This is a genomic window from Paraburkholderia sp. WS6 (genome assembly GCF_030464835.1).
GTDB lineage: Bacteria > Pseudomonadota > Gammaproteobacteria > Burkholderiales > Burkholderiaceae > Paraburkholderia > Paraburkholderia madseniana.
The window spans coordinates 1-57671 of the sequence record NZ_JALQCK010000022.1; the positions used below are offsets into that span (position 1 = coordinate 1).

Annotated in this window: 51 protein-coding genes, 1 tRNA gene, 1 pseudogene and 1 riboswitch (1 of these 54 running past the window's edge); of the genes and pseudogenes, 25 read left to right on the top strand and 28 right to left on the bottom strand. The window is 61.6% G+C overall.

The features are described 5' to 3' along the window. Positions 1-580: 580 nt before the first annotated feature. From M0D64_RS24540 to M0D64_RS24550, 3 genes are all read right to left on the bottom strand, one after another. On the bottom strand, positions 581-2092 hold the full coding sequence (locus M0D64_RS24540) for an aldehyde dehydrogenase (RefSeq protein ID WP_154567360.1): 1512 nt from the start codon (positions 2090-2092) through the stop codon (positions 581-583). Positions 2093-2112: 20 nt separating this feature from the next. Next, a complete protein-coding gene (locus M0D64_RS24545) occupies positions 2113-3513 on the bottom strand; it encodes an MFS transporter (RefSeq protein ID WP_266259581.1) in 1401 nt (466 codons plus the stop codon). 147 nt (positions 3514-3660) lie between these two features. Then, positions 3661-4392 carry an enoyl-CoA hydratase/isomerase family protein gene (locus M0D64_RS24550; RefSeq protein ID WP_266259582.1) on the bottom strand — a complete coding sequence of 244 codons (732 nt, stop codon included), beginning with the start codon at positions 4390-4392 and terminating at the stop codon, positions 3661-3663. A gap of 133 nt (positions 4393-4525) precedes the next feature. On the opposite strand from M0D64_RS24550, the gene M0D64_RS24555 reads away from it, so the two are divergent. Together M0D64_RS24555 and M0D64_RS24560 are read left to right on the top strand one after the other, a co-directional pair. Next, on the top strand, positions 4526-5287 hold the full coding sequence (locus M0D64_RS24555; RefSeq protein ID WP_266259583.1) for a GntR family transcriptional regulator: 762 nt from the start codon (positions 4526-4528) through the stop codon (positions 5285-5287). 15 nt (positions 5288-5302) lie between these two features. Next, a complete protein-coding gene (locus M0D64_RS24560; RefSeq protein WP_266259584.1) occupies positions 5303-5854 on the top strand; it encodes a DinB family protein in 552 nt (183 codons plus the stop codon). Positions 5855-5942: 88 nt separating this feature from the next. Here M0D64_RS24560 and M0D64_RS24565 read toward each other — a convergent pair whose 3' ends face one another. Next, complete coding sequence (locus M0D64_RS24565; protein ID WP_171927822.1) at positions 5943-7109, bottom strand: porin; 1167 nt, start codon at positions 7107-7109, stop codon at positions 5943-5945. A gap of 439 nt (positions 7110-7548) precedes the next feature. Here M0D64_RS24565 and M0D64_RS24570 point away from each other — a divergent pair, with 439 nt between their 5' ends. Then, on the top strand, positions 7549-8331 hold the full coding sequence (locus M0D64_RS24570) for an alpha/beta hydrolase (RefSeq protein WP_266259586.1): 783 nt from the start codon (positions 7549-7551) through the stop codon (positions 8329-8331). 17 nt (positions 8332-8348) lie between these two features. Here M0D64_RS24570 and M0D64_RS24575 read toward each other — a convergent pair whose 3' ends face one another. From M0D64_RS24575 to M0D64_RS24590, 4 genes are all read right to left on the bottom strand, one after another. Further along, the gene (locus M0D64_RS24575; protein WP_266259587.1) at positions 8349-9287 is read right to left on the bottom strand and encodes a LysR family transcriptional regulator; all 939 of its coding nucleotides are present in this window, start codon (positions 9285-9287) and stop codon (positions 8349-8351) included. A 36-nt stretch (positions 9288-9323) separates the two neighbouring features. Continuing rightward, entirely contained in the window at positions 9324-10511 is a 1188-nt protein-coding gene (locus tag M0D64_RS24580) for an acetyl-CoA C-acyltransferase (RefSeq protein WP_266259588.1), read from the bottom strand. Between the two features lie 29 nt (positions 10512-10540). Continuing rightward, positions 10541-11305: an SDR family NAD(P)-dependent oxidoreductase gene (locus M0D64_RS24585; protein ID WP_266259589.1), complete on the bottom strand. Its 765-nt coding sequence runs from the start codon at positions 11303-11305 to the stop codon at positions 10541-10543. Positions 11306-11393: 88 nt separating this feature from the next. Continuing rightward, positions 11394-12119 (bottom strand): nitroreductase, encoded by a 726-nt coding sequence (locus M0D64_RS24590; RefSeq protein WP_154567369.1) that lies wholly within the window; start codon positions 12117-12119, stop codon positions 11394-11396. A 300-nt stretch (positions 12120-12419) separates the two neighbouring features. Here M0D64_RS24590 and M0D64_RS24595 point away from each other — a divergent pair, with 300 nt between their 5' ends. After that, a complete protein-coding gene (locus tag M0D64_RS24595; protein ID WP_266259590.1) occupies positions 12420-14075 on the top strand; it encodes an AMP-binding protein in 1656 nt (551 codons plus the stop codon). Between the two features lie 17 nt (positions 14076-14092). Here the strand turns inward: M0D64_RS24595 and M0D64_RS24600 are convergent, their stop codons facing one another. From M0D64_RS24600 to M0D64_RS24615, 4 genes and pseudogenes are all read right to left on the bottom strand, one after another. Continuing rightward, the gene (locus M0D64_RS24600) at positions 14093-14785 is read right to left on the bottom strand and encodes a Crp/Fnr family transcriptional regulator (protein WP_266259591.1); all 693 of its coding nucleotides are present in this window, start codon (positions 14783-14785) and stop codon (positions 14093-14095) included. A gap of 351 nt (positions 14786-15136) precedes the next feature. After that, positions 15137-15574, bottom strand: a complete 438-nt coding sequence (locus M0D64_RS24605) for a YciI family protein (RefSeq protein ID WP_266259592.1) — start codon at positions 15572-15574, stop codon at positions 15137-15139. Between the two features lie 452 nt (positions 15575-16026). Beyond that, positions 16027-17245, bottom strand: a pseudogene (locus tag M0D64_RS24610) (tyrosine-type recombinase/integrase). A 173-nt stretch (positions 17246-17418) separates the two neighbouring features. Then, positions 17419-17503: transfer RNA gene (locus M0D64_RS24615), tRNA-Leu, on the bottom strand. Positions 17504-17686: 183 nt separating this feature from the next. Here M0D64_RS24615 and M0D64_RS24620 point away from each other — a divergent pair. The 6 genes from M0D64_RS24620 (at position 17687) to M0D64_RS24645 (ending at position 23573) form a co-directional block, all read left to right on the top strand. Further along, the gene (locus tag M0D64_RS24620) at positions 17687-18727 is read left to right on the top strand and encodes a LacI family DNA-binding transcriptional regulator (RefSeq protein WP_266259593.1); all 1041 of its coding nucleotides are present in this window, start codon (positions 17687-17689) and stop codon (positions 18725-18727) included. Between the two features lie 81 nt (positions 18728-18808). Beyond that, complete coding sequence (locus M0D64_RS24625; protein ID WP_266259595.1) at positions 18809-19888, top strand: ABC transporter substrate-binding protein; 1080 nt, start codon at positions 18809-18811, stop codon at positions 19886-19888. Then, positions 19885-20709 carry an ABC transporter permease gene (locus tag M0D64_RS24630; RefSeq protein WP_093647257.1) on the top strand — a complete coding sequence of 275 codons (825 nt, stop codon included), beginning with the start codon at positions 19885-19887 and terminating at the stop codon, positions 20707-20709. Before M0D64_RS24625 ends, M0D64_RS24630 begins: the two co-directional genes overlap by 4 nt. Before the next feature lie 32 nt (positions 20710-20741). Then, positions 20742-21656: an ABC transporter permease gene (locus M0D64_RS24635; protein WP_266259596.1), complete on the top strand. Its 915-nt coding sequence runs from the start codon at positions 20742-20744 to the stop codon at positions 21654-21656. Beyond that, positions 21653-22699, top strand: a complete 1047-nt coding sequence (locus M0D64_RS24640; RefSeq protein ID WP_171927833.1) for an ABC transporter ATP-binding protein — start codon at positions 21653-21655, stop codon at positions 22697-22699. The genes M0D64_RS24635 and M0D64_RS24640 overlap by 4 nt, the downstream gene beginning before the upstream one ends. A gap of 46 nt (positions 22700-22745) precedes the next feature. Then, entirely contained in the window at positions 22746-23573 is an 828-nt protein-coding gene (locus tag M0D64_RS24645; RefSeq protein ID WP_266259597.1) for a phosphodiesterase, read from the top strand. Between the two features lie 18 nt (positions 23574-23591). Here M0D64_RS24645 and M0D64_RS24650 read toward each other — a convergent pair whose 3' ends face one another. Next, complete coding sequence (locus tag M0D64_RS24650; protein WP_266259598.1) at positions 23592-24077, bottom strand: DUF2569 domain-containing protein; 486 nt, start codon at positions 24075-24077, stop codon at positions 23592-23594. A gap of 175 nt (positions 24078-24252) precedes the next feature. Between M0D64_RS24650 and M0D64_RS24655 the strand changes: the two genes are divergently transcribed. The 3 genes from M0D64_RS24655 to M0D64_RS24665 all read left to right on the top strand — a co-directional run bounded on the left by M0D64_RS24655 (position 24253) and on the right by M0D64_RS24665 (position 28148). After that, on the top strand, positions 24253-25452 hold the full coding sequence (locus M0D64_RS24655; RefSeq protein ID WP_266259599.1) for an MFS transporter: 1200 nt from the start codon (positions 24253-24255) through the stop codon (positions 25450-25452). A gap of 235 nt (positions 25453-25687) precedes the next feature. After that, a complete protein-coding gene (locus M0D64_RS24660) occupies positions 25688-25822 on the top strand; it encodes an entericidin A/B family lipoprotein (RefSeq protein WP_154559099.1) in 135 nt (44 codons plus the stop codon). Between the two features lie 253 nt (positions 25823-26075). Next, complete coding sequence (locus M0D64_RS24665; protein WP_266259601.1) at positions 26076-28148, top strand: NADPH-dependent 2,4-dienoyl-CoA reductase; 2073 nt, start codon at positions 26076-26078, stop codon at positions 28146-28148. A gap of 139 nt (positions 28149-28287) precedes the next feature. Here the strand turns inward: M0D64_RS24665 and M0D64_RS24670 are convergent, their stop codons facing one another. From M0D64_RS24670 to M0D64_RS24695, 6 genes are all read right to left on the bottom strand, one after another. Beyond that, positions 28288-29217 carry an EamA family transporter gene (locus M0D64_RS24670; protein WP_154559097.1) on the bottom strand — a complete coding sequence of 310 codons (930 nt, stop codon included), beginning with the start codon at positions 29215-29217 and terminating at the stop codon, positions 28288-28290. Between the two features lie 366 nt (positions 29218-29583). Continuing rightward, positions 29584-29832: a pentapeptide MXKDX repeat protein gene (locus tag M0D64_RS24675; protein ID WP_266259604.1), complete on the bottom strand. Its 249-nt coding sequence runs from the start codon at positions 29830-29832 to the stop codon at positions 29584-29586. Between the two features lie 128 nt (positions 29833-29960). Continuing rightward, positions 29961-30764 carry a molybdopterin-dependent oxidoreductase gene (locus tag M0D64_RS24680; protein WP_266259606.1) on the bottom strand — a complete coding sequence of 268 codons (804 nt, stop codon included), beginning with the start codon at positions 30762-30764 and terminating at the stop codon, positions 29961-29963. Positions 30765-30806: 42 nt separating this feature from the next. Further along, positions 30807-31445 carry a cytochrome b/b6 domain-containing protein gene (locus M0D64_RS24685; protein WP_266259608.1) on the bottom strand — a complete coding sequence of 213 codons (639 nt, stop codon included), beginning with the start codon at positions 31443-31445 and terminating at the stop codon, positions 30807-30809. A 45-nt stretch (positions 31446-31490) separates the two neighbouring features. Then, positions 31491-32321 (bottom strand): DUF1223 domain-containing protein, encoded by an 831-nt coding sequence (locus M0D64_RS24690; RefSeq protein ID WP_266259610.1) that lies wholly within the window; start codon positions 32319-32321, stop codon positions 31491-31493. Positions 32322-32512: 191 nt separating this feature from the next. Next, positions 32513-32992: a hypothetical protein gene (locus M0D64_RS24695; protein WP_233464768.1), complete on the bottom strand. Its 480-nt coding sequence runs from the start codon at positions 32990-32992 to the stop codon at positions 32513-32515. Positions 32993-33520: 528 nt separating this feature from the next. Between M0D64_RS24695 and M0D64_RS24700 the strand changes: the two genes are divergently transcribed. The 6 genes from M0D64_RS24700 (at position 33521) to M0D64_RS24725 (ending at position 40794) form a co-directional block, all read left to right on the top strand. Next, a complete protein-coding gene (locus tag M0D64_RS24700) occupies positions 33521-33931 on the top strand; it encodes a GreA/GreB family elongation factor (RefSeq protein ID WP_266259612.1) in 411 nt (136 codons plus the stop codon). Positions 33932-34084: 153 nt separating this feature from the next. Continuing rightward, positions 34085-34203, top strand: a riboswitch (TPP riboswitch). A 91-nt stretch (positions 34204-34294) separates the two neighbouring features. After that, positions 34295-36226, top strand: a complete 1932-nt coding sequence (gene thiC, locus M0D64_RS24705) for a phosphomethylpyrimidine synthase ThiC (protein WP_266259614.1) — start codon at positions 34295-34297, stop codon at positions 36224-36226. Positions 36227-36507: 281 nt separating this feature from the next. Next, on the top strand, positions 36508-36720 hold the full coding sequence (locus M0D64_RS24710) for a glycine zipper 2TM domain-containing protein (protein ID WP_097389842.1): 213 nt from the start codon (positions 36508-36510) through the stop codon (positions 36718-36720). 264 nt (positions 36721-36984) lie between these two features. Further along, a complete protein-coding gene (locus tag M0D64_RS24715) occupies positions 36985-37515 on the top strand; it encodes a hypothetical protein (RefSeq protein ID WP_154559091.1) in 531 nt (176 codons plus the stop codon). 400 nt (positions 37516-37915) lie between these two features. After that, positions 37916-39514, top strand: coding sequence for an L-lactate permease (locus tag M0D64_RS24720; protein ID WP_266259616.1), 1599 nt, complete (start codon positions 37916-37918; stop codon positions 39512-39514). A 353-nt stretch (positions 39515-39867) separates the two neighbouring features. Then, complete coding sequence (locus M0D64_RS24725) at positions 39868-40794, top strand: DMT family transporter (protein ID WP_171927840.1); 927 nt, start codon at positions 39868-39870, stop codon at positions 40792-40794. A gap of 581 nt (positions 40795-41375) precedes the next feature. Here M0D64_RS24725 and M0D64_RS24730 read toward each other — a convergent pair. After that, on the bottom strand, positions 41376-41531 hold the full coding sequence (locus M0D64_RS24730; RefSeq protein WP_166618156.1) for a hypothetical protein: 156 nt from the start codon (positions 41529-41531) through the stop codon (positions 41376-41378). Between the two features lie 187 nt (positions 41532-41718). After that, positions 41719-42939: an outer membrane protein assembly factor BamC gene (gene bamC, locus M0D64_RS24735; protein WP_266259617.1), complete on the bottom strand. Its 1221-nt coding sequence runs from the start codon at positions 42937-42939 to the stop codon at positions 41719-41721. A 458-nt stretch (positions 42940-43397) separates the two neighbouring features. Between bamC and M0D64_RS24740 the strand changes: the two genes are divergently transcribed. From M0D64_RS24740 to M0D64_RS24750, 3 genes are all read left to right on the top strand, one after another. After that, positions 43398-43862, top strand: a complete 465-nt coding sequence (locus M0D64_RS24740; RefSeq protein WP_154559087.1) for a DUF2844 domain-containing protein — start codon at positions 43398-43400, stop codon at positions 43860-43862. A gap of 60 nt (positions 43863-43922) precedes the next feature. Continuing rightward, positions 43923-45194, top strand: coding sequence for a DUF3443 domain-containing protein (locus tag M0D64_RS24745; RefSeq protein WP_266259618.1), 1272 nt, complete (start codon positions 43923-43925; stop codon positions 45192-45194). Between the two features lie 261 nt (positions 45195-45455). Beyond that, positions 45456-47327, top strand: coding sequence for a glycosyl transferase family 1 (locus M0D64_RS24750; protein ID WP_266259619.1), 1872 nt, complete (start codon positions 45456-45458; stop codon positions 47325-47327). Positions 47328-47412: 85 nt separating this feature from the next. Here the strand turns inward: M0D64_RS24750 and M0D64_RS24755 are convergent, their stop codons facing one another. Beyond that, a complete protein-coding gene (locus M0D64_RS24755) occupies positions 47413-48006 on the bottom strand; it encodes a hypothetical protein (RefSeq protein ID WP_266259620.1) in 594 nt (197 codons plus the stop codon). A gap of 161 nt (positions 48007-48167) precedes the next feature. On the opposite strand from M0D64_RS24755, the gene M0D64_RS24760 reads away from it, so the two are divergent. After that, on the top strand, positions 48168-48935 hold the full coding sequence (locus M0D64_RS24760) for a cadmium resistance transporter (protein ID WP_266259621.1): 768 nt from the start codon (positions 48168-48170) through the stop codon (positions 48933-48935). Positions 48936-49147: 212 nt separating this feature from the next. On the opposite strand, the gene M0D64_RS24765 is transcribed toward M0D64_RS24760, so the two are convergent. After that, positions 49148-49477 carry a hypothetical protein gene (locus tag M0D64_RS24765; RefSeq protein WP_154559083.1) on the bottom strand — a complete coding sequence of 110 codons (330 nt, stop codon included), beginning with the start codon at positions 49475-49477 and terminating at the stop codon, positions 49148-49150. Positions 49478-49742: 265 nt separating this feature from the next. Between M0D64_RS24765 and M0D64_RS24770 the strand changes: the two genes are divergently transcribed. Both M0D64_RS24770 and leuA read left to right on the top strand, forming a co-directional pair. After that, on the top strand, positions 49743-50621 hold the full coding sequence (locus tag M0D64_RS24770) for a class I SAM-dependent methyltransferase (RefSeq protein WP_266259622.1): 879 nt from the start codon (positions 49743-49745) through the stop codon (positions 50619-50621). Positions 50622-50945: 324 nt separating this feature from the next. Next, on the top strand, positions 50946-52664 hold the full coding sequence (leuA, locus tag M0D64_RS24775) for a 2-isopropylmalate synthase (RefSeq protein ID WP_266259624.1): 1719 nt from the start codon (positions 50946-50948) through the stop codon (positions 52662-52664). 384 nt (positions 52665-53048) lie between these two features. Here leuA and M0D64_RS24780 read toward each other — a convergent pair whose 3' ends face one another. The 5 genes from M0D64_RS24780 to M0D64_RS24800 form a co-directional block, all read right to left on the bottom strand. Beyond that, positions 53049-53822: an amino acid ABC transporter ATP-binding protein gene (locus M0D64_RS24780; RefSeq protein ID WP_266259625.1), complete on the bottom strand. Its 774-nt coding sequence runs from the start codon at positions 53820-53822 to the stop codon at positions 53049-53051. Next, a complete protein-coding gene (locus M0D64_RS24785; protein ID WP_154559079.1) occupies positions 53822-54499 on the bottom strand; it encodes an amino acid ABC transporter permease in 678 nt (225 codons plus the stop codon). Before M0D64_RS24785 ends, M0D64_RS24780 begins: the two co-directional genes overlap by 1 nt. Before the next feature lie 22 nt (positions 54500-54521). Then, positions 54522-55304 (bottom strand): amino acid ABC transporter substrate-binding protein, encoded by a 783-nt coding sequence (locus tag M0D64_RS24790; RefSeq protein WP_054040529.1) that lies wholly within the window; start codon positions 55302-55304, stop codon positions 54522-54524. A 354-nt stretch (positions 55305-55658) separates the two neighbouring features. Beyond that, positions 55659-57110 (bottom strand): dihydropyrimidinase, encoded by a 1452-nt coding sequence (hydA, locus tag M0D64_RS24795; protein ID WP_266259626.1) that lies wholly within the window; start codon positions 57108-57110, stop codon positions 55659-55661. Positions 57111-57183: 73 nt separating this feature from the next. Beyond that, positions 57184-57671: the final stretch of an NCS1 family nucleobase:cation symporter-1 gene (locus M0D64_RS24800; RefSeq protein ID WP_154559077.1), read on the bottom strand. 1024 nt of this gene lie beyond the right edge of the window; only the last 488 of its 1512 coding nucleotides appear in the window; its start codon lies off the right edge, out of view — the gene reads right to left on this strand; its stop codon occupies positions 57184-57186.

Genomic DNA, 57671 nt, shown 5'->3' on the forward strand with positions numbered 1-57671 from the left:
GAGCGCGCGTTGCCGCCGGCCCGCGCACGCCTCGGCGAGGCCAAGCTGTCGATACGCGGCAACCTGTCATTCGCACGATCATGCCTTGACGTTGCTACGCTCAGAGAACGGCCGCTTACGAGAAAAGCGTGAGGCGGGACCCGACCCGGAGCGGTCTCCCGACTGGCTAGATAGCGGTCGTTCGACGGGCATGTTGGAAGCGATAGTAATACCCATGGACAGTCTGATCAGAGCCGTACTTCGAAGCAGCGTACGGCGCCAGCAATGCTGGCCTCCAGATGTTGACACGGTCAAAATGCCTTTTTGCCGGTGCAACGCCTCAGGCCCCGATGGCGTCTCTCACCGAGATTGTTCCGTTCTGCACCGCTTTGACTTCTTCGGGTCCAAGGCGGACCATTCCGCACTGGCCACGCAATTGCATCTTGCGGAAGCCCCCGCGTGCAATCTTCTGGCAGCGTGCCTTCGCGGACATCACGTACCCTTAACCCTTAGCATTGGACTGCTCTCAAAGCGACGTTGCAGTCGATTTTACACACGTCTATGGAACCGTTTGAAGGGCTGCAACGTCGCTTCAGAAGAATCAATTAAGACGTTTCAGTTCACCATCGTCCGCATACCAGTCGATGGTTTTGCCGCTTATATTGATCGTTACCGCACGCGGTTCGCTGAACTGATCGAACGATTCGACGCCCGTCTCGCGCCCCACGCCGCTGTTCTTGAAACCGCCCCACGGCGACGCCGGGTCGAGCCGGTGGTGATCGTTGACCCAGACCATGCCGAATTCGAGTTTGCTTGCGACGCGATGCGCGCGCGCGACGTCCTGCGTCCACACGGAAGCGGCGAGGCCGAACTGCGTGTCGTTGGCGATACGGATCGCGTCCGCCTCGTCGTCGAAGGGCATCACGACGGTGATTGGCCCGAACACTTCATCCTGACCGATTTCCGAACGCGGATCGACGTCATACAGCACGGTCGGCTCGATGAAAAAGCCCTGCTTCAGGTTGGACGGCACGCCGCCGCCCGTCAGCACCTTTGCACCCGCCGCCTTCGCGCGCTCCAGCATCGCGAGAACGCGCTGGCGCGAGCGGTCCGAAATCACCGGGCCGAGTTGGGTCTTCACATCGGCAGGATCGCCTACGCGAATACCCATCGTCTTCGCGCGGAAACGTTCGAGAAACGCCACATAGATCGACTTCTGCACCAGAATCCGCGCGCCGCACACGCAGGTCTGCCCCGCGCCAATGAAGGCCGCGAACGCCGCGCCGTTGACCGCGCGCTCCATGTCGAAATCGTCGAATAGCATCACCGCGCCCTTGCCGCCGAGTTCGAGCGTCGTCAACGCGAAGGTGCGTGCCGCCGCTTCGCCAATCGAGCGGCCGACTTCCGTGCCGCCCGTGAATACGACCTTGCGGATCAGCGGATGCTGCGCGAGCGCCGCGCCTGCCTCGCGTCCTTCGCCGTTCACGACGTTCACGACACCCTTCGGTACGCCTGCTTCATCCAGCAGACGCACGAGGCGCACAGTGGTCAGCGGCGTCTGCTCGGACGCCTTGATGACGACGCTATTGCCCGTGGCGAGCGCGGGCGCAAGACTCTTCGACAGAATCATCAGCGGATGATTGAACGACGTCATCAACGCGACGACGCCGAGCGGCACGCGCTGCGTGTAGCAGAGGTACGGCCCTTCGATCGGAATCACGTCGCTGCGGCGCGTCAGCGCAAGCGCCGCGAAATAGCGGTAGAACTGCGGCAGACGCGAAATCTGCGCGCGCGTCTCCGAGATCGGCCGGCCGTTGTTCAGCGTTTCGAGTTTGTAAAACTGTTCTAGATCCGCTTCGAACAGATCGGCGAAACGGTTTAGCACGCGCGCGCGTTGCTGGATCGGCATGTCGCGCCACGCGCCGCTTTCGAACGCGCGATGGCCCGCGCGCACCGCGCGGTCCACATCCTGTTGAGACGCGGCCGCGAGCGCGCCGATTACTTCACCCGTCGCCGGGTTGACGATGTCGAGCCTACGGCCGGTGTCGGCGTCTGTCCATGCGCCGTCGATGAAAAGCTGTGCATCGAGATGTGTCTGGTTCACTGTGTCCATAGAGATCAATTCCAGGTGGTTCACTTGAGAGGCGATGCATGCGCGTCAGTGCGCATCGCATCGCTTGCCTGTAGGTCGGCGGGCTGCAGGTCTTCGAGGCGCTGGCCGGTCGGCTCGACGCCGAGCCACGCAACCACGACGATCTGAATGACGAGCAGGCCGATCATTAGCGTCAGCACACCGACGATGCCGTGCTGCGCATACAGCGCGACGACGATAAACGGCGTGACGATTGTCGCGCCGCGACCCAGCGTGTTGCAGATGCCCGAGGCGCGCAGCCGGACTTCGGTCGGGAAGAGTTCGGGTACGTAAATCGCGAACAGCAGCGCGACAAGCACGTAGATCGGAATAGTCAGCAACAGGCCGACAAGGGGCAGCAGCAGCGGATCCGAGACGAACGGATAGATCGCGCCGAACGCGATTGCCGCGAGCGACGCACCGATGATGGTCGGCTTGCGGCCCCACGAGTCCGCCGTCAATGCGCCGATTGCTGAGCCGATTGGCGCGCCGAGCGACATGACGAGCGCGAAGCCGAACGACCTCGCGATGCTGAAGCCCTGATGCACGAAAAAGGTCGGCAGCCAGGTGACGAAGCCGTACAGCAACGTATTGATCACAACGAGCGTCACGCAGCCCACGATCATCCGTTGCAGCATCGTGCCGCTGAAAAGCGATCCGAACGACAGCAACGTTGCCGCTTGCCCCGACGTCTTCGCGACAAAAGGCGGCGGCAGCGGCTCGCCGCCGCGCGCTTCGGTGACTTCGCTTTCGATGCGATTCAGGATCGCGCCGGCTTCCTCATGGCGACCAACCGAGTCGAGCCAACGCGGCGACTCGGGCAGCGACTTGCGCGCATACCAGACACCCAGCGCGCCGAAGCCGCCCAGCACAAACATTGCGCGCCAGCCGAATGCTGGAATCAGCAGCAATCCGATCAGCCCGGCGACCGGCAACCCGGACACGACGAACACGGCCATCAATCCTTGCAGCTTACCGCGCTTTTGCGGCGGCACGAATTCGGTCAGTGTCGAATAGCCGACGACATTTTCCGCACCGAGTCCGAGGCCCATCACGAAGCGGCACGCGATCAGCACGCTCATGTTCGGCGCGAGCGCCGCACCGAGCGACGCGAGTCCGAACACCGCAAGATTTGCCTGATACGTGAAACGGCGGCCGAAACGGTCGCCGAGAAAACCGGTGCCAAGCGAACCGAGCATCATGCCTAGAAACGTTAGCGACACGAATAGCGCATTCTGGCCGAGTGTCGAGAAGCCGGTTTTGAGCGTTGCACCGAGCACGGTCGACGCGACATAGATGTCGAAGCCGTCGAAGAACATGCCGATGCCAATCAACCACATGATGCGCCGATGAAATCCCGACATCGGCAAACGGTCGAGCCGTGGCCCTGCGTTGACGTTCATGTCTGTCTCCTGTTGACCAGAGTTGGCGCTTTGGCACTGACTCCGGTCCCATGCAAGATGCTTGCTGCCGGCGTGCTGAAGAAACGCGAGCCTTCCCAGGATAAGTTCGCGCGCGCCATGTGCGGACTTCGATGGGTGAGCTTGCGCTCAGCGGCCCTGCATCAGTCGCAGGCTCGTGACGGTCAGCATGTCGGTCGCGCTGCGGAAGTTCTGTTCGATCGGGCTTTCCTCCGCCGACTGAAAGAACGCCTTGCACTGGCGCACGCCTGCATCGTCGAGCGCGAGGATGCGATCGGTGAGGGCGTCGGCGTCGCCGCGCAGCGCAGCAGCCTCGCAGACCTGCGTGATCAGCCCCGCCTGCAGCGCGGCGGCGGGCGTCAACGTGTCGCCGAACAGCACCATTGGAAACAGCGTCTTCGGCAAAGCGTAGCGGCCCAGATAGGCCATGATCGCGGCGGGCGGCAAGCCTTTGCGCATCTCGGGAAACGCGAGCGTCGCGCGTGACGACACTAGCGTGAAGTCACACAGAATCGCGAGTCCGAAGCCGAAGCCATGCGCATCGCCATGCACTTCCGCTATCGAAATCATCGACGTACCGCGCACGAGGCGCTTCAGTTCGATCAGCCGCGCGACTTCCGAACGGATCGCCACTGCGTCGCGGCCGGCGCGCTCGCGTCCGGTACAAAACATGTTGCCGCTCCCGCGGATGCGCAGCACACGCGCGCTCGGCTCTGCGGCCTCGCTGCGTAACGCCGCCGTCATTGCCTCGAACATCAGGCTGGAAACCTCGTTGCCCGCGTCCGGGCGATTCAGCGTAAAACTCAGCACGTTGCCCGTTCGCTCGATCAAAACCGGCTGCGGGAATGGACTGCGATCCATAACTTCTCCTGTGTCGACCGGCGTTGACGCTTCAGCGCTTACTCCAGTGCCGTGCAAGTAATTGCGGGTGTATAATCTGTATACAGCGTATTCACAGAACCATGAGGTGTCAATGCCTTCCAGTAAAACTGCAATGAAAACTGCCGAAGCCGCCGCACCGAAGGACGCGAAAGGTGCGCATGCAGGCACACATTCGCTTGACAAGATCGCGAGCAAATATCACTCGCGCATGCGCACGGTCGATGCATCTAGCGACTCATTGAGCGAAGGCGTGGTGGTACCCGCGTTGCGCGAGGCGATCGTCGAGGGCGTGCTTGCGCCGGGCAGCCGCCTTTCAGAAGTTCAGGTCGCGAAGCAGTTGAATGTAAGCCGCACGCCGATGCGCGAGGCGTTCGCGCAACTCGAACGCGAGGGACTGGTGACGGTGCTGCCGCGTGTCGGCGCGTACGTGCGCGCCGTGACGCTGCGCGATGTCGAGGAGATTTACACGGTCCGCGCCGCGCTTGAATGTCTTGCCGTACAGCTTGCGTTGGAGCGCATCACGACACTCGGCATCGCGCAACTTGACGACGTGATCGAGGCGATGCAGGTGAGCGTCGATGCTGGCGATCCGGTGGGTTACGTAGAAGCGCTAGACCGCTTCTACACAATCGTGATGACGATCGCCGACAACCGCACGCTGCAGGACAGTCACGCTGGATTGATCGGACCTGTGCGCCGCCTGCGGCGCATAGCGATGGCGCGCGGCGGCCGTATGCAGGCGTCGTTCAGTCAAGCGGTCAAAATTCGCGATGCCATTGTGAACCGCTCGTCGAACGTGCAGGATTTGATGCGTGAACAACTGGCCGGCGCGTGTCGTGCTGCGCTGGACGTGCTGAACGACGCGAGCGAATAGTCAAGGAAACGAGTCATGCTCAATACGCAAACCACCCGCATTCTTTCCCGCTATAAAACCTGGGCGGACAACGTGCTGTTCGATTGCATCGAAGCATTGCCGCCCGGTGAAGCCGTCAAAACGCGGCAGACCTTGTTCAAGTCGATGATCGGCACGCTGAATCACATTTACGTGGTCGATCTGATCTGGAAGGCGCACCTCGAACGCAAGGAGCACGGCTTCACGACACGCAACGTGGTCGTGCATGCCGATCTACACGACCTGCGTGGCGCGCAACAGGACATGAACACGTGGTTCGAACGCTGGGCGGATGAACAGACTGACGCGTCGCTGGCTGAGACGTTGTCGTTCGCGTTCATATCCGGCGAGCGTTCGGCTATGTCGCGCGGCGCGATGTTCATGCATCTCGTGAACCACGCTTCGTATCATCGCGGCTGGGTTTGCGAAATGTTCTTCGACGTTCCCGCCAGGCCGCCCGCTACCGACCTGCCTGTTTTTCTTACACCCCACCCGGAGGCCAGTTTTCCGCCCCCTTCGCACGCGTCGCACGATCAGGTGAACGCATAGCACGAGGTGGGATGGGAAATCGACCGGATGCACGCTTGTAAAAGCGAGCGTGCGCAGGAGAGGGTGTGCTTGGGTTGACAGAGCGCGACTAGAACTGATGCCGGATTCCGATACGAGCGACCGCTTGATGACGATTCGAAGAAGGCGACAAATCGGCAATGTTCGCGACCGCCGCGTGGCCGGTCGAGTCGTCTCCGCTCGCCGTCTGCCATGCACCTGAAATATAGACATCGGTGCGCTTGGACAGCTTGTGATTCACACCGGCGGAGAGCTGATTGTATTTGGCGCCCCCAATGGTTTGAGTCACAGCGTTCCCTTTCAGGAAGTTGTAGGCCGCTCCAACCGACCAATCCGGGGCAATCAGGTACTGCAGGCTGACTTCCGCGTCGTTGAAATCCGCACTGCTTTCACTAAGCGTGGCAATGTTCGAGTAGCGAATGTTCGAATAGGTCGCGCCCACGACCACGTGTCCGAACGCATATGAACCGCCGGCCGCTACGACCTGGTACGTTCTTGCCGACGCATAGCCGCTGTAGATCGGGCTCGCGGTCAGCCCGTTCGACGTCGCGGTATCGGTTGGGTTGCTCCCTAACAAGGACGCCGCCGGATTGTTGACGTGTGAATATGCCACGGACATACCAAGCGGGCCTCTCGCAAAATGGGCTCCGAAAGAGTAGGCCTGATTGGTTGCAAGCGAGCCTGGCACACCGCCGAAGCTATAGAGACTTTCGAATCTCAAACCGCCGTAGTCGGGGCTCTGGTACTTGACTGAATTGTTCTGGCGACGTGTGAAGTTGAAATTGTCGAGGTCGCCGGGATGTGCCGCGTGATCCGAGCCAAGATTTGAATCACCGAACTCGTATATTCCGACGTAGTCGATGATGGGATCGTATTGCCGCCCGAGCGTCACAGTGCCATACCGGTCGCTCGACAAACCGACAAAGGCCTGTCGGCCAAATTCATCACCTCCTTGCGCGAGATTTCCGGTGTTGAGTTCGAAGCCGTTCTCGAGCGTGAAGACCGCCTTGAGGCCGCCGCCGAGATCTTCGGATCCTTTGAGTCCCCAACGGGACCCATTCAGACCATTGTTGGCATCGAGTCGAAACAGTCTGCCGCCGCTTTTGCTGCCGGCAACAGGCACATTGCTGATTGCTTCGAAGCCCTCATCAATGATGCCGTACAACGTAATGCTGCTTTGCGCATGCGCGGCAGGGACAGACACAACAAGAGCACATGTCACCAGGATTTTTTTCATTGGCAAACTCGCAGGATGCCGGCGTCGCCCGCAGCGCGTGGAGAGCGCAAGCAGGTCCGACATTGCCGAAGCGGAAGAAAGAAAAATCAAAGGCAATGGACGAAACGAGCGCCGGCTCAATTTATTCCGCAGATTCTTCAGAAAGCGAGTCCGTGACGGTTCAATCAGGACGTCAGCTTCCCGGCTCGACCCGCATCAGCCGTTCGTGCTTGTCCAGATGCAATGGCTGCTTGCAGACGTTGACTCAAAAAAAACTTTGCAGTGAACGGAATGTTTGCACCGGGACTGTGTTTGCACCTTCGTACACCAGAATCCAGCGCCCGCTTGCAGTCGCAAGCATCGACCGGATGATTGGCTGGGTATGGTTCGTCTTTCGACTCGTCATTGCGGCTGAGCGAAATTCGCGAATCTCATCCTTCACATATCTCGGAGAAGTCTCATGAAGTTGAATTCGTTTGTCCTCGCCGGTTTCGCCTGCGCCACGCTGCTGAGCGCAACGACGTCATTCGCACAGGACAGCACCGCCGCTCCGTCCGCACCGATCAAGAACGTCGTGCTGGTTCACGGGTTGTTTGCAGATGGTTCGAGCTGGGGGAAAGTGATTCCGCTACTGCAGGCAAAGGGCCTGCACGTGACGGCGGTGCAGAATCCGACGACCTCGCTCGACGCGGACGTGGACGCGGTCAAGCGCGCACTTGCGCAACAGGATGGCCCGACGCTGCTAGTCGCGCACTCGTACGGCGGGATGGTGATCAGCCAGGCTGGCGATGATCCGAAAGTGGCCGGCCTCGTGTACATTGCCGCGCGTGCGCCGGATGCCGGCGAGGACTATCCGGCACTGACGAAGAAATTTCCAGCCGCGCCCGCATCGGCGGGGCTTCAGTGGTCGGCCGACGGCTACGGCCAGCTATCCGAGCAGGCATTTTTGAAAGACTTTGCCGGCGATCTGCCGAGGGCTGAAGCAGATAAGTATTATGCGGTTCAGCAGCCCATTGGCAAGGCGATCACGATGGCGAAGACGACCGTCGCCGCGTGGCACGACAAGCCGACCTGGTATGCGGTGTCGACTGAAGATCGGACCATCAACACCGATCTGGAGCGCTTCATGGCGAACCGGATGCACGCGCATACGATCGAGCTTAAGTCGAGCCACGTGTCGCTGCTGTCGCATCCGACTGAAGTGGCAAATCTGATCCTCGAAGCGACCGGAGAGCAGAAGTAGAGTGGCGCTTGCATCAATCAACGGTGAATGAATCTGCTAGCGGCTTCCTGATCAGCCGCCAGCTTCGCCGGCATGGTATCCCTCAGATAGTCCACCCAGCTGCGAATCTTTGCGTCCACGTATTGTCGCGATAGATACATCGCGTAAAGTCCCATCTCCTGCGAACTGTATTCGGGTAGAACCCACGCAAGTTCGCCGTTGCGCAATCCGCTGATCGCCGAATAAATCGGAATCAGGCCGATTCCTAGTCCTTCCCGTACTCCAGTGACAAGAGCCTCTGGTGTATTGACTTCCAGCAAGGCTGGCCGGAGTCGAATGGACTCCTCTCCGTTTGGCCCCTCGAAGGACCACACGTTCATTGGAGATTCGGGTGTGTTCAGGTGGATGTACGAATGCGCTTCGAGATCGTCCGGCTTGTGCGGGACACCATGGCTCTCGATGTAAGTACGTGATGCGCAAACAATGCTGAATGCACTACCGATTTTCTGTGAAATGAGCTCTGAATCCGATAATGCCAGTGCCCCGACAATTGCAACGTCGCAGCCATCTTCGATGAAATCCGGCGTACCATTGGCGAGCGTCAGCCGGACTTTCACTTCAGGATATAGCTGTTGATATGCACCGATCGCCTTGATGAGGTAGTGCTGTCCAAACCCGACCGGAGTGCGAACCCTCAGTTTCCCACACGGACGCGCATGTGCGTCACCAGCCTCCGCCTCAGCCTGTTCGATCAGTGCCAGAATCTGCATGCAATGATCGTAATATCGCTCACCAGCTTCAGTCATCGCGATGCGTCGTGTGGTCCTGTTGAGCAGTCGGGTTCGAAGGTGTGCTTCCAGATCCGAAACGGCGCGTGAGGTCTGGCCAGGAGTGGCGTCCATGCTGTTCGCCGCCGCGGTGATGCTCCCGGCTTCGACGACGCGCACAAAGACGCGCATGTCTTGAAGTATGTCCATGCAGAGCTCCCGATACGAGTCCAACCGGCGCTTACGTTAAATTATCTCGATGGCCATGGCGGTGGCTTCGCCACCGCCGATGCAGAGGCTTGCAATTCCGCGCTTTCCGCCCGTCGATCTGAGGGCCGCAAGCAAGGTGACCAGAATGCGTGCTCCGGACGCGCCGATAGGGTGACCGATGGCACAGGCGCCGCCGTGTATGTTGACCTTGTCGTGATCGAGCGTCATGTCCTGCATGGCAGCCATCACGGCGACCGCGAATGCCTCGTTGATTTCCCACAAATCTACGCTGGACGTCCCCCATCCAATCCTGGACAGTAGTTTCTTAATCGCGCCCGCGGGAGCGGTGGTAAACAGTCTCGGCTCCTGAGCGTGGGTGGCGTGCCCGGCGATAGCGGCCAGAGGCTTGATCCCAAGTCTCTCGGCACTTGAGAGGCGCATCAGCACCAGCGCAGCGGCACCATCGGAAATCGAACTGGAGTTAGCCGCAGTTACTGTGCCATCGGTCTTGAAAGCGGGTTTCAGGCTGGTGATCCTGTCCAGTTTGGTTTTGCCCGGCTGCTCATCGTGCTGTACCAGAACTTCACCTTTTTTGCTGGAGGTCATCACTGGGATGACCTCCCACGCGAACGCACCGGACCGAATAGCGGCTTGGGCTCGTGTGGTTGACTTTATTGCGTAGGCATCCTGATCCTCCCGGGAGAATCCGTAAGACTCGGCGCACTCTTCAGCGAAGGTGCCCATTTGACGGCCACGGTCGAAATAAGCATCTTCCAGACCGTCGAAGGACATATGGTCGAGAATCTGTCCGTGACCAAGGCGGAAGCCCCCTCGTGCCTTCGGGATGAAGTAAGGAGCGTTTGTCATGGACTCCATGCCTCCCGCAACAATGACCTCGTTGCTGCTCGCCATCAGGAGATCATGGGCTAGCATGGCGGCTTTCATGCCGGAACCGCACACTTTGTTAACAGTGGAGCAGACCACCGAGAGGGGTAGCCCGGCGCCGATGGCCGCCTGGCGCGCAGGGGCCTGGCCGAGTCCCGCAGGCAGCACACAACCCAGGATGAGTTCCTGCACCTGCTCGGCGCTAATGCCGGCTCGCTGGATAGCGGCCTGTACGGCAACGGCACCGAGCTGCGGCGCCGTGCGATCGGAGAGACTCCCCTGGAAGCTGCCAATAGGGGTGCGGGCGGCTGAGACGATAACGACGGGATCTTTGGACATGATTCGTTCACTGAAAAGATGGATGCGGTTTATTTGGCGGCCATACGAATGGCGCCGTCGAGGCGGACGACCTCGCCGTTCAGGTATTCATTCAAGAGGATGTGCTCCACCAGAGCGGCGTATTCGGCTGGCTTACCCATCCGGGCTGGGAACGGCACCGTTTTGCCCAGCGCCTCCTGTACTTCAGCGGGCATGCCAAGCAGCATCGGCGTTTCCATGATGCCTGGAGCCACTGTCATAACCCGGATGCCGCAGCGCGAGAGTTCCCGCGCGAGTGGCAAGGTCATCGCCACAACGCCGCCTTTGGAAGCGGCGTAGGCTGCCTGCCCCACCTGTCCTTCAAACGCGGCCACGGAGGCTGTGCAGATGATGACGCCACGTTCGCCGGAGGGCACTGGCGGACAGGCGCTCATCATCTCCGCCGCATTGCGGGTCATGTTGAAAGTACCAACCAGGTTGATATTGATCGTCCGGGCGAACGCTTCCAGCTTGTGGGTTCCTTCACGGCCGATGACCTTTTCGGCGGGAGCAACGCCTGCGCAATTGATGAGTCCCCTGAGGTGTCCCATTTCCATGGCCGCCGCAAAAGCTGCCCGGGCGCTGTGTTCGCTGGCGACGTCGGTGGCAACGAATCGGGCATTCGGCCCTAGCTGTGCGGCGATGGCCTCACCAGATTCGGGGTTAAGGTCCGCCAGGACCACCTTGCCGCCCCGCTCGACGATCATCTTCGCCGTGGCCGCCCCCAACCCGGAACCGGCACCGGTCACTACAAATACGTTGTCTCTTATCTGCATGTCTGTTTTCCTTTCATGTGACGCTGCGCTGATGCATTCGTTACGTGGGTCGCTGACTGGTGTCTGGATTCGCTCCCGATGCACGCTGCTAATCCGAATAAAACGTTGTAAACGAGCCGACCTCCGCTCTTTCCGTGACGAGGGTGTTCTCGATGCGCGAGGCATCCGCAAATCCGAGACTCATGCCGACAACAAACCTCTCACCTGTCTCCAATCGAAGTTGATCGGCAATGACCTTGTGGTACTTCATAAATGCTGCTTGAGGGCATGTGCTCAAGCCATGAGCACGGGCAGCGATCATGATGTTCTGCAGGAACATGCCGTAGTCGAGCAGGCTACCCTGCTGCATGACGCGGTCGATTGTGAAAAACAGGCCGACGGGCGCGTCAAAGAATTGATAGTTGCGGCTGTGCTGGGCCAGCATCCGTTCCTTGTCGCCCTTTTCGATTCCAAGCAACCCATATAGCTTCCAACCCACAGTCCGTTTTCTTTCAAGGTATGGAGATATCCACTCGCGCGGGTAATAGTCCCACTCGTCCGTGCATGTCTCGTCTAGTGCCGAGTCGTCATTAACCCGTTGGATCGCGGCACAGATACGGTCTTTGGCGTGCCCCGTGACGACGTGTACGCGCCAGGGCTGAATGTTGACTCCCGTGGCAGCGAAGCGCGCTACGTCCAATATCGATTCCACCGTCTCCCGAGGAACCGACGTGGGCAGAAACGCCCTGACGCTGCGACGCGACAGGATCGCCCATTCGATGGCCTTGCGCAGCGCATCGGCGTCCATCGCCGGTGGTGTCTCACTTCTCTTCATCTGTCACTCCATCTGTCTTCAACGTCAGCAAACTCAAGCAACTTCCCTTCACGGCAGCATTGCCTTGCGAGCAAGATTAGCCAGGGGGAACAGGGCGTGTTGTCTCGAACATGACAATTGGCATCCAGCAACCCGTCGTCCCCTACGAACCCAAGGAGTGTCCTGTTCGAGACAGTTCCATTCCGGCGCAACGGTTAGATTTGATGCGACATCGCAAGGTTTGAGCGATCCGATTCAGAGGTTGCACCTACGCACCACCAATGCCCGGAACACTTTCACATTCATGTGAGGAGACACGACATGGCCACTAAAATCTACGAGCGCGGCCTCGATCGAAACGAAGCCAACTACGTGCCGCTGACACCGCTGCATTCATTGGATCGATGCGCCGATCTGTTTCCGGAGCGTATCGCCATCGTGCATGGCGAGATGCGTCAGACCTGGGCGGCGACGCGCAGCCGCTGCCGCCGGCTCGCCAGTGCGCTCGTCCGGCGAGGTGTCGAGCGCGGCGACACCGTATCGATCATTGCGCCTAATACGCCCGCGTTGGTGGAGGCGCATTTCGGGGTGCCGCTCAGCGGAGCTGTTCTCAACACGATCAACTGCAGGCTGGATGCCGACGGCATTCGGTTCATCCTGCTTCACGGGGAATGCAAGGTCCTTTTTGTGGATCGCGAGTTTGCCGCCCTTGCTGCGAACGCACTCGAGCATGTTCCAGACAGGCCACTCGTGATTGACATTGCGGATCTCGAAGCGCCGCCGGGGGCATCGATAGGTGAGCTCGACTATGAGCAGTTGCTCGGAGAGGGAAATCCGGACTTCGAAGGCGTATGGCCCGCGGATGAAAGGGACGCTATCGCATTGAACTATACGTCTGGCACGACCTCCGACCCGAAAGGGGTCGTGGTCAGTCACCGTGGGGTTCACCTGATGAGCATGCTCCAGTTGATTGACTGGGGCATGCCGCGCGGGCCGGTGTATCTCTGGACCCTCCCAATGTTCCACGCCAACGGATGGTGCTTCGCCTGGGCAGTCACAGCAGCGGGTGGCACCCATGTCTGTCTGCGCAAAGTCAATGCCGCAGGAATATTTCGAGCCATCCGCGAGTACGGCGTCGATCATTTTTGTGCAGCGCCAATCGTCCTGGCCGCACTGGCAGACGCGCCCGCCAGCGAGCGTAGCCCGTTACCTCGCGTCGTTCGCGTCCGCACGGCGGGGTCGCCACCTCCGGCAACCGTATTGAAATCGGTAAGCGAGTTGGGATTCGAGGTTGAGCACGTATACGGCATCACCGAATCCTCCGGCACACCGGTCAGTTGCTTCATCCAGGCAGACTGGCACGCATCGACAAACGAGGAGCAGGCGCGCCTGAAGGCGCGGCAAGGTCAGCGGGCCGCCGGACTCGAAGCCATGCAAGTCGCAAATCCCGCCACGCTTGAGCCCGTTCCCGCGGACGGGAAGAGCGAGGGAGAGATATTGCTGCGCGGCAATGTCATGATGAAGGGCTATCTGAAGAACGAGGAAGCGACCCGAAGCGCCTTCGAGGGTGGCTGGTTCCACACCGGAGATATTGCCGTGGTGCACCCGGACGGATACATTCAGATCACGGATCGATCCAAAGACGTCATCATTTCGGGTGGCGAAAATATTTCATCGATCGAGGTCGAGGATGTATTGCACCAACACCCAGCAGTACTCATCGCGGCGGTAGTCGCGCAGCCCGATGTCAGGTGGGGGGAAGTGCCTTGCGCATTTGTCGAGTTGAGACAGGGTGTCAATTCACCTTCTGAACGAGAGCTGATTACGTTCTGTCGGGAACGGCTCGCACACTACAAGTGTCCTGTGAGGATCGTATACGGCGCGTTGCCAAAGACAGGCACAGGAAAAATTCAGAAATTTCGGCTTCGCGCGCAGGCTGGCAGCCGGGAAGCCATTACGAAGCTGTCTGACGCGTAGTCACGAATGCGGCCCAATCAATCTTCGGAATGCGCAAAATCTCGAAGCCCTGTTAGGTCAAGAATTCGGACTGACCCATATTCGATCGTTAAAAGCCTCGCATCAGCGAGCTCGTGAAGCGCCCGGTTGGTGTTCTGCCTGGAAAGGCCGGACAAACGTCCAATTTCTTCTTGCGAAAGACCCAGCATCAGATCAGCGACGCCAAAGAGTTGCGGATTGAACATTTCAGCGAGACAGAAAGCGACTCTTGCAGACGCTTTCTGCAAACGGAGGTTTGCAACCAGACCGACGTAGTAGCCGCACCGGGCGTTGAGTTGATTGATGACAAATCGACTGAACGAGTGGCTATTGTCAAGCAGCCACTCAAATGTGCTGCACGGTATAAACCCGACTTCGCTGTCACGCAGCGCTACCACCGAGTATGGGCGAGGCTCATCCTTTAGTAGGGCTCCCTCCCCGAACCAGGAACCCGCCGGCACGCCGGCGAAGGTTGTAGCCCGCCCACCTTTAGAGACCGTATCGACTTTGACTAACCCTTCGATCACGCCGATCCAATGATCCGCAGGGGCTCCGCGATGACAGACCAGGGCGCCGGCAGAAAACGATCGTTGAAAAGCATCTTTTTGGACGCGAGCGAGCTGTTCCTGTGTCAACCTGGCCGACCAGGCGGAACGCGATATGAAGTACTGCAACTCAACTGACAGGGGCATAGCCAGGTTAGGTTCGAAGGGTCCAGAGGCATTAGTTTAACCATTTGCCGGCCGACGTTGCCAATGACCCGATCGGCCGAAATCTGCTCGATGGTCCGGTCCGGAGCAGTAGCCAACGTTCGACCGAGCACTCGATGGCGTGGGCCAACGTCCGTAGTTGTCCGAGTCCAGCCTGAATCGGCTAGGCCGAACGTAACGCCGCCGACCTGAAGCCGACGGTCGTTCGCCGCGGGTATGGCCGCCGAAAAGCGGTCGCTCTACGCTGACGCTGAGCCGCAGACGGAGGTTCGCCTGCGGACGTCGGCTCGAGCGCCCGGCTGGATGGCAACTCGGCGGTTCCGTATGTGGCCTTCACTTCTTCGCCTGCCAAACCGACTCGCTCCAGGTCGGTGCCGCTGCCCGGATGATGTCGAGGACATTTGGCGGGACGTCGCCCGCTCCGGTGAGTTGGCGCACCTCCAGTACATCGTCCGCGCCGAGACCGGATGGCGCACGCAATGCCCAGGAAGTCGCCTCCTCAAGAGATCCAACTTCGATGATGTAAAAGCCACCGACCAGTTCCTTGGACTCTGCAAACGGGCCATCGACGATATAGCGTTTCCCCTTGCTAACCGCAATTCGCGCTCCGGGCGCTGCTGGGTTCAAGCCTTCGGAAGCCACCAGGACACCGGCCTTGTGCATCTCTTCGTTGAACCTCATGTACGCCGTGAGAAGGGCCTCGTCCAAACCGCCGCCGGCATCCGGCTCCTCATTGTCTGCGCTCGCTTGGGCTGTGATGATGAATCGCATCGTCGTTCTCCTGAGTTGAATGGTGCTTCAGGACCACGACGAACGAAGGGCTGTCGAATCGACACGTTGCGGCCAATTTCGATGATACATATCGCAGCCCACCAGGCCGATGCCGAGCGCCTCTGTGAGACTTGAAATCACAGGGATTCCAGCGTACCCGAAAGAAGACGTTCACGAAGGGCAGCCAACGGCCAAACGCGGGCGAATGCCAAACTGGCGTTGCGGCCTGCCTGTCATCGATCTGCATCCGGCGCCGGTCGACCCTGAGGCGCCCTTCGGGCACGCACAAGGTCGGCGGCAGCTTCCTGTGCGAAGCGGCCGCCTGAACGTCCAGGTTACAGCTCGTACGAATGACGCGTAATGGCCGCACAGAGCCGAATGACAACCTGCTCAGCTCGACCCTTTATAGCAGCCGGTCGAAGTATCTCCCCAGCGGACGCTCAGATTCCGACTCAGCCTGCCACGCCACAAATCCGAATGATCCGTGCGCCCGCATTCAGCTTGTCTAGATAGTCTGCCCACAACTGCATCATCACCCGGCGCTCCCTGATGAACTTGGTCCAGTTATACGCCGAGCCACGATTATCCGGTACTGCATGTGCGAGTTGATGCTCGATTACCTCTGGTTTCTGCTCCAGTTCCTCGTGCAGGAGGATACGGGCCATCGCGCGAAAACCGTGGCCGGTAATTTCCGTTCGGGTGTCATAACCGAGTCGTCTGAGTGCAGCATTGATCGCCGCTTCGCTCATTGGATGCAACGTCGAACGAGCGCCGGGAAAGACAAAACGCCCCTTGCCTGTCAGTGCTTGCAACTCCCGCAAGAGAGCCACTGTCTGGGTTGCAAGCGGCACCAGATTCTGAGTCCGTGTCTTTGTCACCAGATAGCGCCACTCCCCCTTATCCAGGTCGAATTGCGCCCACTCGGCCCAACGAAGCTCGCTTGGCCGCACGAACAGCATCGGCGCAAGCTTGAGCGCGCAGAGGACGGGAAACGTCCCCGAGAAACCGTCGAAGGCCCTGAGCATTTCCGCCACCTTGGCGGGTTCGGTGAGCGCAGCAAAGTGCTTTTCTATTGGAGACGGAATCGCTCCGATCAGGTCTTTTGCTGGATCGCTCTTTGCCTTGCCTTCCTTGATCGGATATCGGAAAACGCGGCTGATTTCACTGCGCACCCGGTGCGCTGAATATCGCGCCCCCCTCCCTATCGATCCGCTTGAGCACCACCAGAATCTCGGGCGCATCGATCTCGGTGATAGGACGCTTGCCCAGCCAGGGGAATACGTCGTTTTGCAGACGGGCGAGTGTCTTTTCGTGCTGACCAATCTGCACGACCGATTTGCGCTCCTCCAGCCAGTCGCGGGCTACGGCCTCGAATGAATTGTTGGCGTTGAGTCTTGCGGCTCGCTTATCAGCCTTTTTGACGTCGCCTGGGTCTATCCCCGCCGCCAGTTGTTCACGCGCCGCACTTCGCTTCCTGCGCGCTGCTGCGAGCGATACGTCAGAGTAGATGCCCAGCGCCAAGCGTCTTTCTCTACCACCGAATCAGTATTTCGGGCGCCAGTATTTCCCTCCCGACGGCGCAATCTCCAGATACATCCCGCCACCGTCGGTCAGACGATAGACCCTCTCACGAGGGGCTGCGCTACGCACAGCAATGTCAGTCAGGGGCATGAAGACCTCCTGGGGGCTTTTTTTCAAGGACGTCGTTTTTTACACCAACATGCCCCCTAAGATGCCCCCAGAGGTCAACGGAACTCCGCGGTTTCTCCAAGAAACAAAAAACCCTCGAAGCATTGCTGCATCGAGGGTCCAAGGAATTTTCTGGAATCTGGTGGAATGCTTCCTGGTACCGGGGACCGGACTTGAACCGGCAAGCCGTTAGGCGGCGGATTTTAAGTCCGCTATGTTTACCAATTTCATCACCCCGGCAGGGGTCAGAACCACGCGTGGACGCGAATTCTACCATTGCCTGGCTGGCGCACCAAACCGCCGCAATCCAGCCGCGACCGATCCTCACCCTCTCCCGCCAGGCATAAAAATTGGAGTCATCCGCAAGTCACAAACGTTCCTGATAATCCGCTGACGAAAACGTTTACATAACGCGCGGAAATCATGATCCCAACGATCAAAGACGTCGCTGCCCACTCGGGCTTCTCCATCGCCACGGTCTCGCGCGCGATCAACGCGCCGCACACCGTGAATCCGGTCACGCTCGATAAGGTGCGTCAATCCATCGACGCCCTTAACTTCCGTCCCAGCCCGCTCGGCCGGCAGTTGCGCGGTGAGCGCACGCGCCTCATCGGCGTGATCCTGCCGACACTCGCCAACCCCGTGTTCGCCGAATGCCTGCAAGGCATCGACGAGCTCGCCGCGGCGCAAGGCTACCGGCTCATGCTGATGACCACCCAGTACGATGCCGACCGCGAACGCCACGCCATCGAAACGCTGCGCGAGCATCGCGTGGAAGGCCTGATCCTGACCGTCGCCGATGCCGACACGCATCCGCTGCTCGACGAACTCGACCGCGCCGGTCTGCTCTATGTGCTGATGCATAACGACACCGTTCGGCGTCCGTCGGTTTCGGTCGACAACCGCCTCGCTGCGTTCGATGGCGTACGCATGCTCATCGCGCACGGCCATCGCCGCATCCTGATGCTGGCGGGCACACTCGCCGCTTCGGACCGCGCTCGCCAGCGGCATCTCGGCTACGCGCAGGCGATGCAGCAGGCCGGCCTCACCCCTGCGCCCGCGCTCGAAGTCGATTTCAACGCCGACGAACTGGCGCCGTCCGTGCTCGCCCATCTGACCAGCGGCCCGAACCGCCCGACCGCCCTCTTCTGCAGCAACGATCTGCTCGCCATGGTCGTGATGCGCGGCCTGCGCCGTGCGCGTCTGCAGATTCCGCACGACATGTCGATTCTCGGCTTCGACGGACTCGCGATGGGCGAATTGCTGTCGCCGCCGCTGGCAAGCATCTGCGCGCCGAATCGCGAGATCGGCTGCGCCGCCTGGCGGCGTTTGCTGGCCCGCGTAACCGGCAGCTACGAAACGCTAGGGGAAACGTCGCCCACGCTGACCTTGCCGCACAGCTTGCGTGAAGGCGCCACCATCGCGGCGATTTCGAACCGCACAGAAACTTCGGCGGCGACCTGAAGGCCGTTTGCACAGTCGCTTGCGTAAGCATCCCATTCGAACCCCGAACCACCCGCTCTCGTCCTCTCCAGGAGACCCGCAGTGATCCGCTCTTCAACACGTTTCGCTTCTTCGATCAAACCGCTCTGGCGCCGTCTCGCCCGCACCACGGCCACCGCGCTGTCGGCAGGCATGATCGTCACCGCCGCGCTCGCCGCCCTCGCGCCTCAAGCAGCCCATGCCGACGAAACCGCGATCTGCTACAACTGCCCGCCCGAATGGGCCGACTGGGCGAGCCAGATCAAGGCGATCCAGGAAAAGACCGGCATCCGCGTGCCGTTCGACAACAAGAACTCCGGCCAGTCGATTGCGCAACTGATGGCCGAGCAGAAGAGCCCGGTTGCGGACGTGGTCTATCTCGGCGTGTCGTCGGCGTTCCAGGCGAAAGACAAAGGCGTCATCCAGCCGTACAAGCCCGCGCACTGGGACGACATTCCGGCCAACATGAAGGATCCGCAAGGCTACTGGTTCACGATCCACTCAGGCACGCTGGGCTTTTTCGTCAACAAGGACGCGCTGGAAGGCAAACCGGTCCCGCGTTCGTGGGCCGACCTTCTGAAGCCTGAGTACAAAGGCATGATCGGCTACCTCGATCCGTCGAGCGCTTTTGTCGGCTATGCGGGCGCAGTCGCGGTGAATCAGGCGCTCGGCGGCACGCTCGATAACTTCGAGCCGGGCCTCGACTGGTTCCGCAAGCTGAAGGCCAACGCGCCGATCGTGCCGAAGCAGACCGCCTATGCGCGCGTGATGTCCGGCGAAATCCCAATCCTGCTCGACTACGACTTCGACGCCTACCGCGCGAAGTACAAGGATCACGCCAACGTCGAATTCGTGATTCCGAAGGAAGGCACGATCTCGGTGCCGTACGTGATGAGTCTCGTGAAGGGCGCGCCGCATGAAGCGAACGGCAAGAAGGTGCTCGATTTCGTGCTGTCGGACGAAGGCCAGAAACTGTGGGCCGACGCCTATCTGCGTCCGGTGCGCGCGAATGCAATGAGCCCCGAAACCGCCGCCAAATTCCTGCCCGCCAGCGACTATGCGCGCGCCAAGCCGGTCGACTTCGGCAAAATGGCCGAGAAGCAGTCGAGTTTCGGTGAGCGTTATCTACAGGTGATGCATTGAACGACGTCACGTTCCCGCTGCGCTGGCGCATCGCTTTGATCGCGCCGGCGCTGGCGGTTTTCATCGCGTTCTGGCTGTTGCCGATGGGCGCGCTCGCGCAGATCAGCGGCGACGGCCACGCTTTCGCGACCTATCGCGCAATGCTGACGAATCCGCGCTACATGTCGAGCCTCGGCGCGACGGTGATGTTATCCGCAGCGGTCACGGCGACGACGCTGGTGCTTTCCGTGATCGCCGGTTTGCTGCTGGCGCGCCGTGAGTTTCCGCTCAAGCGCACGCTGCTCGCGCTGTTGACGTTTCCATTGGCATTCCCAGGCGTCGTGGTCGGCTTCATGGTGATCATGCTGGCGGGACGTCAGGGTTTGATCGGCGCGTTGTCGCTGAAACTCACGGGCGACCGCTGGGTGTTCGCTTACTCGATGAGCGGCCTCTTTCTCGGCTACCTGTACTTCTCGATCCCTCGCGTGATCGTCACCGTGATGGCGTCGGCGACCAAGCTCGATGCCTCGCTCGAAGAGGCCGCGCGTTCGCTCGGCGCATCGCCGTGGCGTATTACGCGCGACATCGTGTTGCCCGCGTTGTCGCCGGGATTGATCGCGGCCGGCGCGGTATGTTTCGCGACCGCCATGGGTGCCTTCGGCACCGCCTTCACCCTGGCCACCGACATCGACGTATTGCCGATGACCATCTACACCGAGTTCACACTGAACGCGAACATGGTGACGGCCGCGGGCCTCTCGATCGTGCTCGGCATCGTCACATGGGCCGTGCTGGCGTTCGCTCGCAGCGTGAGCGGTTCCGCTGTCGCGGCAAGCGCATGAGCGGCGTGTCCAAACCCGATGAAAAGACCTCGATGAATTCCATCACTGCTCCAATCAAGCAGCCCGCAAAACCGCGTGCGCGGCGCCGTGGGTTGCCCACATCACGCACGTGGCTCGCAGCCGGACAGTGGTTCGTTACGCTGCTGCTATGCGCGTTTCTGATCGTGCCGGTCGTGATGTCGATCATGGCCGGGCTCACGGTGAACTACTTCAAAGGCGTATCGAGCGGACTCACGCTGCGCTGGCTCGGCGAAGTGTGGACGCAGTATCACGGCTCGGTATTTCTCTCGCTCGAAGTGGCGGCGATGACCTTGTTGATCACGCTGCTGACCGGCGTGCCCGCCGGCTACGTGCTGGCGCGCAGCAAGACGCGGCTCTCGCGCATCATCGAAGAGTTTCTGGTGCTGCCGATCGCCCTGCCCGGTCTCGCTTCCGCGCTCGCGCTGCTGGTGGTCTACGGCGGCTTCACGATGTTTCGCATGAGCGTCGCGTTTATCGTCGTCGGGCACGTGGTGTTCACGCTGCCGTTCATGGTGCGCGCGGTTGCGGCAGTGTGCGCGAGCAGCGATCTGCGCACACTCGAAGAAGGCGCGGCGAGCCTCGGCGCGAGCTTCTTTCAACGTTTCATCACGATCGTGCTGCCGAATGCGCGGCCGGGAATCGTCGCCGGTGCGCTGGCGGTGCTGACGCTCTCGATCGGCGAATTCAACCTCACCTGGATGCTGCATACGCCCGACACCAAAACGCTGCCGGTCGGTCTCGCCGACACCTATGCATCGTTACGCATCGAAATCGGCAGCGCCTACACGATTCTGTTTTTCATTATGACGATGCCGTTGCTCGTCGCGATGCAATGGCTCGGCGTCGATGCGACCGGCCAGCGCAGCGCGGGCAGACAACGCACCGCTGCCTCCCGTTCAAAGCCTACACCGACGTCCACGCCATGAAACTCGACTCCGTTCCCATCACGCTCACACAGTGCGCGAAAACGTTTCGCGGCACGCGTGTGCTCGAACCGCTCGATCTGCACATCGGCGCCGGTGAGACGCTGGTGCTGCTCGGCCCGTCCGGTTGCGGCAAGACCACCACGCTGCGCATGATCGCGGGCCTCGAGACACCTGACGCCGGCGGCAGCATCGCGTTCGGCGACGAAGACGTCACTGCCCTGCCGATCGAAAAACGTCAGGTCGGCATGGTGTTCCAGAGCTACGCGCTGTTTCCGAATCTGACCGTGCGCGGCAACATCGGCTACGGCCTGAAGATCAAACGCGTGCCGGCTGAAACCGCACGGCAACGCGTCGACGAATTGCTCGCGATGATGCGTCTCACCGCGCACGCGGACAAACCCATTGATCAGCTTTCGGGCGGCCAGCGTCAGCGTGTTGCATTGGCGCGCGCACTCGCCGTGCAACCCCGTGTGCTGCTGCTCGACGAACCGCTGACCGCGCTCGACGCGCGTTTGCGCGACACCTTGCGCAGCGAGATGAATACGTTGCTGCGCGAACTGGGCATCACGACCGTCTACGTGACCCACGATCAGGCTGAAGCGATGGAGCTCGGCGACCGCATCGTCGTGATGAGCGCAGGCCGCATCGAGCAGATCGGGTCGCCGCGCGACATCTACTACCGTCCGGCGAATCGCACGGTCGCGCAATTCGTCGGCACGATCAACCGGCTGGCGGGCGAACGGCGTGATGGTCTGCTGACGACGACCGGCGGCGCTGTACCGCTGCCCTCAGGTCCCGCTCAGGCAAGCGCGGCACACGAATTTTTCTTCCGACCCGAAGACGCGTACCTCGCCGACCCGGCCAGCGCCCAATTGCGCGGCAATATCGAAAGCACGGCGTTTCTCGGCGAGCGCACCCGCCTGACGATCGGTGGCGCCGCACCGGACGCGCTGCTGATCGACGTCGCGGGCCGCGTCGAACTCGCGCGTGGCACGCCGGTCGGGATTTCGATCGCGCAGGACGCGCTGATTGCGCTATCGTAACGACACAGCGCTGCGTTTCTAGCGCGCCATAACGAAGGACATCCCCATGCTGCTGGCTCAAATTAGCGACCTCCATATCAAACGGCCCGGCGCGCTGGCTTACCGCCGCGTCGACACCGGTGCCTATCTCGCGCGCACTGTCGCCGCGCTCAATGCGCTGGAGCCGCGTCCAGACGCTGTGATCATGACCGGCGACCTCGTCGATCAGGGCGATCCGGAACAGTACGAACACCTCAAGACGTTGCTCGCGCCGCTCGAGATCCCCTACTTCCTGATGGTGGGCAATCATGACGAACGTGCTGCGTTGCGCGCGGCGTTTCCCGATCGCGCCGAATTGCGTAGTGGTGGCGAGTTCGTGCACTACGCGGTCGACGTCGGACCGCTGCGCGTAATAGCGCTCGATTCGCTGGTGCCGGGCGAAAGCGCCGGCAATCTATGCGACGCACGTCTCGCCTGGCTCGAGACGCAACTCGATGCGACCCATGGCAAGCCGACGGTGGTCGCGTTGCATCATCCGCCGTTCGTCTGCGGAATCGGGCATATGGATGAATTGCGTCTCGATCCCGCTGCCGCCGACAAGCTCGCCGCGTTGATCGCGCGTTATCCGAACGTGGAGCGGGTGATCTGCGGCCATGTGCATCGGCCGATTTTCGTTCGTTTTGGCGGCACGATTGCGTCCGCGGTGCCGGCGCCCGCGCATCAGGTCGGACTCGATCTGCGCGAGGATGCGCCCTCCGCATTCGTGATGGAGCCGCCCGCGTACGCGCTGCATCGCTACGATCCGGCGACAGGCATCGTCACGCATCATGCGTATGTCGATACAGCGGATGGGCCGTATCCGTTTTACGAGGCTGAAGGCGAGTTAATCGATTGACGGTGTCGCCTCGCCGGTTCAGGCGACGACGAAAGTTTGCCGTACGCGCCGGGACAGCCTGAAATACGGTATCCCGAGCGCGGCAGCAACGCCGGCCTGAATGACGCCATCAAAGGGAATGGCAATGGCGACGCCGATGGTGTGGGTCATGTGATCGCCGAGCAGGTAGGCGATGGTTCGCATGACGACGATGGCCAACAGCCACGCCTGCACTTGCACCGGAAAACGCGCCGATTTGCGCCGCGCGAGCAACGCGAGCCAACCTGCGCCTGCGACGATGAACACCCCGATGATCACGTCACAACCGACCATCGCGATCACGGTGCGATACCAGCCGTGTGTTTCAGGGCGCACGAATACCGCCAGCAGCTCCCATTCGAGCATCAGCTTGAGCGGATCGCGCAATGCAACCGCGGTAGAAAGCGCCCACGCAACGAGGCAGATCAAGGCGACGAGCAGCCAGCCGCTGATGCGTCGAGGTTCGGGCGTCGAGGTTGTGTTCATGAGATCGGTCACGTAATGGATCGTGTTGCGCGCGCCGATTCTACGAACGAAAACCGAACGACCATCTCATTTTGTCTGCGAGGCCTGCGAGGCCGTCAGCACGATCCTTCCTGCTCCGGTATGATCGGCACGCTTGAGGACCGCGCATGGGCCGGTCCGTCGATAGCCCCCTCTCATGTCCACATCCGACGCTTCCACTCCCGCTTCCGCCGACCGGTCGTTGCGCGGCTTGCTGCTTCTGCTCGCGACGATCGCCGGTGTGGCAGTCGCAAACATCTATTACAACCAGCCGCTGCTCGACAATTTCCGGCAGTCGTTTCCGAATAGCGCGTCGTGGGTTGGCGCGGTACCGGCCGTGACGCAGCTCGGCTACGCAGCCGGGATGCTGCTGTTGGCGCCGCTCGGCGACCGCTTCGATCGACGCCTCCTGATCCTGTTGCAGATCGTGGGCATGTGCGTCGCACTGGTGCTGGCGTCCACGGCACCGACGCTGTCGGTGCTGATCGTCGCGAGTCTCGCGATTGGCGTGCTCTCCACCATCGCGCAACAGGCGGTGCCGTTCGCGGCCGAACTCGCGCCGGCTTCCCAGCGTGGCCATGCCGTTGGCACGGTGATGAGTGGATTGTTGCTGGGGATTTTGCTGGCACGGACTGCGGCGGGCATTGTCGCCGAGTATTTCGGCTGGCGTGCCGTGTTCGGCGCTTCTGTGGTTGCGCTGCTGGTGCTGGCGGCGGTGATCATCATGCGTCTGCCGAAGAGCAAGCCGACGTCGACGCTGCCATACGGCAAGTTGCTGGTCTCGATGTGGCACCTGGTGGTCGAGCATCGCGCGCTGCGTGAAGCCTCGTTGACTGGGGCCGCGATGTTCGCGGCGTTCAGCATTTTCTGGTCGGTGCTGGCGTTGTTGCTGGCAGGTGCGCCTTTTCATCTTGGGCCGCAGGCGGCTGGATTATTCGGGATTGTCGGTGCTGCGGGGGCGATGGCTGCGCCGCTCGCGGGCAAGTTTTCCGACCGACGCGGACCGCGGGCGATCATCACAGCGTCGATTGTGCTGGTGGCGATTTCGTTTGTTGTTTTTGCCTTGTCGGCGAAGAGTATTGCTGGGTTGGTGATCGGCGTGATCATCCTCGATATCGGTGTGCAGGCTGCACAGATTTCCAATCAATCGCGGATTTATGCGTTGAAGCCTGAGGCGCGGAGTCGCGTGAATACGGTTTATATGGTGGCTTATTTTATTGGTGGTGCTGTCGGGTCTGGGGTCGGCGCTGCGGTTTGGCCGGCCTTTGGGTGGGTTGGGGTGAGTGTTGCTGGGGTGGGTTTTGCCGCACTGGCGGCCTGGAATCATTTGAGGCTTGCAGCCACGGTAAAAGGTTAGAGGTTTATTAGTGTTGCCCTGTGCGGGGCGGCACCTCTACGCCGACGACGCAAACGCCGGAGCACGCTTACAATAGAATCGCAGCGCAGTTGATAGCACTGCCGCCGTCTTGTTTAACATGCAATCAGACCGGATCGACTGGAGTAAGTCCCGGTCAGACGAAAGCTGGCCGGGCTAGCGCGTGCCGTAAAACATGAGCACGGCAACCAATGCATTATCGACAGGGAGAACTCTCGTGAATCGACTAATCGCTTTGCTTCTCATTGCAGGGATGACCGCGCTCGCGGGTTGCAACACGATGGCGGGGGTTGGGCAGGATATTTCGAAGGGTGGCAACGCCATCACGAATTCGGCCGATCAAGCCAAGTAAGTCAGCGATAGTCAATTGGCTGCTGGGCGCCTCGCGGCGCCTTGCAATGCAGGATCTCCATAGCCCGTCGCGGGAAATCGCGGCGGGCTTTTTTTTTATAGTCAGACCTATAAACAAAACGGCGATTGGCTTCTGGCACCGGACGAATGGCTTACTGAGCAACGAGTTGCGCGGATTAGAATTTTTCCTCGGCGGGTTGGCACGTTTCGCGGTGTATTGTTCGCGCACAACCCATACTCACACGGTCCCCTGCATGTCTTACCCACACTTACTCGCTGAACTCGACCTCGGCTTCACCCGTTTGCGCAATCGCGTGGTGATGGGTTCGATGCATACCGGCATGGAGGATCGTTTCTGGAATTACCCGAAACTGGCCGCGTATTTCCGTGAGCGCGCGAAAGGCGGCGTCGGCCTGATCGTCACGGGCGGCATCTCGCCGAACCGGCAAGGCTGGCTGCTGCCCTTCGGCGGCACGCTGAACTCGGTATTCGATCTGCGCAATCACCGTTTGCTGACCGAGGCCGTGCATGCCGAAGGCGGCAAGATCGCGTTGCAGATCCTGCATGCGGGCCGCTATGGGTATCAGCCTTTTGTCGTGTCAGCGTCGGCGCTCAAGTCGCCGATCTCGAAGTTCAAACCGCGCGCGCTCACCGAAGCCGGCATCGAGCGGACCGTGCGCGATTATGCACGCTGCGCGCGCCTTGCCCAGCGCGCGGGTTACGACGGCATCGAAATCATGGGCAGCGAAGGCTATCTGCTCAACCAGTTCCTGTGCCCACGCACGAACCGGCGTACCGATCGCTACGGCGGCAGCATCGAGAACCGCATGCGGCTCGCGCGCGAGATTGTCGAGCGCGTACGCGCGGCGTGCGGCGAACGCTTTATCGTGGTGTACCGGCTCTCGCTGATCGATCTGGTCGAAGGCGGCAACACGTGGGAAGAAACCGTGCAGGTCGCCCAGGCACTCGAAGCCGCCGGCGTGACGATGTTCAACAGCGGAATCGGCTGGCACGAAGCGCGAGTGCCGACCATCGTGACCTCGGTGCCGCGTGCTGCATTCGCCGCGTTGAGCGCGCGGTTGAAGGCTGCGGTCAAGGTGCCGGTGATCGTGTCGAACCGCATCAACACGCCCGAGGTCGCCGAAGAACTGCTCGCTCAGGGAGCGGGCGATCTGGTGTCGATGGCAAGACCGCTACTCGCCGACCCGGAGTTCGTGCTGAAGACCGCCGAGGGACGCGCGCACGAAATCAACACCTGTATCGCCTGCAATCAGGCCTGCCTCGATCACACGTTCAAGAACCAGCGCGCAAGTTGCCTCGTGAATCCACGTGCGGGACGCGAGACCGAGCTGGTCTATCGGCCGATCGCAGGCCAGGAGGCCGCGCGCTCGGTGGCGGTAGTCGGCGCGGGTCCGGCGGGACTTTCCGCGGCGAGCGTTGCGGCCTCACGCGGGCACCGCGTGACCTTATTCGATGCGAGCGCAACCATCGGCGGCCAGTTCAATCTGGCGATGCGCGTGCCGGGCAAGGAAGAGTTCAGCGAAACGATCCGCTATTTTCAGAGCCAGTTGGAGCGGCATCGCGTCGACGTGCGGCTCGATACGCGCGTCGATCCTGCCTTGCTCGCGGCAGGCGGTTACGACGATGTGATCATCGCCACTGGCATCGTGCCGCGGAGCCCCGCGATCGCCGGTATTAACGGGCCTAACGTGCTGTCTTACGTGGATGTATTGCGCGGTGCACCGGTGGGACGCCGCGTGGCGGTGATCGGTGCGGGTGGGATCGGCTTCGATGTCAGCGAGTTTTTGCTGCATCGTTCCGGCGATCCTCTGCCCGTGCCACGCGATGCATGGCTCGACGAATGGGGTGTCGACCTTGCGGTTCGGGAACGCGGCGGTTTGAAACCGCCGGCGCCGGCGCAGCCGGTCCGCGAGATCTGGTTGCTGCAGCGTAAGGCGGGCAAGCTCGGCATGGGGCTCGGCAAGACCTCCGGCTGGGTACATCGCGCGACGCTGGCCAGAAACGGCGTGAAGATGCTCGGCGGCGTGTCGTATCAGGAGATCAGCGAGCGCGGTTTGAAGATCGCGCGCGAAGGTGTCGAAGAATGGCTTGAAGTGGACACGATCGTCGTGTGCGCGGGGCAGGAATCGTTGCGCGACCTGCATCCGGAAACGGCGGCACAAACTGCGGACCGGTCAAACGGCTCGGATGGTGCGAATGGCGGGAACGGTCCGCGCTATCACGTGATCGGCGGCGCAAAGGTGGCAACCGAACTCGATGCGAAACGCGCGATTCGCGAAGGTGCTGAGGTGGCGGCTGCGCTCTGAAGTGACGGGGCGCGGAGGTGATCACCAAGCTTTGGAGCAGCGGAGAGCGGAAGTGGTCACCAGGCTTGGGAGCAGCAGAACGCGGAGACCAAGGACCGGCGAGCGGGCGACAGGCAACAGAAGCAAGCCGCTGCCTTCCTCAGGCAAGCCCCTTCTTCCGGTAATCGAACCAGAAAGACAGCCCCACGCTGGCCAGAATCACGATCGTCGCGATGACCGTCGAGCGCGTCACCGGCTCGCCGAGCAACAACGCGCCGAGCGCCACCGCCACCACCGGATTCACGTACATGCAGCTACTGGCGATGATCGGACTCGTATGGCGGATCAGAAAGCCGTACGCGACGTAGGCGGTCATCGTCCCGATCAGCATCAGGTAGACGAAGGCCAGCACCGGCAGAAAATGCACCTCCATCATCCTCTCGCCCGTCACAAGGGCGACCATCGTCGACATCGCGCCGCCGAGGCCAATTTGCAGCGACGTCGAGAGAAACAGGTCCGACGGCAGCTTCAGCCGCCCGGCCAGATGCGCGCCGCCGGCCCAGAAAAGCGCACCGCACAGGATCGCCAGGCTGCCGCCCGCCGATCCCGGTGCACTGTCGCCGTGGCTCAGGATCGCGATACCCACCAGCCCGAGGCCGACTGCGAACCACTCGCCTCTGCCGATCTTGCGCCCCGCCACCGCCGCGATCACTGTTGCGAACAGCGGCACGGTCGCGACCATCACAGCAGCGGTACCGGTGCCCACGGTACGCATGCCGTAGGCCAGCATGCCGCTCGACAGGCCGACCAGCATCGTGCCGACAATACCGGCATTGCGGATTTCACCCACGCTCGGCCAGACCGGATTGCGGCGCGTCGCGAAGATGAAGAGCCCTATCCCGGCAAACAGGTTGCGCAGACCCGAGAGCAGCAAGGGCGGAAACGAACCGAGCGCGACGTGCACGGCCAGATAGGTCGAGCCCCACACGAGATAAACGACGGCGAGCGCGAGCGCGATCTGTCCATTACGGGACTGCGGCAAACGGATCGGGAAACCACGCGAAAAGCGGCTGGGGAGTTGCGGCGCCATACGCTCAACCCGCCCATGCCGCTCGAGGTGCTGCGCCCCCGCTGAAGACCCTGTGACGGGATGGCGGGCACCGCATCGGCGATGCGGTCTGACGGGCGAGGCTGGCGGACATGTCGGTGGAACGGAAGGACGATAGATGGCCAATGGGGCCACAACGCCGCGGAGATCGATGGAAATCGAGCCACGGCTGACACACGCCAAATGTTCGGCGCGCATCGCATTATGCAGTAAGCGCCCACCGCGTCGCCTGAAAGAATCGTAACTTTTTTGCGTACATGCAACAGAAAAGCCGGGGACGTATCCCCGGCATTGGGACCACCTGCAACACCGGCGCTCAAGCTATGCAACCGGCATCGCCGGCAACGCTCAGTTGGCCATGGCTCCTGATGCTTCGTGCTTCATGCCCATCGCGTCGCTGCCCTTTTTCATCTTGTCGTGCTTCTTCGTGTCCTTCTTCATGCTGTCTTTCGACATGGTGTCTTTGGACATCGAATCCTTCGACATCGTGTCCTTGGACATCGCATCGTTGGACATTGCGCCGCTTGCCTGCGCGAACGCGGCACCGCCGCTGGTCAGGAGGGCGACGGCCATTGCTGCGATTGCGAACTTTTTCATGGGATGACTCCGTTTTGTGGTGGATGAATCTGACCCGGCTCCTGGTTTCTACCTTGTGCCGGGGTACTTCCGAAGCTTCTGCCGCCCGGGGTCGCGCGTCCGGCACTGCACGCGCCGACCCGCGCGCGTCAGGAGCCTCCGAACCAGTTGTAGCCCTGGTCGACCCAATAGCCGCCGGGGAACGTGTTGGTGACGAACATCTCGACGATGTGCTTCGGATTCTTGTAGCCGAGCTTGGTCGGCATGCGCAGCTTCATCGGGAAGCCGTATTTCGCGGGCAAGCGTTCGCCGTCGTATTCGAAGGTCAGGAGCGTTTGCGGATGCAGCGCGGTCGGCATGTCGATGCTTTCGTAGTAGTCGTCGGCGCATTTGAAGCCGACGTACTTCGCGCTCGTGTCCGCGCCGATGCGCCGCAGAAAATCGGCAAACGGCGTGCCGCCCCAACGGCCGATCGCGCTCCACCCTTCCACACAGATATGCCGCGTGATCTGCTCGGCATGCGGCAGCGCGTACAACTCGGGCAGGGTCCAGACGCGCTGGCCGGTGACGAGGCCGCTGATTTTCAGCTTGTAGTCGGAGGCGTCGACATCGGGGACGTCGTCGATACCGTAGAACGCGTTGAACGGAAATGGCCGCGTGATTTGCGCTTCCGTGTAGGTCGGCGCGAGTTGCTTCGGATCGAACAGTGCGGCCTGCGCGCGGTCGTTCAGGCGCGACACGGCCGTCAGGAATGCGGTGACCGAATCGTTGTCGGTGAGCGAGCAGCCCGTCAGCATCGACAGGCCGCCGAGCGTCAGAAGCCGCTTGCCGAACAGGCGCCGCGACGGCATCGCGAGTTCGCGCCGTGCGTCGATCAGGATCGATTCGCGGTCGAGCGTGTTGTCAGGCATAGCGGCAAGCTTTCGATCGAGTTTTGTATCAGGCGTGGTCATGATTCGATGTCCTTAGGCTTTGCATATCCGTGGGTCAGCCGCTTAGCGTCCGCGCAGCATCGCCAGCAGCGAGCGCGGCACGAGGGCCACCATCACCAGATGCACGGCGATGAACGCGGCCATCAGTGACATGGCGCAGAAGTGGACGATGCGTGCGTTGTCGTAGCCGCCCATCAGCTCGCGCAGCAGCGGAAACTGCACCGATTTCCAGATCGCGAGGCCCGAGAGTACGAGAACGATCAGATCGCAGACGACAAACAGATAAGCGAATTTCTGCACCGCGTTGTAGACGCGCAGATCGGCGTGCGAGAGCTTGCCGGTCAGCGCGGCGATGAAGTCGTGCAGCACGGCGCGCGGCGAGACCGGCAGGAACTTGCGCACGAAGCGTCCGCTGGCCAGATTCAGCGCGAGATACAGCAGGCCGTTGAAGACCAGCAGCCACATCGCCGCGAAGTGCCATTGCAGCGCGCCGCCGAGCCAGCCGCCGAGCGTGATTCCCGTGGGGAACGTGAAGCCTTTGAAGATCGGCGAGGCGTCATAGATGCGCCAGCCGGACAGCATCATCAGAACGGCCGCGAGTGCGTTGAGCCAATGCGTGACGCGCACCCACACCGGATGAATCGTGCCGCTCTTCGGCGTGGCGGGCGGAGCGGTTTTGCTAAGAGCATGAGGCGTGGCCATGAAAATCTCCGATGAAATGGGGAGCGCTGCGGGGTCGTCGCGCGATCAGTTGCAGGCAGCGAGCTCGCCCACTTGCAACACGTCGCCGGTCGCAGCGTTTTCGACGAAGGCGACGACGCCGAAGTGGTCAGCCGGGGCGTTAGCATCGCCATCGTCGATGCGGATATCGCGGCGGATCTGCGCGTTACCGGCAACCAGCGGCACGGGGCCGATCCATTGCCGCACGACGCGTTCGTGATGCAGCGTTGCGCCGCTGTTTTCCCCTGCTCTGACCTGCGAGTTCAACGCGTTCTGGTAGACCGCGACGTAGGCGTTCAGTGGGGCCGTGGTGTCTGCCGCCTTGCTGGTAAATTGCGCATCGACATTGAAGGCGCCCTTCGCCTGGGGTTTCAGTTCAAGCGCCACGTTCGCCTGCGCCGGTTCGGCGACGACCTGGCCGACGCGGCTCTGGAAACTGTCGCGTTGCGACCAGCTACGCAGTTCGCGGCCCGATACGAAGATTTCGGGCGTGTAGATGGTGTGGCCGCCAGCGAGGTCAGTCAGGGTTTGCTGACGTTCGGTAAAGCGATGTTGCGAGAAGCGGTCGGTCCAGCCGAGACTATTCCAGTAGTCCACGTGCAGCGCCAATGGCACGATGCTTTGGGTTGCACCGCTGTTTTTCCACTGGCCCAGCCAGTTGTCGGCGGGCGGGCAGCTATTGCAGCCTTCGCTGCTGTAGAGCTCCACCAGCGCAACACGATGGGATGGGCTATGCGACGCGCACACGGCGCCAGCCGCGCTTGCAAGGCCACTGGCGGAGAGGGTTGTTAGCGCTACGGCTAGCGCGATTGCGCGCGTGACATACCGATTATCTCGGCGGGTTCGTGCGGTTTGCATGGCGTGCTCCATCAGGATCTGCACGTTTGTCGAACCACGAGACCGCTTATGACAGCCGATTTTGATTTTTTATTTTTGTTCGGGTCGTGCGCCTACGGTCGAGACCGTTCCATGCTGTTTATACCCCGCGGGGCGCGGCGTGTCTGTACGCTTGCGGGCGAACCGCCCCAAAGCGCCCCGCGGAGGGTGCCTCAGTCGTAACTCACGACAACCGTCACCCGGGTATCCTGCCCCGCATTCTTCGGTGCAAGCGACAACACCCCGCCATCGCGGCCAACCCGGTAGTGCCCATCACTGCCCGCGCGAAACACGCGTCCATGGCTGTCGACAAAACGCTCAGTCAGCGCATCACCCAGCGCATTACCATTACGCGCCGTCGCGCCGCTGTTCACCTGAAGCGCGACATCGGCGCCCGTCGCCACGCCCGGCGCGGCGCTAAAGGTCAGCATGACCGCTGAACCCGACTGCTCGAGCCGCGCGCCCCTGGCATCGACACGTGCCCCGGCCGGCGCCGCCGAAATCGCCAGTTGTGGCGCCACGATCGCGCCCGAAAAGCTGATCGTTCCACCATTCGCGGCCACCGCCGACATTGGCGCTGCAACCAGCGCAACCAGCGTTGCCGTCGCCGCGACCGCGCTGAGCCCCCCAAACCGCCCCATTCCCGTTTTCATCAGCACTCTCCTTAAGCCGTCTCAAACCGCATCGCGCCATTGACGCGCTGCCCACCGCCGGTCGCTCGACTGGGCAACGGCCGCCCCTACAGGCGGATTAACGGCAGCGCGGCGACGGCCTTGAATGACCAAGTGCGGTATCGACACGCCGCAGCACGTATCCACGGCACCTGCCGGCGGCAATTAAAGAGACACCCGGCCCGTGCTAACATTCACCTTTCGATTGCGTCGATCAGACTTTTCTTCCGACGCTCCCCCAATACTTTTCGCACTCTGCCGGCTATCCCGATGCGCGTTCCGTTCTCCCGAGCCCTCACCCGCTTGCGCCCCCGCCGCGCAACCGGTTGCGCGCGCGCGGACATCGCGACGCTTCACGCCGGCCAGCCGTCCCGAACGCTCCCGCTTCTCGCCGCCCGGCGCCCGACCTGACGCAATTCCCCTCCATTACCGGGGCCGCGTCGTCGGGCTCCGGGCAAATCTCATCCGCACGCTGTCCCTTTACATGCAGATCGAATTGGAGAACCCGTCATGAAAAAGACGAAAACCTGTTACCTCACCGAACTCGACGTCGCCCGTCTTGAAAAGCACGCGGCCGCGCCCGGCGCCGACGCCAAATTGCAAGACATGCTCGACGACGTCCTGGAACGCGCCGTGATCGTCGAATCGCGCGACATCCCCGCGAACGTCGTCACGATGAATTCGCAAGCCACCCTGGTCGATGAAACCAGCGGCGAGCAGATGACCTGGACGGTGGTCTATCCGCCCAACGCGGACTTCGCACACGGCCGCCTGAACGTGTTTTCGCCGGTTGGCCTTGCGCTGCTCGGCGCCAAACGCGGCGAACGCATCCGCTTCACGCCGCCGAGCGGCACGGAGAAAGTGTTGAAGCTCGAAAAAATCCTGTTCCAGCCCGAAGCTGCCGACGATTTCACGCTGTAAGCCAAAGCCATTCACGATGCAGAACGCTGCGCCGCATCATCCCCGGCAGCCCTATCACAATAAGAATAGTGCGTGGCTGACCGGCGTTATCTCCGACATCTGACTTTTTCAAGACGGGTTGCCAAGCAACGCCCGGGCGGTGTATCGTGTGCGCTGCTAACGCGGGGGTCCTGCGTAGCGCGGAGGTTGGAGGTCCGTGTTGCGTGGGTGAGAAATACCCTTTGAACCTGATCTGGATAATGCCAGCGCAGGGAAGCGTACGGATTTCGCACCTGGTCTACCGTTTCATCCCTCGCGAATTCCGACAACTTCCGTCTCGTCTCCTGCTTAGCGGCCCTACATTGCTTTGCAGAGGAGATACGCATGAACGCCAATCCGAAGTTCCTTTCCGCCGACGCCCACGTCGATGCCGCCGCTGTCGCGCCGCTGCCGAATTCCCGCAAGGTCTACGTGACCGGCTCGCGCCCCGATATCCGCGTGCCGATGCGCGAAATTTCCCAGGCGGATACGCCGGATAGCTTCGGCGGCGAGAAGAATCCGCCGGTCTTCGTCTACGATACGTCGGGCCCCTATTCCGATCCGGAAGCCAAAATCGACATCCGCGCCGGTCTGCCCGCGCTGCGTCAAGCCTGGATCGAAGAGCGCGGCGACACCGAAGCGCTAACGGGCCTGTCGAGCGACTTCAGCCGCGAACGCGCCGCCGATACCACGACCGCCGATCTGCGTTTCAAAGGCCTGCACCGCACGCCGCGCCGCGCCATCGCCGGCAAGAACGTTTCGCAGATGCACTACGCGCGTCAAGGCATCATCACGCCGGAGATGGAATACATCGCGACTCGCGAGAACCAGCAACGCGCCGCGTATCTGGAGACCCTGAAGACGAGCGGTCCGAACGGCGAAAAACTCGCCGCGATGATGGGCCGCCAGCATCCGGGCCAGGCGTTCGGCGCCAGCGCCTTCGGTCCCGACGGACTGAAAGAAATCACCGCGGAATTCGTGCGCGAAGAAGTCGCCCGCGGCCGCGCGATCATCCCGAACAACATCAACCACCCGGAAAGCGAGCCGATGATCATCGGCCGTAACTTCCTCGTGAAGGTGAATGCGAACATCGGCAACTCGGCGGTGACCTCCTCCATCGGCGAAGAAGTCGACAAGATGACCTGGGCGATCCGCTGGGGCGGCGACACGGTGATGGATCTCTCCACCGGCAAGCACATTCACGAAACGCGCGAGTGGATCATCCGCAATTCGCCGGTGCCGATCGGCACGGTGCCGATCTATCAGGCTTTGGAGAAGGTCAACGGCAAGGCTGAAGACCTGACGTGGGAAATCTTCCGCGACACGCTGATCGAACAGGCCGAACAAGGCGTCGACTACTTCACGATTCACGCGGGTGTGCGTCTGCAATACGTGCCGCTGACGGCGAAACGCATGACCGGTATCGTCTCGCGCGGCGGCTCGATCATGGCGAAGTGGTGCCTCGCTCACCACAAGGAAAGCTTCCTGTACGAGCACTTCGAAGACATCTGCGAAATCATGAAGGCGTATGACGTAGCCTTCTCGCTCGGCGACGGCCTGCGTCCCGGCTCGATCTACGATGCCAACGACGAAGCGCAACTCGGCGAGTTGAAGACGCTCGGCGAACTCACGCAGATCGCGTGGAAGCACGACGTGCAGACGATGATCGAAGGCCCGGGCCACGTGCCGATGCAGTTGATCAAGGAAAACATGGACCTGCAACTGGAATGGTGTGACGAAGCGCCGTTCTACACGCTGGGACCGTTGACCACTGATATCGCTCCGGGCTACGACCACATCACCTCGGGCATTGGCGCTGCGATGATCGGCTGGTTCGGCACGGCGATGCTCTGCTACGTCACGCCGAAGGAACACCTTGGGCTGCCGAACAAGGACGACGTCAAGACCGGCATCATCACGTACAAGCTCGCCGCGCACGCCGCCGATCTGGCGAAGGGCCATCCGGGCGCTCAGGTGCGTGACAACGCATTGTCGAAGGCTCGTTTCGAATTCCGTTGGGAAGACCAGTTCAATCTCGGTCTCGACCCGGACAAGGCACGCGAATTCCACGACGAAACCCTGCCGAAGGATTCGGCCAAGGTCGCGCACTTCTGTTCGATGTGCGGCCCTCACTTCTGCTCGATGAAGATCACGCAGGACGTGCGCGAATTCGCCGCGCAACAAGGTCTCTCCGACGACGACGCGCTGAAGAAAGGCATGGAAGTAAAGTCGATCGAGTTCATGAAGAAAGGCGCTGAGATCTATCAGCGGCAGTAAGGTAGGGATCGCGGGCGCATTAGCGCGCGCCCGCCATTTGAACCTTCTGCGTCACGGTATTGCAGCACCGAAGCCCGCCACTGGCGGGCTTTTTGCGTTTCTGCGCGGGCAGGCACGCCGCATGCTGATAGAAGGGAAACATTTGATTACGAAACCGACACCTTGCTGACAACCTCACACATCCGGATACGGGCTGCGGCGATAAGATCAAATGTAAGGACGGGGGTGATTTGTCCACTTCCACGAAGCATTTTCCAAACACAATGAATGGAGTCAGCATCATGAAATCGATTCGTCAACTCGGTACGTTCGCTGCGATCGTCGCGGTTGTCGCAAGTCTTTCCGCGTGTGACAACATGACCACGCGGCAACGCGATACGGTGATCGGCGCGGGTGTAGGCGGTGCCGCAGGCGGGCTGATCGGCGGCAATGCACTGTCGACGATTGGCGGTGCGGCAGCAGGCGGCATCATCGGTAATCAGGTCGGCAAGTAAGCGCAAGCACGCACTGGCGACGCTTTCATGGGAAGCCCGCGCAGGACACAAAATGTATCAACTGCCAACAACGAACTTGCCCGCACCGACGAGCGTGCGGGCACGCAGCGTACGCAACCAGCGCCATGCCGGGTGCTTCGAGAAATGCTTTGCAATGACGTGAAATAAGCCGTTACGGTTTTGCAATCCTGTTGGCGCTGCCGCGGCGTAAGCTCAAGCCACTACGCCCCGGATGGCGGCGTCCGATGTAACCAGGAGCACGTCATGAAGTCCCCCGTCATCAACTCTCTTTGCGCAATCAGCCAGCGGCTGCCGCGCGGCTTGCCCCGTCTTTCCCAAACTGGCATCGCGCTGGCCGGCGTGGCCTGTGTGCTGACGCTGTCCGGCTGTTATTACCCTTACGGCTACTATCCAGGCTACTACCCGTATTACGCTTACGGCACCGTTCCGGCCAATGGCGTCCAGCAGGAAGTCCCCCTCGGGACGGCCGGAGATTCGGCCACCTCGCAACAGCAGCAGGCCGAGGCGCAGGCTCAGGCGGCGCAGCAGGCGCGAGCCAATTCGCAATCCCAGCCGGCCACCTACGCGGTGGCTCAGCCGCCGCCCGTGTACGTTGCCCCCGCTTATCCCGTCTACTATCCGCCGCCGGTCTACCCGGCCTATCCGGCTTATTACGGCTATCCGGGCTGGTATGGCCCGTCGGTTTCGATCGGCGTCGGTTTCGGCTGCTGCTGGGGAGGCCATGGTGGCTGGGGAGGCCATGGTGGCTGGGGTGGCCACGGTCACTGGCACTGAGTCTCGCAGCCGGATCTTGCTGATCTGCTTTGACTATCCCGTGCCCGCGACTGTCAGGCGCGGGACAGACCCATGCCTCACAACTCGCGCAACCCCGCTGCCCGAAAGTCGGCCTACCCGCCAGCACGGGCCATGCCGCACCAGACGGGCCTCACGCGCAGCATGCCGCGACGATCCCGGCACGCAGGACGCGGCGCCCCTTTCTCTCCTTCGCCCGTACTTTCCCTTCTTGACGCGCTCCAATCGGGCCCTATGCTTGGGAAAGCCACACGCAGTACCTGTTTAAATAAGCGACCCGGCACGTCTTCGACGCGCCGCCGGCGCCCATCCGTCCTGCCCGAACGACGCGCCCCGTAGTGCGTAGTCCCGCGTCGAATCGAACAACAAAGAAGGAGACGTGATGTTTCACCAACTACTCACACCCGTCGGCAATTCGCTACCGCTCTCGTTCCTCGTCGCGGCCTTGCCGATCATCGTCGTGTTGCTGTTGCTCGGCTGGGCCCGCCGGCCGGCCTGGCAGGCGTCGCTCGCGGGCTTGATCGTCGGGCTGATCGTGGCGATTTTCGTCTGGCAGTTCCCGATTGGACTCGCGGCCGCTTCGGTCGCCAACGGTGCGGTGTTCGCCTGCTGGCCGGTGATGTGGATCGTGTTCACCGCGATCCTGCTCTACAACATCTCGCAGCGCTCGGGCCGCTTCGCCGCCTTCCGCATGTGGATGATCGATAACCTGCCGAATGACCGCCGCGTCGTGCTGGTGGTGATCGGCTTTTCGTTCGGCGCACTGCTCGAAGGGATTTCCGGCTTCGGCACGCCGGTCGCAATCACCAGCTCGCTGTTGATCCTGCTCGGTTTTCCCACGCTCGAAGCGCTCACCTTCACGCTGATCTTCAACACTGCGCCGGTTGCGTTCGGCGCGCTCGGCGTGCCGATCACGGTGCTGGGAGCGGTCACGCATCTGCCGGCCGATTCGCTCGCCAAGATGGTCGGCCGCCAGTTGCCATTCTTCGCCTTCCTGCTGCCGTTCTATGTGATCGGCGTCTATGCGGGCTTTCGTAACATGCTACGGGTGTGGCCGGTCCTGCTGGTGTCAGGTGCGAGCTTCGCGCTGACACAGTTCGTCGCGTCGAACTACGTGAACTACAGCCTGACCGACGTGTTGTCGTCGATGGTGTCGCTGATTCTCACCATCGCGTTCCTGCGCGTCTGGAAGCCCGCCGCCGATCCGAAGTTCGCGATCAACATCGATCGCGTGGGCGAGGTGCGCGGCAAGATCAGCGGCGGCCAGGGCTGGTATCCGTGGATCATCGTCTCGGCGGTGGTGATCGTCTGGACCATCGCCAAAATCTTCCTGATCGGCGACATCAAGCTACCGTGGCCGGGCCTCGACAAAGCCGTGTTCATCACGCTGTACAACACGCCGTACGGCGCGGTGTGGGACTTCCAGCCGCTCGCGACCGGCACGGCGATTCTGGTGGCCGCCATCATCACGACGTTCGTGACGGGTCTGGGAGCGAGCGAATTCGGCAAGGCCATTGCCGACACGTGGGTCCAGACGCGCATCGCCATTCTGACGGTGGCGACCATCGTCGCGCTCGCCTATCTGATGAACTACTCGGGCCTCACCTACACGCTCGGGCTCGGCGTCGCGTCGGTCGGACCGTTCTTTCCGCTGGTGTCGGCGTTCCTCGGCTGGGTCGCGGTATTCCTGTCCGGCAGCGACACCTCGGGCAACGCGCTGTTCGGCAACCTGCAGGTGGTAGCGGCCCATCAACTGAATCTGAACCCGATCCTGATGGCCGCGACCAATTCGTCGGGCGGCGTGATGGGCAAGATGATCTCGCCGCAAAACATCTCGACCGGCGTGGCGACAACCGACCTCAAAGGCAAGGAAGGCGTCGTGTTCGCCAAGACCTTCAAGCATTCGATTCTGTTGACGGTGATCCTCGGCGTGCTGGTCTGGCTGCAGCAGAACTTCCTGCAGGGGATGATCCCGCACTGAGACGCGCCTGGCCCATCGACGTAATGGCACGCGCCTGCTAATTCCTTGAAGCGGCGGCTTGCGTGATGGGCCAGTATCACTGGTGCGTTGCCGCAATATAATTCACGCTTCACAGGCGCCTACCCCGTCGGGCCTACACCTGAGAACTCACCTCACCGATCTCATCGCAATTTTTCTCACATTAGCGTGAGAATTGCTCGTTTTGCGGTCGGCTCGACCGCGCATACGATAACGACTACCAGACGTCCTCCATCCCCGAATCTTGCCGTTTCATTCCAGCCTGAAACGTTTCGCTCAATCGCGCTGCTACGATGCACAGGCGTCTCGACTCAACCGCGCGCGACGCCACGACAATGAATGCCAAAAACCTGCTGCAACTGCTAATCCTGGCCGCCCTGTGGGGCGCCTCGTTTCTGTTTATCCGCGTCGGCGTGACCGACTTCGGCGTCGCGCCGCTGATGGCGTTGCGCGTCGGCATCGGCGCGGCCTTTCTGGCCGTCGTCCTGATTGCGCGGCGGCCGCTGCGCGAGTCCGCGAAGATCCTGCGCACGCGCGCGTTTCCATTGCTGGTGGTCGGTATCCTGAATTCGGCGGCGCCGTTCTGCCTGTTCGCGTATGCCGAGTTGACGCTGTCGGCGGGCGTAACGTCCGTGATCAATGCGACCACCCCGCTGTGGGGCGCGCTCGTCGGCTTCCTGTGGCTGCGCGACCGCCTGAGCGCGCTGCGCACGCTCGGTCTCGTGATCGGCTTTCTCGGCGTCCTGATGCTGGTGTGGGATCAGATCGCCGCACCGAACGGCTCGGCCGCCACGCCGATGAGCACCGCGCTCGCGGCCGCCGCCGCGCTCGGCGCCACGCTGCTTTACGGCATCGCCGCCAATTACACGAAGCGCCACCTGACCGGCGTCGACGCATTGACCGTCGCGACCGGCACGATGACCGGCGCCACCATCGTGCTGCTGCCGCTCGCCGTGATCTACTGGCCTGCCGCGCCGATCTCGCTGCACGCGTGGGGCGCGGTCATCGCGCTAGGCATCGCGTGTACCGGCGTCGCGTACATGCTGTTCTTCCATCTGATCGCGGTGGCCGGGCCGGCACGCGCGATTACGGTGACCTTCGTGATTCCGATCTTCGGCATTCTGTGGGGTGCCCTGTTTCTCGGCGAAACTGTGTCGCCGGGCATGCTGGAAGGCTGCGGCGTGATTCTCGTCGGCACCGCGCTTGCCACCGGCGTGGTCAAACGTCTGCCGTGGGTCGGGCCGCGTCGCGCCGACACCTGAACGCCGCCTCGCACGATACGTTCGGCGCAGTCCGCTTCCCGCCGCCTGAGGGCCGCGCCGACACAGAAACACCGCCTCGCGTGACGCCTTCAAGGTCGCGGCCTTCCCGTCTTGCACCGCTCGCCGCGTCAGCGGCCTGGCAACCGATTCCGGGCACCCAAAAAAATAGCCCGCACTCCGTTGGAGTGCGGGCGAAACCGTCGCCCTACGAGGATAGGCGACGGGGCCACCGAGGCCGCGCGCCGTGCGCGCAGGCCATCATCGGGCTAAGCACCGGTTCGTTCGCCGGTGCGGAAAGGGTCTGGGAATCGCCGATTGGACACTCGCCGCAAACTCACGTCGGATGTTACGAATCCGGCCCCATGAGTCTTTAAAAGCAGCTTGCGTGCCAGTTATAGCGATTTACAAGAAATTGTTCGCAAATCATTGATTTTTATTACATTATTTTGCGAAGAAAGGATATTGACAGGGTCTGCGGAAGGGGCTTCGCGAGTTACGTCACCGGGGTAACGTCACGTTACATGCGGCCGCACAGGGGCGGCCGCGCGAACTCGCTTCATGCGTTTGAAGCGAGTCGACCATCACCGCACCGGCCATTTCGTGCGTTGCGTGGCCGTATGCCGGACCCGCAAGCCCGTTGGCCGCTGCGTCTCGCGCCGCTCCAGGGCCGCGCCGCAGACAAGCGCCAGGACGAGCAAGCTCGCCGCCCACATCCAGTAAGGAATCACGTCGAACATGGCCATCTCCCCGTTAAGCGTCGCCGGTTCATACCGGTGTTTCAGACGGAAAGCAAAACACGTGCGCGCCGCGATAGCGGTCTACGCCTCACTGCGCCGGCGATAAATTGCGGGCATAAAAAAACCCGCCCGGAATTGCCTTCCGGGCGGGTTTTCAGACAGCGTTCGCTGCTTGCTACACCTTCGTTCAGTGCAACTGGTCGACCATCAGACCCATGATCTGCTTGGCCTGCGAGCTCTGATCGATAGCCCCCTTGTCGTCGACCACCGCAACGCGGGTCTGGTCAGGCGTCACCGCGCGCACGTTCACGAGATACTGCTTGGCGACCTTTTCCTTCTTGCCGTGGAACACCTGACTCCAGAAGCCCTGCTCTGCCGATGTCAGATCTTTCGGATCGACGTAGCGCACGAAGTACAGACCGCGGCTCGCATCGCGATCGTCGACCGTGAAGTTGCTGCGATCGAGCGCGAGGCCCACGCGCAGCCATGCACGGTCATACGGCTCGCTCAGCGTCAGCTCGGTGGACGAGAACTGTGCCGCCGTGGTGTTCGCCGCGTCATCCGGCATGGGCTGTTGCGCCGACAACGCCACGTTTCGCGCCGCCGTGGCCGCAGCCGCCGATTTCGCACCCGCCGTAGCCGCGTTCGGCGCAGTTTGCGCCCCCGCCGGCGAGAGGTCGGCGCTTTGCGTGTTGCGCGAATCGGCCAGCGCCAGCGCTGCCATCAAGCGCTTCAGATATTCCTGTTCGAGGCCCGGATCGTTCGGCTTGGCTTCCCACTTGGTCGACTCGTTGTTCGTGCCGCTGATCGCCTCGCGCATGCCCTTCTGGCTGATGAACACATAGGTACCGCCGTTCGGCGCCGTTTCGAGACGCGTGCGGTACTTGTTGCGCTCAGAACTCACATAGCTGTTGCCCATTGCCTTGGACAACGTATCGCGGATCAGCCCCTCGTTGATCGAAGCGTGCGTTTCGTTCCAGTCCGTTTCCATCACACCCTTGTCGCGCTGGTCGACCACCAGCAGGAAGCCCTGTTCCTGCCAGAAACGGCGGATTGGCGCCCAGGCCTGGTCGGGCGCCTTGTTGTCGATCACAAGCCAGCTTTCCGTGCCGTCGCGCTGGATGTGCATGCCGTTCACCTGCGGCACCACCGTCAGGGTGTTGGCGGCCGGTGCTTGCGCCTGGACCTGCTGGAGCGTGGACAGCGAGGTTTGGCCGCCTTGCGGGGGCAACGAACGCTGATCGGACGTCTCATCGATCATGTTCGGCGGTACGGCAAGTGACACTTGCTTCGATTTCGAGTCGCTTTTGTAGTCGATTTTGGTCGGCGACGAGGTGCCGCAGCCGGCGACCAGACCGCCTGCCATCAGCATTACTGCAAACCGCTTGGTAAGACGAAGATCAGTCATGTTCGGGGAATCCTTCCGCTACGCCACGGCAAGTTTCCGTGGATCAACCCAACATTTTACCGATCCCGGCGAGTCATGTGCAAAAACCCGGGTTTGCCCGTGAATTGAGCAGAGCGCAGACGGCAAATCCCGGGTTGCGTCGAAGCGTCTGGATACCGATGAATCGCTGCGAAGCGCGCCCCTCCATTCGCAGAAAAACGCCCCGCTTCACGGCGGCGACCATGTCCATCAGCGGCAAATTTAACAGTTCACAACACTTCTCAAACGCCTGTAGGGCATGACCCAGCTTCTTGTCAGATCATTGTTTTAAAAGACACTTTCCATCCCCGCCACACGCTATTTTCGAGATTGGCTGAAGCGCCGCGAGCCCCTCATGACAACGATCAGGAAACCTGAGTGTTATCTTGAATTGGACATATCAATAAAACTTGAGCGCCCCAACTGCGAGACAGGTTGCCATGCCAAATGCCTCTTTCTTACCAGCCTTCGCCGTCCCGGCAATGGTGGCCGCCCTGCTGTGTGCCAGTGCCGACGCGCATGCCGAATTGGGCGGCACGATGCCCAGCCAGGCGAATTCGACGGCCGCGGCGGCCCAAACCCTGCTGAACGGCGCCTTACGCCTGCGCACGCTGACCGACGCAGGCAATACGACCCTCAACGAGTACGCGACGAATACCGGCCAGATCATCGCTTACACGTGGCAAGGCCCGACCATGCCGGATCTGCGCGCGCTGCTGGGAAAGTACGCCGACTCCTACAGGGCGGGCGCTGCCGCGTCGGCGCCAGACGGCAATCTGCACGCCTCGCGGGTTGTCAGGCCAGATGTGATCGTGGAATCGGGTGGTCCGATGCGCGGCTATGTCGGACGCGCGTGGCTGCCGGCGGCGCTGCCCGCCGGCGTCACCTCCGACGACCTCCGCTGACCTCCGCTGACGCGGGCAGGCCAGCAATAAACCGCCCAGAAAAACTACCGTCAACACGCCATGAAGACCTCTTCTCATCTCCGCGCCCTGTTCCTGACTTGCGCCGTGCTCGCTGGTTGCGGTGGCGGCGGTGGAAGCAGTACGCCGGCTGCCTCCACCCAGGCGGGCTCGACGAGCCCGGCCAGCAGTCCGAACGCCGCGAGCGCGCCGTCCGGACCCGCTGGCGCCAGCGTGACGAACTCCGTGCCGCAGTCGAGCACGCCGAATGTCCAGCCGATCACCGTTAGCGCTGCGCCTGGCCTGACGCGCAACATGCTGACCACTAGCGTCACCGTCTGCCAGCCCGGCACCAGCAACTGCGCGACGATCAACAATATTCAGGTCGACACCGGCTCGCAGGGCTTGCGGATTCTCGCCTCGGCGCTGCCGGCCGGCCTTCCGCTTGCTGCCGTGGCCTCAGGCAGCGGCGTCACGGGCGAGTGCGCGGTATTCGGCGGCGGCTATGCGTGGGGCGCGGTCCGCAGCGCGGACGTACACATGGCCGGCCAACTGGCCGCCTCAATTCCGATCCAGTTGATCGCTGACCCCACCCTGCCCAACGTGCCCACCGACTGTGCCGGCTCCGGACCCGCGATGCTGACCGTCGCGAGCCTGCGCGCCAACGGCATTCTCGGCGTCGGCCTGTTCTCGGCCGATTGCGGCAGTGGCTGCGTCAATTCGGCGCTGCCACGCTGGTATTACAACTGCGACGCCAGCGGCGCCTGCCTCGCGGGCACGCAAGCGCTCGCCCTGCAGGTGACCAATCCAGTCAGCCGCTTCGCCCTCGACAACAACGGTATGGTGATCGACCTGCCGGCAATCGCCGACGCGGGCGCGCCCAGCGTGTCAGGCTCCTTGATATTCGGCATCGGCACTCAGGCGAATAACACACTGGGCGGCGCAACCGTCTTCAGGACCAACACGCAGACGGGCTATGTGCGCACTACCAGCGCCGGCCAGACTTATGGGCAGAGCTACCTCGACAGTGGCTCGAACGGCCTGTTCTTCAACAATAGCCAATTACCCCGATGCGGTTATTGGTACTGCCCGAGTTCCACGCAAACAGCAAGCGCCTCGATCTCTGGCACGGATGGCGTGTCGAGCACGGTGTCGTTTTCGATCGGTAATTCGAGCGCACTGTTTGGCTCGTCGAACAACGCCTTCGACAACCTGGCCGGCATTGCCAGCAACAGCTTCGGCTGGGGCCTGCCCTTCTTCTTCGGCCGACGCGTCTACACGGCGATTGCATCGAGCGTGACGTCGGCCGGGCCAGGTCCGTATTACGCGTTCTGAGTGCTCGATGTCGGGGCCCGCCTTGCGCAGACAGCCGCGTTGGGCGGGTTCGATTGAGTGCCCGAGCAGACCTCGCGTATCGAGCGCCAAACTCCCGCCTCAAACAGAAAAATCCTACAGTCCGCTCGGATTTCTCCGCGCGGAAAATTCCCAAATTCTCATCCCCCGCTTATTTGATATGCCCTGACTGCAATAATCGTCGTTTCCGGCTAACGTGATCTCGATATCGTTAGCTCTGCATAATCTAATAATAGTGAAACGATGGAAGTCACCTTTTCGCTCGACGATTTCGAGCAACTCGTCTACACGCGGCAGCATACGCAAGCCTCGCTTCAGCTCATCGCGGCACTCGCACTCCTTCAACAAACGCGCGGCGAATTGAACGCGAGCTTCAAAGCCTCGGGCATGATCGACCTGTCTCCCAATGAGCAACGCCAGCGTTTCTGCACGCGTCTGACAAGCGCGGCGTCTACGTTGTTCGCCGACCCGGATTTCCGGCCGCCCACCGCGTGCCTCAGATTGTTTTTCACGCTGCATGAATGGATCGGCACGCTGTTCTCGGCCACGGCGTTTGGCAATGCGGACCATGTCATCCGTCATCTGAATCCTCGCGGCGCGGCGGACGCACAGTTTCTGCCGGGAGACAGCTTCATCGAGAAGCTATGCGTGCTCTATTCGACCGAGTCCGAACTGGAACTCGACTTCGCCGCGCTCTGGGCGTACGACAAAACCATCGCGGCCTGTCTCGCCCTCGCTTTGCTGGCACCAGTCTTCAAGGGCTCGCCAGGCGCGCATCTCAAACGCGAGGCGCTGCTGGAGTGGCTGCCCGGCAAGCTGCAGCTCATCGGCGATCTCGACGATCTGCCATCGGCCGTGCTGCACAACGCCTATATGTTCTGCAGCTATGCCGATACGCCGCGGCGGCACGCGATCAAGCAGGACATCAACGTGCTGGTGCGTCGCAAGCTGGAACAACTCGGCCTGACTGACTTGTCCGCATCGAAACCCAAGCGTGCCAGAGGCAAAACGCAGCGCGGCAAGAAGCCGCTGATGGTGGTGGTGCTGGAATGGTTCAGCGGCGCCCATTCGATCTACCGCACGCACTCGCGTACGCTCGAAGCCGCACGCGAACATTTCGAGGTGGTGGGCTTCGGCTTCGGCTACGCGCTCGACGACGTGGGGCGGGACGTCTTCGACCGCTTTATCGAACTGGAACAGCCCGACTACATCGGCGAGTGCCTGAAGACGATTCGCGACTTCGCCGAGGCCGAGCAGCCGGACGTGTTGTACATGCCGAGCGTCGGCATGTTCGTGCTAACGGTGTTCATGTCCAACCTACGCATCGCGCCGTTGCAGATCGCGGCGCTCGGCCATCCCGCTACCACGCATTCAGACAAGATCGACTACATCAGCGTCGAGGAAGATTATGTCGGCGACCCGGCCTGCTTCAGCGAACGCCTGATGAAGCTGCCGAAAGACGGTCAACCGTACCGCCCGTCCGTCGCGTTGCCGGACATCGTCGCGCAGATTCCGTCACAGCGCGAGGCGCTGCAGATCGTCATCACCGCCAGCGCGATGAAACTCAATCCCGGCTTTCTCGACGCGTGCCGCGAGATCGGCGCGCGTGCTGCGACACCCGTTGAGTTTCACTTCATGACCGGTGTGCCGTCGGGTCTGCCGTTCGACCGTCTGCGCGACGTCATCGCGCGCGCGGTGCCGGGCGCCATCGTGCACGACTTTCACGACTACGCCGCGTATCTGACGCGCGTCAACCAGGCCGACCTGTTCCTCAGTCCGTTTCCGTTCGGCAACACCAACGGTATCGTCGATGCATTGACGCTCGGCTTGCCAGGTGTATGCAAACGCGGGCCGGAAGTGTTCGAGCGGATCGACGGCGCGCTGTTCGAGCGCGTGGGCATGCCCTCGTGGACCACCACGGACAGCGTCGAGACGTATGTCGCTGCGGCCGTGCGCATGATCGACCAGCACGACGAGCGCGCGGCGCTGCGCCAACGCCTGATCGATACGCAGGCGGTGCAGCGCTGCTTCGAGGGGCGGCCGCAGGCCTTCGGCGAAAGCGTGCTGAAACTGATGCGCGAGGACAAAAGCCGCCTCGCGAATGGGGCGGCTTGAGGGTTAAGATTCGCGGTTTGCGGTTTGCGGTTTGCGGTTGAGCGGGCGCTAGTCAAAGCTGGCTGCGCCCGTTTCGAGCAAGGCTTTACTCGGCGACTTCGCTCGCAGCAGCAGGGGCCGGCGTGGCGAGCTTTGCCGGCGCCAACCAGCTAAATACGCTCAGCGCGGAGCCGTGGAATGTGCACTCGGCGGCCGCGGCCGTATTGATCTTCTTCGGCTTGGTCGATTTGAGCGAAGCTGCGTCGCCGCCGGAGGCAGCGAAGCTCGCCGAAGCGGCCATTGCACCTGAAGCCGCTCCAGCCGTCACGCCGGAAGCAGCCGCAGCGGCCGAAGCCGAGGAAGCCCCCTGCGCCACGGACGCCGCGGACGCCGCGCGCACGCCCGAGGCCGGCTGAGGCGCATTCGCCAGTTTCGCGGCGGAAGCCGCTGAGGCCGCCGAGGCGGCCGCAACCTCCGAGGCCGTCATCACATGCTCGATCGATCCTTCGACGACCACCCGCGAGCCGTCGATACCGGCGCCCGTATGAGCGATCTTCAGCGTATCCGGCGACGATGTTTCAGCCAGCTTGCTTCGCATCAACTGCTCGCATGCATCCGAGTTCTTGTAGACGGCCGTGCAGGCCGCCAGCAGCGCGGCAGCGGTCGTGACGCAGGCGATAGAGAGAATCCGAATCTTCATTGATGTTCCGTTTTGCAAGCCGTCGGCAATTGTAGCTTACGGGCTGGGGGATCGGCACCGCCGCCGCCCACGGGGACGGCACAGGGATAAGCACAGAGACAGTGACGCGACACCGCGCAAGGACGTGCCAAACCACACATCGCACAAGACAACGAGACAGCTTGACCGCGACGCTTCGTATCGGCATCGTGTTGACCGGCCGCCATGCCTGCGGCGCGCCGCAGCCTCTTCATCCGTACCCGCTTCATGGGCGCGGATCCGTTTTCCCACTGCGCATTGACCGGCTTTCCCGCATGTTCAGCCTTGCCCTAATCGCCGTCGCGGCTTACGCCGCCACCAATATCGACAACCTTTTCGTGCTGCTCGCCTTCCTTGCGGAAACGGGCGGCCAGCGTCGGCGCGTGATCGCCGGGCAGTTTGCCGGTTCGCTGACCTTGATCGCAGGCTCGATTCTGCTCGCCGCCCTGTTGACGCGATTACCTGCCGGCTATGTCGGTCTGCTCGGTATCTTGCCGATAGGCGTGGGGCTGAGCAAAGCATGGGCGCGCTTGCGCCCCGGCAACGCGGATCAGGTGCAAGAGGCGCGGGCCACGGCGTGCACGCGTTCACCAGCCGCGCCGGCTACGGCCGGCGCAGGCTCGTCATGGTGGACAGTCGCGTGCGTCGCGGTCGCCAACGGCTCCGACAATCTCGCGGTCTACGTGCCTTTGTACGCGAGTCATTCGCATAGTGAGGGCATGTTCATCTCGTTGGTGTTCGTCGCCATGATCGGTCTCTGGTGCGCAGGCGCCGTGTGGCTGGTGGCGCATCCGTTGCTGGGCGCGCCGATCCGGCGCTACGGTACCGCGTTGCTGCCGCTGATCCTGCTGGTAATTGGCGTCTCGGTGATCGTGCAGAACGATACCTTGCGGATCGTGTTCGGTATCTGAGGCGGACCTGCAGCCGGCGATCCAGTCGCCGGGCAGTGAGGTGGTCACGCCTGANTGAGCCTGAGCCTGAGCCTGAGCCTGAGCCTGAGCCTGAGCCTGAGCCTGAGCCTGAGCCTGAATCCGAGCCCAAAACAGAAACACTACGGTCCGCGCCGGGATGCGCTGCTGCCAGCGCGCGATGCAGCACGACCGACTGTCGCCCGCGCGAACGCTCAGTTCGACGGCATTTGCGGCTGCACGTAGGTGCGCACGCCGGCGAGCGGCGAACCGTAGCCACCTGATTGGGTGTTGTTCGGCAACCCATTGACCAGTTGCGCGCGCGGATCGGTCGGATTCAGATTCAACTCGCCCGCCTGCTGGTTGCCGTGCGTCGGATATTCGCTGCCGCGCGCCGCGTTCGGCATCACGCGCGTACTGTTTTGCGGCGCGTTGATATCGTCCTGAACGCTCAGGCCCTGTGCGCCAGCCTGCGCGGCGACGCCGCAAGCGACCGCGCACAGCAGAACCCCCGCTACCCTCGACGTCCCCGATGTTCGTTTCATACCGACCTCCGGCAAAGTGCAAAGTGAAATGAAAGGCGATCATGTCCGCGATTCCAGTCCAGGCGCCCCAGACGCTGATCACATCATTTATACGCGCTACCTCGTCTTTCGGATTCGGCAAAATCTGCCCGCCCACCGCAAAATGCCGAACTGGCGCGCCCCGTGCGCTGACCGAAGCCATGGGGACACGGGATCACAGCAAATACCGCAAGCGCATATCGTTATGCCGATTGGCGATTTCTTTCCAGGCGCATCGCGCCCGATAATGGCTACCATGAACACCCACCCCATCCCCCAAGCCCGCGCGCTGCGTTCCGCGCTCGTGGCACTGAGCGCGGCGCTGCTCATGGCCGCCTGCGCTGCTCCGACGGCATCGACCTCTTTCTCCGCGACTGATTCCGCCTCGCTCGATGCCGCCATTTCGGGGCCGCAGCGTAGCGACAAGAACCGGGCACGCGACGTCTACCGTCATCCGAAGGAAACGCTGCAGTTCTTCGGCGTGGCGTCGTCGCAAACCGTGCTGGAGATCGCGCCCGGTGGCGGCTGGTACACGGAGATACTCGCGCCCTATCTGCACGACCACGGCAAGCTGTACGAGGCGCAATACGACAGCCCGGACGCTGCGTCGTTGGCAGAAGAGCAGGCTGGCCGGGCGTCATTCGCGCGCAAGCTGTCGGCCACACCGGCTATTTACGGCAATGTCGTGGTCGGTACGCTGCGAGCAGGTCAGTTCAGCGGCTTTCCGGCCGACGGCAGCGTTGACCAGGTGCTGACCTTCCGCAATATCCACAACTGGATCAAGGACGGCCAGATCGACGCCAATCTGCGCGCCTTTTACACGGCACTCAAGCCGGGCGGCATCCTCGGGGTCGAGGAACATCGCGCGGCGCCGGGCACTTCACTGCAACAGACCATCGACAGCGGCTATGTCACCGAAGCCTATGTCATCGAACATGCGCGAGCGGCAGGTTTCGAATTGGCGGCCCAAAGCGTGGTGAACAACAACCCGCGCGACACGAAAAACTACCCACACGGTGTGTGGTCGCTGCCGCCCACGTATGAAGGCCACGACGTCGACCGGGCGAAGTACGCCGCGATCGGCGAATCGGATCGCATGACCTTGCGCTTCGTGAAACCCAGGTGACACGCATGACCGGCCTGGCTTTCAGCGCGCGCCGGTCGGGATAGGCGCTTCCGGCCGGCGTGCGCCTCACCGCACCGGCGCTTGACGCGATCCCAATAATATGTTCCTATTGCGCACCATGTACCGCGCCCAGACCATCCTATCGCTACTACTAGCCCGCTCTACCGGGCTAGGTCTGCTGCTGCGCGCTTCCATCTGATACACCCGAAGCACCGCTCAATTCCCCAGTAACTGACCCAGCCCCGGTTTCCGACCGGCGGCCATGCTTTGTCTTTTCGTCGTCCGGTCGACAACTCAGGTTGATCGATCCCAAGGATGATGAAAATGTTGAAGAACCCTGCTACCAAGTACCACTCGTTCAAGCCCATCAATTTGACCGACCGACAGTGGCCGTCGCGCGTCATCACGCGTGCGCCGATCTGGATGAGTACCGATCTGCGCGACGGCAACCAGGCGCTGTTCGAGCCGATGAACGCGCAACGCAAGATGCGCATGTTCAAGACGCTGGTGCAGATCGGCTTCAAGGAAATTGAAGTCGCATTCCCGTCTGCCTCGCAGACCGACTTCAATTTCGTGCGTGAGTTGATCGAAGGCGGCCATATCCCCGACGACGTCACCATCGAAGTGTTGACGCAAGCTCGCGACGACCTGATCGAACGCACTTTCGAATCCTTGCGTGGCGTGCCGCGCGCTATCGTCCACCTGTACAACGCCACCGCGCCGGAATTCCGCCGCATCGTGTTCGGCCTCGAAAAGAGCGGCGTGAAAGAACTCGCGCAAAACGCCGCGCGCACGATGAAGCGTCTCGCCGACGCCACGCCGGAAACGCACTTCACGCTGCAATACAGCCCGGAAGTGTTCAGCGGCACCGAGCTCGAATTCGCCAAGGAAGTATGCGACGCCGTGTTCGACATCTGGCAACCGACGCCCGAGCATAAGGCGATCGTCAACCTGCCCGCTACCGTCGAAATGGCTACGCCGAACGTCTACGCGGACCAGATCGAATGGATGCATCGCAATCTCGCGCGTCGCGATTCGTTGATCGTTTCCGTGCATCCGCATAACGATCGGGGCACGGCCGTGGCTGCCGCGGAACTGGCGGTGATGGCGGGAGCGGATCGTGTCGAAGGGTGTTTGTTCGGCAATGGCGAACGTACCGGCAATGTCGATCTGGTGACGCTCGCGTTGAATCTGTACACGCAGGGTGTCGATCCCGAGCTCGATTTTTCGAATATCAATGAAGTCGCACGGACTGCTGAGGAATGCACGCAGTTGCCGGTGCATCCGCGCCATCCGTATGTCGGCGATCTGGTGTTTACCGCGTTCTCCGGCTCCCATCAGGATGCGATCAAGAAGGGTTTTGCCGTGCAGAAACCGGACGCAGTCTGGGAAGTGCCTTATATGCCGATCGATCCTAGCGATCTTGGACGCACCTATGATTCGGTGATTCGGGTGAATAGCCAGTCAGGCAAGGGTGGAATTGCTTATTTGCTCGAGCAGGGTTATGGGGTTGTGTTGCCGCGGCGCTTGCAGGTTGATTTCAGCTCGGCCGTGCAGCGCTATACGGATGATAGCGGGCAGGAAGTGACGCCCTCGCAGATCTGGGAATTGTTTCAGCAGGAGTATGTGCATAGTGCTGAGCCGATTCGTTATGTTGGGCATAGTCTGTCGGAGCGTGGCGATCGGGAGCATATCAAGCTCACTGTCGATATTAATGGCTCGCGGCGCGTGTTGAGCGGTGAAGGGAATGGGCCGCTTGATGCGTTGATGCATGCTATTGGGGTGCCGGTGCGGATTCAGCACTATGAGGAGCGGGCTCTGACTCAAGGCGCTGATGCGCGGGCTGTTGCTGTCGCTGAAATGGCTGGGGCTGATGTGGCTGGGAGCGCGTTTGGGGTTGGGATTGATGCCAATCTGGTGACTGCTTCTATTCGGGCTGTTATTAGTGGGGTTAATCGGGCCTATGAACGCGCTAGTTCCGCTGCGCAGGAGCGGTTTTTTGAGGTCGCGCTTAGGGATGACGCGGAGCGTGTGGCGGTTTGAGGTTGGTGCCTTTCCTTGAATTGTAAGTGGTCTATTAGCGTTGCCCCTGTGCGGGGCGGCACCTACTTTTCTTTGCATGCCGCAAAGAAAAGTAGGCAAAAGAAAGCGGCTCAAACCGCTACTGCTAAGTGGGCACCGTGGTTTGCAACGGGTAGTGGTGCATCTGGAATCTGTGTTTGTGCCCGTGCATACGCTAGTGACAAGGGAGTCATACTTCCCGACTCGCACTGTGTGCTCGTCGGAAGAGTCTGCTAGAAAACCAGTGGTCAAGGTTTGGGACTGTTGTACATTTTTCTTGAGGGGCGCTTCGGCGCCCCTCTTTTTTCTCTACGCCGCTGGAGATCGATACACTGGCTTTTTGCTCCCGCCCTCCCCTCCCTCCGGTTAGCCCCGCTCTGTCCATGCGTCCGGCAAGCTGTGCGTCAGCGTCGATACGAAGCGCTCTGTTTCCGGTTGGCTCGGATTCATGAAAATGTCCCGTGATGGGCCCGCCTCGATCACTACGCCGTTGTTCAGAAATACCACGTCTCGCGCGATCGTCGCGGCTAGACGCAAATCGTGCGTCGCCATCAACATCGTCATGCCTTCCGTGGCGAGCTGCTTGAGTACGTCTACTACCTCCGCGGCCAGTCCGGGATCGAGGGCCGAGGTGGGTTCGTCGCACAACAATACTTCCGGCGATGGGGCTAACGCCCGCGCTATTGCCACGCGTTGCTGCTGGCCGCCGGAAAGTGTCGAGGGCCATGCGTCCGCTTTTTGTGCGATGCCGACTTTCTCCAGCAATTCGTCCGCACGTACGCGCGCTTTTTCCTTGTCCCACTTCAGGACGGTCAGCAGGCCCTCCATGACGTTCTGTCGTACCGTCAAGTGCGGAAACAACTGGAAGTTCTGGAATACCATGCCGGTGCGGCGGCGGATCGTCAGCACCTCCTCACGCGGCGGCTTGTGGTCGCGGCTGAATTCGAGGCGCTGGTCGCCAACTTGAAGTGATCCAGCTTCCGGGATTTCCAGCAGGTTCACGCAGCGAAGCAGCGTACTCTTGCCGCTGCCGGATGGGCCAATCAGCGCGGTGACGTTGCCCGAGGCGAGTTGTAGATCCACCGAGTTCAACACCCGATTGTCGCCGAAGTACTTGTCGATTTTTTCCAGTCGAATCATCAGTTGCCCGCATGGAAAAGTGCGTGACGGCCGAACTTGCGCTCGAGCCGGACTTGCGCCGACGACAATACCGAACTGAACACCAGATAAACCAGCGCCGCCTCGGTGTAGAGAATCAACGGTTCATAGGTCACGGACGCGATCCGCTGCGCTGCCTGAAATACCTCGGGTACCGTCAGCACCGCAGCAAGCGATGTGTCCTTCACCAACGCGATGAACGAATTCGACAGCGGCGGCAGCGCGACACGCGCCGCCTGCGGCAAGATCGCGCGACGCAGCGCCTGCTCACGCGTCATACCCATCGAGTACGCCGCTTCCCATTGGCCCTTCGGGATCGACTCGATCACGCCGCGTATCACTTCCGAGTTATACGCGCCGACATTCAGCGAAAAGCCAATGATCGCCGCCGTCAACGGATCGAGCACAATGCCCACGTTCGGTAGTCCGTAGAAAATCACGAACAGTTGCACCAGTAACGGCGAGCCGCGAAACAGCCATACGTAGAAACGTACGCACGCGATCGCCCACCGCGGCCCGAATAGCCGGACCAGCGCGACGATAAACGCGAGCACGATTCCGATCGCGAACGACGCGAGCGTGAGCGGCACGGTAAAGACGAGCCCCGCATACAGCAGGGGCCACAGCGACTGCGCCATCAGATGCAACCATGCCGGCATGATTCAGACTCGCAGATGACGCTTATTGGGAGACGTCTTTGCCGAAGTACTTCTGCGAAATCTTCGCGTAAGTGCCGTCTTTCTTGATGTCGGCGAGCGCCTTGTTGATGGCCGCCTGCAATTCCGGGCTGCCCTTGCGGATCAGCACCGCGGACTTGTCGCTGCTATCAGCCGACGTATCGAGCGCGGCGATCTTCACCTTCGCATCCGGCTTGTGCTTCTTGAAGTCGAGGAACGACAGCGAATCGTTGACGGTCGCATCGACGCGGCCCGAGGTCAGCAGGTCGACCGATTCGTTGAAGCCCTGCACGGGAATCACCTCGGCGCCGTGTGCAGCCGCGATCTTACCGAAGTTGCTGGTCAGCGTATTCGCCGACTTCTTGCCCTTCAGGTCGTCAAACGTCTTGATCGTAGTGTTGTCCGAACGCACGATCAGCGCCGCGTGCGAGGTGATGTACGGGTCCGAGAAATCGTATTTCGCTTTGCGTGCGTCGGTGACAGCGACTTCGTTGATCACCGAGTCGTAGCGGTTCACATCGAGACCGGCGATCAGGCCGTCCCATTTCCCTTCGACGAATTGCGGCTTGACGCCCAGGCGCTTTGCAATCTCGGTGCCGATCTCAACGTCGAAGCCGGTCAGCTTGCCGGACTCATCGTGGTACGTGAACGGTGCGTAGGTGCCTTCGGTGCCGATCTTGAACACGCCCGCGGACTTGATCTGCGCGAGCTCGTCAGCAGCGAAGGCCGGGCTCAGGGTCACCGCTTGCAGCAGCGCGATCAGCAGAATGGAACGAATCGACTTCATCTGGTGGCTCCGTAAAGTTTGCTACGTCAGTTGCATGGTTTTGTGTGCGGCATTCCGTCGGCGGTCAGACCCGGCAGAGTGGGCGGACTGTAGCAAACGGTTTGCGTTTTTACAAAGGATCAGGTTTCCGATCAATATGCGCTTGCGTGCTAAGCGGACAGCCAAGGTGGCTCATACAACGTCGAATTCGACTTTACAGCAGATATGGCAGACGCGGCATGCATCGCACCACGGAACACGTGCCGGGCGCCATCGGGGAAAACGCGGGAGGGGTATCGCCGCGGCGAACGCGCGGCGTTGAAAAATAGTCGGTACGGGCGGCATTGCGAGGCCGCCCGTCAGATTGCAAACGGCTTACCGCTCCACTGGATGCGGCTCCTTCCGCTTATTGGCCACCCGGATCGCGTCGAAGTAAGCCGGATTCGGCGGGCGCTTCAGATAACGCCCTGCGCCACGCACTGCCCGCAGTTCACCATCGGTCCATGCCAGCGCGCCGCGCGTGAGCGTGTGCATCGCCACGCCCTGCACCGCCATGCCTTCGAACACGTTGAAGTCGACCTTCTGGTGATGCGTCTTCACCGAAATCGTCTTGCTTGCCTGCGGATCCCACACGACCAGGTCGGCATCCGCGCCCACCTGGACCGCACCTTTACGCGGATACAGGTTGAAAATCTGCGCGGCGTTGGTTGAGGTAATGCGCACGAATTCGTTCGGCGTGAGACGCCCCGAATTCACGCCGTGATGCCAGAGCACCGCCATACGATCTTCCACGCCACCGCAGCCGTTCGGGATCTTCGTAAAGTCCTCGCGGCCCATGGCCTTCTGCGACGCACAGAACACGCAATGGTCAGTCGCGGTAGTGTGCAGTTGGCCCGCTTGCAAACCCCGCCACAATGCTTCGCGATGCTCCGCGGAACGGAACGGCGGGCTCATCACGTGCGCCGCCGCACGGGTCCAGTCGGGATCGCGATACACCGCTTCGTCGATCACCAGATGACCCGGCAACACTTCACCGAACACGCGAAGGCCTTCGCTACGGGCACGCGCGATCGCGTCGACCGCATCCTTCGCGGACACGTGGACGATATACACCGGCACACCTAGCACTTGTGCAATGCGGATCGCCCGATTGGCGGCCTCGCCCTCCACTTCAGGCGGTCGCGACAACGGATGCGCCTCAGGTCCCGTGAAGCCCTTGGCAAGCAACTGACGCTGCAACTGAAACACCAGCTCACCGTTTTCCGCATGCACGGTGGGCAACGCGCCGAGTTCGAGCGAGCGCGAGAAGCTGTTCACCAGCACTTCGTCGTCGGCCATGATCGCGTTCTTGTAGGCCATGAAGTGCTTGAAACTCGACACGCCGTGTTCGTGTACCAGCGTACCCATGTCGCGATAGACCGAATCGTCCCACCACGTCACCGCAACGTGAAAGCCATAATCCGCCGACGCTTTTTCGGCCCAGCCGCGCCATTCCTTGAAGGCCTCCATCAGCGATTGCTTCGGGCTCGGAATCACGAAGTCGATGATGCTGGTCGTGCCGCCGGATAAACCCGCGGCCGTGCCTGTATAGAAATCGTCGCTGGCCGTGGTGCCCATGAACGGCAATTCCATATGCGTATGCGGATCGATACCGCCGGGCATCACATACTGCCCGCCCGCATCGACGATCGTGGCGCCGGCCGGCGCCTCCAGGTCCGCTCCGATCTGCAGGATCGTGCCGCCGTCCTGCGGGTCCGCACACAACACGTCCGCACGATACGTGTTCTCCGCGTCGATAATCGTGCCGCCGCGAATCAGGGTCGTCATGGTGCCGCCTCCTTATGAACTGCTGGTTTTGGTGCTACGTACTTCATTTGCCTCGTGCGTGGCTTATGGACACTCAGGCACTCGCCACGCGCGCACTCGGTCCTTTGCTCAGCTTCATCCACGCGCTGTATACGATCGACGCCAACGCGAGTCCGACAAACCAGGCATACGTATAGAGCGTGTTGAAAATCGCCGGCACATTCGGGAACGACGCCGGAAACGCGGTGTGCAGGAAACCCGGCAAATTCGGCAGCACGCCGATCACGAGCGCCACCACCGCGCCGATATTCCAGCCGCCGGTGTAGCTGTACTCGCCATGCTCGTCGAACAGTTCGCGCGGGTCCAGCCGTGTGCCGCGAATGAGGAAGTAGTCGACCATCAGAATGCCCGCTACCGGACCGAGCAAAGCCGAGTATCCAACCAGCCACGTAAAGATATAACCCTGCGTGGTGGCAAGAATCTTCCACGGCATCATCACAATGGCGATGGTCGCGGTAATCATGCCACCGACGCGATACGAAATGCCCTTCGGCCACAGGCTCGAAAAATCATAAGCCGGCC

Excerpts from the sequence above, each read along its gene's own strand:
- M0D64_RS24540 (WP_154567360.1), bottom strand. The coding sequence starts at position 2,092 with ATGGACACAGTGAACCAGACACATCTCGATGCACAGCTTTTCATCGAC.
- M0D64_RS24545 (WP_266259581.1), bottom strand. The coding sequence starts at position 3,513 with ATGAACGTCAACGCAGGGCCACGGCTCGACCGTTTGCCGATGTCGGGA.
- M0D64_RS24550 (WP_266259582.1), bottom strand. The coding sequence starts at position 4,392 with ATGGATCGCAGTCCATTCCCGCAGCCGGTTTTGATCGAGCGAACGGGC.
- M0D64_RS24555 (WP_266259583.1), top strand. The coding sequence starts at position 4,526 with ATGAAAACTGCCGAAGCCGCCGCACCGAAGGACGCGAAAGGTGCGCAT.
- M0D64_RS24560 (WP_266259584.1), top strand. The coding sequence starts at position 5,303 with ATGCTCAATACGCAAACCACCCGCATTCTTTCCCGCTATAAAACCTGG.
- M0D64_RS24565 (WP_171927822.1), bottom strand. The coding sequence starts at position 7,109 with ATGAAAAAAATCCTGGTGACATGTGCTCTTGTTGTGTCTGTCCCTGCC.
- M0D64_RS24570 (WP_266259586.1), top strand. The coding sequence starts at position 7,549 with ATGAAGTTGAATTCGTTTGTCCTCGCCGGTTTCGCCTGCGCCACGCTG.
- M0D64_RS24575 (WP_266259587.1), bottom strand. The coding sequence starts at position 9,287 with ATGGACATACTTCAAGACATGCGCGTCTTTGTGCGCGTCGTCGAAGCC.
- M0D64_RS24580 (WP_266259588.1), bottom strand. The coding sequence starts at position 10,511 with ATGTCCAAAGATCCCGTCGTTATCGTCTCAGCCGCCCGCACCCCTATT.
- M0D64_RS24585 (WP_266259589.1), bottom strand. The coding sequence starts at position 11,305 with ATGCAGATAAGAGACAACGTATTTGTAGTGACCGGTGCCGGTTCCGGG.
- M0D64_RS24590 (WP_154567369.1), bottom strand. The coding sequence starts at position 12,119 with ATGAAGAGAAGTGAGACACCACCGGCGATGGACGCCGATGCGCTGCGC.
- M0D64_RS24595 (WP_266259590.1), top strand. The coding sequence starts at position 12,420 with ATGGCCACTAAAATCTACGAGCGCGGCCTCGATCGAAACGAAGCCAAC.
- M0D64_RS24600 (WP_266259591.1), bottom strand. The coding sequence starts at position 14,785 with ATGCCCCTGTCAGTTGAGTTGCAGTACTTCATATCGCGTTCCGCCTGG.
- M0D64_RS24605 (WP_266259592.1), bottom strand. The coding sequence starts at position 15,574 with ATGCGATTCATCATCACAGCCCAAGCGAGCGCAGACAATGAGGAGCCG.
- M0D64_RS24620 (WP_266259593.1), top strand. The coding sequence starts at position 17,687 with ATGATCCCAACGATCAAAGACGTCGCTGCCCACTCGGGCTTCTCCATC.
- M0D64_RS24635 (WP_266259596.1), top strand. The coding sequence starts at position 20,742 with ATGAATTCCATCACTGCTCCAATCAAGCAGCCCGCAAAACCGCGTGCG.
- M0D64_RS24640 (WP_171927833.1), top strand. The coding sequence starts at position 21,653 with ATGAAACTCGACTCCGTTCCCATCACGCTCACACAGTGCGCGAAAACG.
- M0D64_RS24645 (WP_266259597.1), top strand. The coding sequence starts at position 22,746 with ATGCTGCTGGCTCAAATTAGCGACCTCCATATCAAACGGCCCGGCGCG.
- M0D64_RS24650 (WP_266259598.1), bottom strand. The coding sequence starts at position 24,077 with ATGAACACAACCTCGACGCCCGAACCTCGACGCATCAGCGGCTGGCTG.
- M0D64_RS24655 (WP_266259599.1), top strand. The coding sequence starts at position 24,253 with ATGTCCACATCCGACGCTTCCACTCCCGCTTCCGCCGACCGGTCGTTG.
- M0D64_RS24665 (WP_266259601.1), top strand. The coding sequence starts at position 26,076 with ATGTCTTACCCACACTTACTCGCTGAACTCGACCTCGGCTTCACCCGT.
- M0D64_RS24670 (WP_154559097.1), bottom strand. The coding sequence starts at position 29,217 with ATGGCGCCGCAACTCCCCAGCCGCTTTTCGCGTGGTTTCCCGATCCGT.
- M0D64_RS24675 (WP_266259604.1), bottom strand. The coding sequence starts at position 29,832 with ATGAAAAAGTTCGCAATCGCAGCAATGGCCGTCGCCCTCCTGACCAGC.
- M0D64_RS24680 (WP_266259606.1), bottom strand. The coding sequence starts at position 30,764 with ATGACCACGCCTGATACAAAACTCGATCGAAAGCTTGCCGCTATGCCT.
- M0D64_RS24685 (WP_266259608.1), bottom strand. The coding sequence starts at position 31,445 with ATGGCCACGCCTCATGCTCTTAGCAAAACCGCTCCGCCCGCCACGCCG.
- M0D64_RS24690 (WP_266259610.1), bottom strand. The coding sequence starts at position 32,321 with ATGCAAACCGCACGAACCCGCCGAGATAATCGGTATGTCACGCGCGCA.
- M0D64_RS24695 (WP_233464768.1), bottom strand. The coding sequence starts at position 32,992 with ATGAAAACGGGAATGGGGCGGTTTGGGGGGCTCAGCGCGGTCGCGGCG.
- M0D64_RS24700 (WP_266259612.1), top strand. The coding sequence starts at position 33,521 with ATGAAAAAGACGAAAACCTGTTACCTCACCGAACTCGACGTCGCCCGT.
- thiC (WP_266259614.1), top strand. The coding sequence starts at position 34,295 with ATGAACGCCAATCCGAAGTTCCTTTCCGCCGACGCCCACGTCGATGCC.
- M0D64_RS24710 (WP_097389842.1), top strand. The coding sequence starts at position 36,508 with ATGAAATCGATTCGTCAACTCGGTACGTTCGCTGCGATCGTCGCGGTT.
- M0D64_RS24715 (WP_154559091.1), top strand. The coding sequence starts at position 36,985 with ATGAAGTCCCCCGTCATCAACTCTCTTTGCGCAATCAGCCAGCGGCTG.
- M0D64_RS24720 (WP_266259616.1), top strand. The coding sequence starts at position 37,916 with ATGTTTCACCAACTACTCACACCCGTCGGCAATTCGCTACCGCTCTCG.
- M0D64_RS24725 (WP_171927840.1), top strand. The coding sequence starts at position 39,868 with ATGAATGCCAAAAACCTGCTGCAACTGCTAATCCTGGCCGCCCTGTGG.
- M0D64_RS24730 (WP_166618156.1), bottom strand. The coding sequence starts at position 41,531 with ATGTTCGACGTGATTCCTTACTGGATGTGGGCGGCGAGCTTGCTCGTC.
- bamC (WP_266259617.1), bottom strand. The coding sequence starts at position 42,939 with ATGACTGATCTTCGTCTTACCAAGCGGTTTGCAGTAATGCTGATGGCA.
- M0D64_RS24740 (WP_154559087.1), top strand. The coding sequence starts at position 43,398 with ATGCCAAATGCCTCTTTCTTACCAGCCTTCGCCGTCCCGGCAATGGTG.
- M0D64_RS24745 (WP_266259618.1), top strand. The coding sequence starts at position 43,923 with ATGAAGACCTCTTCTCATCTCCGCGCCCTGTTCCTGACTTGCGCCGTG.
- M0D64_RS24750 (WP_266259619.1), top strand. The coding sequence starts at position 45,456 with ATGGAAGTCACCTTTTCGCTCGACGATTTCGAGCAACTCGTCTACACG.
- M0D64_RS24755 (WP_266259620.1), bottom strand. The coding sequence starts at position 48,006 with ATGAAGATTCGGATTCTCTCTATCGCCTGCGTCACGACCGCTGCCGCG.
- M0D64_RS24765 (WP_154559083.1), bottom strand. The coding sequence starts at position 49,477 with ATGAAACGAACATCGGGGACGTCGAGGGTAGCGGGGGTTCTGCTGTGC.
- M0D64_RS24770 (WP_266259622.1), top strand. The coding sequence starts at position 49,743 with ATGGCTACCATGAACACCCACCCCATCCCCCAAGCCCGCGCGCTGCGT.
- leuA (WP_266259624.1), top strand. The coding sequence starts at position 50,946 with ATGTTGAAGAACCCTGCTACCAAGTACCACTCGTTCAAGCCCATCAAT.
- M0D64_RS24780 (WP_266259625.1), bottom strand. The coding sequence starts at position 53,822 with ATGATTCGACTGGAAAAAATCGACAAGTACTTCGGCGACAATCGGGTG.
- M0D64_RS24785 (WP_154559079.1), bottom strand. The coding sequence starts at position 54,499 with ATGCCGGCATGGTTGCATCTGATGGCGCAGTCGCTGTGGCCCCTGCTG.
- M0D64_RS24790 (WP_054040529.1), bottom strand. The coding sequence starts at position 55,304 with ATGAAGTCGATTCGTTCCATTCTGCTGATCGCGCTGCTGCAAGCGGTG.
- hydA (WP_266259626.1), bottom strand. The coding sequence starts at position 57,110 with ATGACGACCCTGATTCGCGGCGGCACGATTATCGACGCGGAGAACACG.